This is a genomic window from Rothia sp. 11273D007AR (assembly GCF_053547255.1).
The window spans coordinates 113,148-170,818 of record NZ_JBPPWJ010000002.1 but is presented as its reverse complement, the minus strand read 5'-3'; the positions used below and the strand labels follow the sequence as shown (position 1 = coordinate 170,818).

The 57,671-nt window shown below is 60.2% G+C and carries 51 protein-coding genes (1 of these 51 only partly in view); 18 read left to right on the top strand and 33 right to left on the bottom strand.

Annotated features, from left to right (window positions below; all coding sequences use genetic code 11):
• Both ACED88_RS01925 and ACED88_RS01920 read right to left on the bottom strand, forming a co-directional pair.
• Positions 1-567: the 5' portion of a 4-hydroxy-3-methylbut-2-enyl diphosphate reductase gene (locus ACED88_RS01925; protein ID WP_237186045.1), read on the bottom strand. Its footprint begins 525 nt before the window's first position; only the first 567 of its 1,092 coding nucleotides appear in the window; its start codon is at positions 565-567; the stop codon falls past the left edge of the window.
• Between the two features lie 20 nt (positions 568-587).
• On the bottom strand, positions 588-1,787 hold the full coding sequence (locus ACED88_RS01920; RefSeq protein WP_449107499.1) for a hypothetical protein: 1,200 nt from the start codon (positions 1,785-1,787) through the stop codon (positions 588-590).
• 244 nt (positions 1,788-2,031) lie between these two features.
• Here ACED88_RS01920 and xseA point away from each other — a divergent pair, with 244 nt between their 5' ends.
• Together xseA and ACED88_RS01910 are read left to right on the top strand one after the other, a co-directional pair.
• Positions 2,032-3,354 (top strand): exodeoxyribonuclease VII large subunit, encoded by a 1,323-nt coding sequence (gene xseA, locus ACED88_RS01915; protein ID WP_449107498.1) that lies wholly within the window; start codon positions 2,032-2,034, stop codon positions 3,352-3,354.
• Between the two features lie 36 nt (positions 3,355-3,390).
• Complete coding sequence (locus tag ACED88_RS01910; protein ID WP_449107497.1) at positions 3,391-3,627, top strand: exodeoxyribonuclease VII small subunit; 237 nt, start codon at positions 3,391-3,393, stop codon at positions 3,625-3,627.
• A 198-nt stretch (positions 3,628-3,825) separates the two neighbouring features.
• On the opposite strand, the gene ACED88_RS01905 is transcribed toward ACED88_RS01910, so the two are convergent.
• The 3 genes from ACED88_RS01905 to ACED88_RS01895 are packed head-to-tail and all read right to left on the bottom strand — an operon-like array spanning position 3,826 to position 6,707.
• Positions 3,826-5,043: a pyridoxal phosphate-dependent aminotransferase gene (locus ACED88_RS01905; RefSeq protein WP_237210317.1), complete on the bottom strand. Its 1,218-nt coding sequence runs from the start codon at positions 5,041-5,043 to the stop codon at positions 3,826-3,828.
• Between the two features lie 10 nt (positions 5,044-5,053).
• Entirely contained in the window at positions 5,054-6,238 is a 1,185-nt protein-coding gene (locus tag ACED88_RS01900; RefSeq protein WP_449107496.1) for a glycine betaine ABC transporter substrate-binding protein, read from the bottom strand.
• On the bottom strand, positions 6,231-6,707 hold the full coding sequence (locus ACED88_RS01895; protein ID WP_237206247.1) for an NUDIX domain-containing protein: 477 nt from the start codon (positions 6,705-6,707) through the stop codon (positions 6,231-6,233). The genes ACED88_RS01900 and ACED88_RS01895 overlap by 8 nt, the downstream gene beginning before the upstream one ends.
• A gap of 126 nt (positions 6,708-6,833) precedes the next feature.
• Here ACED88_RS01895 and ACED88_RS01890 point away from each other — a divergent pair, with 126 nt between their 5' ends.
• Positions 6,834-7,874 carry a mechanosensitive ion channel family protein gene (locus tag ACED88_RS01890; RefSeq protein WP_449107495.1) on the top strand — a complete coding sequence of 347 codons (1,041 nt, stop codon included), beginning with the start codon at positions 6,834-6,836 and terminating at the stop codon, positions 7,872-7,874.
• Positions 7,875-7,906: 32 nt separating this feature from the next.
• Here the strand turns inward: ACED88_RS01890 and ACED88_RS01885 are convergent, their stop codons facing one another.
• The 5 genes from ACED88_RS01885 to galU form a co-directional block, all read right to left on the bottom strand.
• Positions 7,907-8,833, bottom strand: a complete 927-nt coding sequence (locus ACED88_RS01885) for a LysR substrate-binding domain-containing protein (protein WP_449107494.1) — start codon at positions 8,831-8,833, stop codon at positions 7,907-7,909.
• Positions 8,830-9,294 (bottom strand): DedA family protein, encoded by a 465-nt coding sequence (locus ACED88_RS01880; RefSeq protein WP_449107493.1) that lies wholly within the window; start codon positions 9,292-9,294, stop codon positions 8,830-8,832. The genes ACED88_RS01885 and ACED88_RS01880 overlap by 4 nt, the downstream gene beginning before the upstream one ends.
• Before the next feature lie 367 nt (positions 9,295-9,661).
• On the bottom strand, positions 9,662-11,302 hold the full coding sequence (locus tag ACED88_RS01875; RefSeq protein ID WP_449107492.1) for a CYTH and CHAD domain-containing protein: 1,641 nt from the start codon (positions 11,300-11,302) through the stop codon (positions 9,662-9,664).
• Positions 11,303-11,431: 129 nt separating this feature from the next.
• Entirely contained in the window at positions 11,432-12,322 is an 891-nt protein-coding gene (locus tag ACED88_RS01870) for a hypothetical protein (protein ID WP_449108541.1), read from the bottom strand.
• A 196-nt stretch (positions 12,323-12,518) separates the two neighbouring features.
• Positions 12,519-13,424, bottom strand: coding sequence for a UTP--glucose-1-phosphate uridylyltransferase GalU (galU, locus tag ACED88_RS01865; protein ID WP_237194634.1), 906 nt, complete (start codon positions 13,422-13,424; stop codon positions 12,519-12,521).
• A gap of 102 nt (positions 13,425-13,526) precedes the next feature.
• Between galU and ACED88_RS01860 the strand changes: the two genes are divergently transcribed.
• Complete coding sequence (locus ACED88_RS01860; protein ID WP_449107490.1) at positions 13,527-14,132, top strand: 5-formyltetrahydrofolate cyclo-ligase; 606 nt, start codon at positions 13,527-13,529, stop codon at positions 14,130-14,132.
• Positions 14,133-14,196: 64 nt separating this feature from the next.
• Entirely contained in the window at positions 14,197-14,379 is a 183-nt protein-coding gene (locus tag ACED88_RS01855) for an FmdB family zinc ribbon protein (protein WP_135013206.1), read from the top strand.
• 57 nt (positions 14,380-14,436) lie between these two features.
• Here the strand turns inward: ACED88_RS01855 and ACED88_RS01850 are convergent, their stop codons facing one another.
• The 5 genes from ACED88_RS01850 to ACED88_RS01830 form a co-directional block, all read right to left on the bottom strand.
• On the bottom strand, positions 14,437-14,673 hold the full coding sequence (locus tag ACED88_RS01850; RefSeq protein ID WP_449107489.1) for a hypothetical protein: 237 nt from the start codon (positions 14,671-14,673) through the stop codon (positions 14,437-14,439).
• Positions 14,666-18,574 carry a DEAD/DEAH box helicase gene (locus tag ACED88_RS01845; RefSeq protein WP_449107488.1) on the bottom strand — a complete coding sequence of 1,303 codons (3,909 nt, stop codon included), beginning with the start codon at positions 18,572-18,574 and terminating at the stop codon, positions 14,666-14,668. Before ACED88_RS01845 ends, ACED88_RS01850 begins: the two co-directional genes overlap by 8 nt.
• A gap of 126 nt (positions 18,575-18,700) precedes the next feature.
• A complete protein-coding gene (locus tag ACED88_RS01840) occupies positions 18,701-19,156 on the bottom strand; it encodes a cell shape determination protein CcmA (RefSeq protein ID WP_237206238.1) in 456 nt (151 codons plus the stop codon).
• Positions 19,153-19,920: a MurR/RpiR family transcriptional regulator gene (locus ACED88_RS01835; RefSeq protein ID WP_449107487.1), complete on the bottom strand. Its 768-nt coding sequence runs from the start codon at positions 19,918-19,920 to the stop codon at positions 19,153-19,155. Before ACED88_RS01835 ends, ACED88_RS01840 begins: the two co-directional genes overlap by 4 nt.
• 95 nt (positions 19,921-20,015) lie before the next feature.
• A complete protein-coding gene (locus tag ACED88_RS01830) occupies positions 20,016-21,659 on the bottom strand; it encodes an alpha-glucoside-specific PTS transporter subunit IIBC (RefSeq protein ID WP_449108540.1) in 1,644 nt (547 codons plus the stop codon).
• 291 nt (positions 21,660-21,950) lie between these two features.
• Here ACED88_RS01830 and ACED88_RS01825 point away from each other — a divergent pair, with 291 nt between their 5' ends.
• From ACED88_RS01825 to ACED88_RS01810, 4 genes are read left to right on the top strand one after another with little or no spacing between them, the layout of a single operon-like run.
• Positions 21,951-22,781, top strand: a complete 831-nt coding sequence (locus ACED88_RS01825; RefSeq protein ID WP_449107486.1) for an endonuclease/exonuclease/phosphatase family protein — start codon at positions 21,951-21,953, stop codon at positions 22,779-22,781.
• Between the two features lie 22 nt (positions 22,782-22,803).
• The gene (locus tag ACED88_RS01820; protein WP_449107485.1) at positions 22,804-24,537 is read left to right on the top strand and encodes an alpha-glucosidase; all 1,734 of its coding nucleotides are present in this window, start codon (positions 22,804-22,806) and stop codon (positions 24,535-24,537) included.
• 3 nt (positions 24,538-24,540) lie between these two features.
• The gene (locus ACED88_RS01815) at positions 24,541-26,280 is read left to right on the top strand and encodes a glycoside hydrolase family 13 protein (RefSeq protein WP_449108539.1); all 1,740 of its coding nucleotides are present in this window, start codon (positions 24,541-24,543) and stop codon (positions 26,278-26,280) included.
• A gap of 58 nt (positions 26,281-26,338) precedes the next feature.
• Entirely contained in the window at positions 26,339-26,689 is a 351-nt protein-coding gene (locus tag ACED88_RS01810) for a hypothetical protein (RefSeq protein ID WP_449108538.1), read from the top strand.
• Between the two features lie 265 nt (positions 26,690-26,954).
• Here the strand turns inward: ACED88_RS01810 and guaA are convergent, their stop codons facing one another.
• The 8 genes from guaA to groES all read right to left on the bottom strand — a co-directional run bounded on the left by guaA (position 26,955) and on the right by groES (position 37,527).
• Complete coding sequence (guaA, locus tag ACED88_RS01805; RefSeq protein ID WP_237194664.1) at positions 26,955-28,547, bottom strand: glutamine-hydrolyzing GMP synthase; 1,593 nt, start codon at positions 28,545-28,547, stop codon at positions 26,955-26,957.
• A 72-nt stretch (positions 28,548-28,619) separates the two neighbouring features.
• Complete coding sequence (locus tag ACED88_RS01800; protein ID WP_449108537.1) at positions 28,620-29,171, bottom strand: DUF3817 domain-containing protein; 552 nt, start codon at positions 29,169-29,171, stop codon at positions 28,620-28,622.
• A gap of 71 nt (positions 29,172-29,242) precedes the next feature.
• Complete coding sequence (locus ACED88_RS01795) at positions 29,243-30,190, bottom strand: SURF1 family cytochrome oxidase biogenesis protein (RefSeq protein WP_449108536.1); 948 nt, start codon at positions 30,188-30,190, stop codon at positions 29,243-29,245.
• Positions 30,191-30,278: 88 nt separating this feature from the next.
• Positions 30,279-31,406, bottom strand: coding sequence for a GuaB3 family IMP dehydrogenase-related protein (locus ACED88_RS01790; protein ID WP_185174316.1), 1,128 nt, complete (start codon positions 31,404-31,406; stop codon positions 30,279-30,281).
• Between the two features lie 111 nt (positions 31,407-31,517).
• Positions 31,518-33,035 carry an IMP dehydrogenase gene (gene guaB / locus ACED88_RS01785; protein WP_449108535.1) on the bottom strand — a complete coding sequence of 506 codons (1,518 nt, stop codon included), beginning with the start codon at positions 33,033-33,035 and terminating at the stop codon, positions 31,518-31,520.
• Positions 33,036-33,209: 174 nt separating this feature from the next.
• Positions 33,210-35,375: an acyltransferase family protein gene (locus ACED88_RS01780; protein ID WP_449108534.1), complete on the bottom strand. Its 2,166-nt coding sequence runs from the start codon at positions 35,373-35,375 to the stop codon at positions 33,210-33,212.
• 213 nt (positions 35,376-35,588) lie between these two features.
• Complete coding sequence (gene groL / locus ACED88_RS01775) at positions 35,589-37,184, bottom strand: chaperonin GroEL (protein WP_449108533.1); 1,596 nt, start codon at positions 37,182-37,184, stop codon at positions 35,589-35,591.
• Positions 37,185-37,239: 55 nt separating this feature from the next.
• Positions 37,240-37,527: a co-chaperone GroES gene (groES, locus tag ACED88_RS01770; protein ID WP_135013045.1), complete on the bottom strand. Its 288-nt coding sequence runs from the start codon at positions 37,525-37,527 to the stop codon at positions 37,240-37,242.
• 270 nt (positions 37,528-37,797) lie between these two features.
• Between groES and ACED88_RS01765 the strand changes: the two genes are divergently transcribed.
• The 3 genes from ACED88_RS01765 to ACED88_RS01755 all read left to right on the top strand — a co-directional run bounded on the left by ACED88_RS01765 (position 37,798) and on the right by ACED88_RS01755 (position 41,358).
• On the top strand, positions 37,798-38,670 hold the full coding sequence (locus ACED88_RS01765) for an MFS transporter (protein WP_449108532.1): 873 nt from the start codon (positions 37,798-37,800) through the stop codon (positions 38,668-38,670).
• 154 nt (positions 38,671-38,824) lie between these two features.
• Entirely contained in the window at positions 38,825-40,105 is a 1,281-nt protein-coding gene (locus tag ACED88_RS01760; protein ID WP_449108531.1) for a class I SAM-dependent methyltransferase, read from the top strand.
• Positions 40,106-40,215: 110 nt separating this feature from the next.
• Positions 40,216-41,358 carry a glutamate--cysteine ligase gene (locus tag ACED88_RS01755; protein ID WP_449108530.1) on the top strand — a complete coding sequence of 381 codons (1,143 nt, stop codon included), beginning with the start codon at positions 40,216-40,218 and terminating at the stop codon, positions 41,356-41,358.
• Positions 41,359-41,390: 32 nt separating this feature from the next.
• On the opposite strand, the gene tsaD is transcribed toward ACED88_RS01755, so the two are convergent.
• The 5 genes from tsaD to alr form a co-directional block, all read right to left on the bottom strand.
• Positions 41,391-42,497, bottom strand: coding sequence for a tRNA (adenosine(37)-N6)-threonylcarbamoyltransferase complex transferase subunit TsaD (tsaD, locus tag ACED88_RS01750; RefSeq protein WP_449108529.1), 1,107 nt, complete (start codon positions 42,495-42,497; stop codon positions 41,391-41,393).
• Positions 42,498-42,513: 16 nt separating this feature from the next.
• Positions 42,514-43,014, bottom strand: a complete 501-nt coding sequence (gene rimI, locus ACED88_RS01745) for a ribosomal protein S18-alanine N-acetyltransferase (RefSeq protein WP_449108528.1) — start codon at positions 43,012-43,014, stop codon at positions 42,514-42,516.
• Entirely contained in the window at positions 43,014-43,691 is a 678-nt protein-coding gene (gene tsaB / locus ACED88_RS01740; RefSeq protein ID WP_449108527.1) for a tRNA (adenosine(37)-N6)-threonylcarbamoyltransferase complex dimerization subunit type 1 TsaB, read from the bottom strand. Before tsaB ends, rimI begins: the two co-directional genes overlap by 1 nt.
• Before the next feature lie 91 nt (positions 43,692-43,782).
• Positions 43,783-44,376 carry a tRNA (adenosine(37)-N6)-threonylcarbamoyltransferase complex ATPase subunit type 1 TsaE gene (gene tsaE, locus ACED88_RS01735; RefSeq protein ID WP_449108526.1) on the bottom strand — a complete coding sequence of 198 codons (594 nt, stop codon included), beginning with the start codon at positions 44,374-44,376 and terminating at the stop codon, positions 43,783-43,785.
• A 3-nt stretch (positions 44,377-44,379) separates the two neighbouring features.
• Positions 44,380-45,639 carry an alanine racemase gene (gene alr / locus ACED88_RS01730; protein WP_449108525.1) on the bottom strand — a complete coding sequence of 420 codons (1,260 nt, stop codon included), beginning with the start codon at positions 45,637-45,639 and terminating at the stop codon, positions 44,380-44,382.
• Between the two features lie 116 nt (positions 45,640-45,755).
• On the opposite strand from alr, the gene ACED88_RS01725 reads away from it, so the two are divergent.
• From ACED88_RS01725 to ACED88_RS01715, 3 genes are all read left to right on the top strand, one after another.
• Positions 45,756-46,961, top strand: a complete 1,206-nt coding sequence (locus ACED88_RS01725) for a glycosyltransferase (RefSeq protein ID WP_449108524.1) — start codon at positions 45,756-45,758, stop codon at positions 46,959-46,961.
• 10 nt (positions 46,962-46,971) lie between these two features.
• Complete coding sequence (locus ACED88_RS01720; RefSeq protein WP_449108523.1) at positions 46,972-47,748, top strand: phosphatase; 777 nt, start codon at positions 46,972-46,974, stop codon at positions 47,746-47,748.
• 176 nt (positions 47,749-47,924) lie between these two features.
• Positions 47,925-49,397: a sugar transferase gene (locus ACED88_RS01715; RefSeq protein ID WP_449108522.1), complete on the top strand. Its 1,473-nt coding sequence runs from the start codon at positions 47,925-47,927 to the stop codon at positions 49,395-49,397.
• A 55-nt stretch (positions 49,398-49,452) separates the two neighbouring features.
• Here the strand turns inward: ACED88_RS01715 and ACED88_RS01710 are convergent, their stop codons facing one another.
• The 3 genes from ACED88_RS01710 to glmS all read right to left on the bottom strand — a co-directional run bounded on the left by ACED88_RS01710 (position 49,453) and on the right by glmS (position 52,828).
• Positions 49,453-50,376, bottom strand: coding sequence for an ADP-dependent NAD(P)H-hydrate dehydratase (locus ACED88_RS01710; protein ID WP_449108521.1), 924 nt, complete (start codon positions 50,374-50,376; stop codon positions 49,453-49,455).
• A 1-nt stretch (position 50,377) separates the two neighbouring features.
• The gene (locus ACED88_RS01705; protein ID WP_449107466.1) at positions 50,378-50,815 is read right to left on the bottom strand and encodes a holo-ACP synthase; all 438 of its coding nucleotides are present in this window, start codon (positions 50,813-50,815) and stop codon (positions 50,378-50,380) included.
• A gap of 129 nt (positions 50,816-50,944) precedes the next feature.
• Positions 50,945-52,828, bottom strand: coding sequence for a glutamine--fructose-6-phosphate transaminase (isomerizing) (glmS, locus tag ACED88_RS01700; protein WP_449107521.1), 1,884 nt, complete (start codon positions 52,826-52,828; stop codon positions 50,945-50,947).
• A gap of 128 nt (positions 52,829-52,956) precedes the next feature.
• Here glmS and coaA point away from each other — a divergent pair, with 128 nt between their 5' ends.
• The 3 genes from coaA to mscL all read left to right on the top strand — a co-directional run bounded on the left by coaA (position 52,957) and on the right by mscL (position 54,978).
• Positions 52,957-53,913, top strand: coding sequence for a type I pantothenate kinase (gene coaA / locus ACED88_RS01695; protein ID WP_449107465.1), 957 nt, complete (start codon positions 52,957-52,959; stop codon positions 53,911-53,913).
• 12 nt (positions 53,914-53,925) lie between these two features.
• A complete protein-coding gene (locus tag ACED88_RS01690; RefSeq protein ID WP_449107520.1) occupies positions 53,926-54,438 on the top strand; it encodes a M15 family metallopeptidase in 513 nt (170 codons plus the stop codon).
• Between the two features lie 159 nt (positions 54,439-54,597).
• The gene (gene mscL, locus ACED88_RS01685; RefSeq protein ID WP_431463369.1) at positions 54,598-54,978 is read left to right on the top strand and encodes a large conductance mechanosensitive channel protein MscL; all 381 of its coding nucleotides are present in this window, start codon (positions 54,598-54,600) and stop codon (positions 54,976-54,978) included.
• A 192-nt stretch (positions 54,979-55,170) separates the two neighbouring features.
• Here mscL and glmM read toward each other — a convergent pair whose 3' ends face one another.
• Together glmM and ppk2 are read right to left on the bottom strand one after the other, a co-directional pair.
• Positions 55,171-56,526 (bottom strand): phosphoglucosamine mutase, encoded by a 1,356-nt coding sequence (gene glmM / locus ACED88_RS01680; RefSeq protein WP_237204780.1) that lies wholly within the window; start codon positions 56,524-56,526, stop codon positions 55,171-55,173.
• 25 nt (positions 56,527-56,551) lie between these two features.
• Positions 56,552-57,637, bottom strand: coding sequence for a polyphosphate kinase 2 (ppk2, locus tag ACED88_RS01675; RefSeq protein WP_449107464.1), 1,086 nt, complete (start codon positions 57,635-57,637; stop codon positions 56,552-56,554).
• Positions 57,638-57,671: the final 34 nt, after the last annotated feature.

Sequence of the window (57,671 nt, the reverse complement as noted above, 5' to 3'; positions counted from 1 at the left end):
CTCGGGGTCACGCACGGTCACCTGATCAACCTCGTCAGGTGAGTTCACAATCTGAATATGGTCAGGGGCTTCGCCAGCGGTACCCTCAACCTCTTCGTGGCCGGTGTGGCCAATGAGCAGGATGTCGTAGTCCTGCTTGGCAAAACGCACAGCTTCGCGGTGCACCTTGGAAACCAACGGGCAGGTAGCGTCGATGGTATTGAGCTGACGCTCTTCCGCTGAGGCCACAACAGCCGGTGACACGCCGTGGGCGGAGAAGACGGTGACGGCCCCCTCGGGGACTTCCTCCACCTCGTCCACAAAAATTGCGCCCTGAGCTTCGAGGGTTTCAACCACATGGCGGTTGTGAACAATCTGCTTGCGCACGTAAACGGGAGCCCCGTAGTGGTCTAGGGCCTTTTCAACGGCGATGACGGCGCGGTCAACACCGGCGCAGTAGCCACGGGGTGCTGCTAGGAGCACCTTCTTGTCGCCGGTGGGGGCGGCTGCCTCAACTTCTTCGCGGGTCCTGCGCACGCGGGGTACGGTGGGCAGACCCAGTTCAATGGTCTTCTCTTGGGTAGACATAGTCTCTATCCTACGTGGTTCTAGCGGGTGCGTGCAGTGGCTTCTCTCGCAGTCAGCCCCATGATCGCTGAGAGAAGAGCAAGAAGTGTCAGTACTGCCCCCGCAATCAGCAGATTGAGGGCTAGGCCGTTGTGGTAGCTGGCGAAAGATGCGGTGATAGTTTCAGACAGTTTTTGCAGGAAAAGGACGGCCGCGTTGCTAGCCGGTAGCTGTATCCCGGCGGTGAGGGAGGCACCGCCACCCAGGAGGCCAGCGATCCAGAGTAGGGCTGCTGCGCTGAAGGCGATGAAGGCTAGGTAGGCGAAGCGGTTGCGGGGCCAGAGCAGGAACCCGAGCAGGGCGGATACGCCACTAACCACCAGCAGAGGCTGCCAGAGGGAGGCCAGCCATATCAGGGTATTGATAGTGGAATTGATAGGCCAGATGTTCTGCCCCGTATCCAGGGTGATGGTACGGCCGGGCAGACTTGAGGTATCAACACCAAAGCCGGTCGCCGACTGCACAGACGCCCCAGCCTGGTCGTAGAGGGCAGAAAGGTCAAGCACCGCCGGGCGGCTTTCACCCGAGAAGTTATAGGCGTGGGTATCTGAAATCACCTGGGCCCACAGCTGGGGGTAGGCATCGGAGGTCACCAGCGAGTTGGTAGCCCCGTCAACCAGGGTATAGGTCTGGTCATAGAGCCAGTTCTGCACTCCCCCGTACCAGGCGGTGGAGTTCCCGTCGCCCAGGTAGGTTTCGATAGCGGGTGAGGCCATGATGTCGTCGGTAACGGCGCTTGCCAGACTGGTCTGGAAGTCCTGATCGTAGGCGATGGACTCGGTCATCGCCGCAAAGTTTTCGGTATCTACCAGGGTGGTTTGTGCCCAGTAGGCTGTAGCTGCGGTCAGCCCGGTAGCCAGCGTAAGGAGGGCCAACAGGACGCAGAGAAAGCGCCTGGCTAGGCTAAAGGCCGGACGGCGGCGCTGACGTCGAGGCGCCCGTGGGGGCGCATAGGAAACCACCGGGGCGGACGCTACCCCCTGCGCCTGCGCTTCAGGAGGGTAGGCCCCCTGGGCATAGTGAGCCGAGGCCGGCTCTGCATAGGGGTGGGTGTAGCCCTGGGGCTGCTGGGCGTAGGCTGCCTGGGCTGCTTCTTGGGCGCGCTGATTTTCGGCCTGAACATAGGGGTTTGTCCAGTTGCCGTCGCCGTAGTCTTCTGTGCTCTTGCGGGTACCCGTCATGCTTGCATAGTAGCCGGTCTTACTGAGTATTTGCTTGAGCAGTTCTTATAGGTGGAGCAGGCTCACAGCGAAGCTGCTGGCTCGGGGCTGGCGTGAATCACCTTGTGAGCGCTAGCGAACCGGGTGAGAGGGTCGGCAGCGAGCGTGAGCCTGCGTAACCTTTCAAAAACCCCACAGCAGAAAGAAGACAGTTTTTCTTGGCTCAATGCTTAAAGTGTCAGCCAGCGGTGGTAGAAGTAGGTGTATGAACAGTTTTGGTGATTCTGCACCCGGTCATCTGACGCTGGCACAGCTACAGGCCCAGCAAGAACAGCAGGCCCAGCGCGCACCCCGGCAACTAGCGGAACGCGCTGGCCAGACCAGCGTCGATAACCCCTGGCCCCTACATGTGCTGTCGAATAAGATGCACGAGTATATTGCCCGTTGCGTACCGACCTGGGTAGAGGGGCAGATTATTGAGCTCAACCACCGCGGCAGGGTTTCCTATGTGACGCTGCGCGATATTGAGCAGGAGGTCTCGGTATCGGTTACGGTCTGGGGCTCAGAGATGGCTAAGGTGCAGGGCCAGTTGGAGCGGGGCTCTCGGGTGGTTTTGCAGCTCAAGCCTGATTTCTGGGTGAAGACCGGCCGCCTATCGATGCAGGGCTCTAACATCAAGCCGGTGGGTGTGGGCTCTATGCTGGAGCTCATTGAGCAGTTACGCGCCAAGCTACAGGCTGAGGGTCTTTTTAGTCCCGAGCGTAAGAAGCCCCTGCCCTTGCTCCCCCGCCGGGTGGGTTTGATTACCGGTCGTGATTCGGATGCTATGAAGGACGTTATCCGTAACGCTTCGTTGCGCTGGCCCGCCGTTGATTTTGAGGTGCGGGAGGTTGCGGTGCAGGGTGTGAACGCGGTGGCTCAGGTGACCGCGGCCCTGGCTGAGCTGGATAGCAGAGCCGATATTGATGTGATTGTGATTGCCCGCGGTGGCGGCTCCTTTGAAGACCTCTTGCCTTTTTCTGAGGCGGCCATGGTCCGGGCTGTTGCCGCAGCCAACACTCCGGTGGTTTCGGCGATTGGCCACGAGGCTGACTCCCCGCTGATGGATTACGCCGCAGACCTGCGAGCCTCAACCCCCACCGATGCCGGCAAGCGTATTGTTCCGGACGTCCGTGAAGAGCGAGAACTCTTTGCATCGGCTCGCTACCAGTTGCAGCGAGCAGTAGAACAGCTGATTGCAGCTGAGTGGCACGGACTAGCCCAGGTGCGATCCCGCCCGGTTCTTGCTAACCCGGGCTCTGCCCTGCTGGCTAGGTCAGAGGATATTGAGCGGCTGCGGGCGAGGGCTTCGAGCGCGGCCGTCCACCGTCTTGCCAGGGACCGTGATCTTATTAGCCAGCTACGGGCGCGGGTTACGGCCCTGTCACCCCAGCAGACTCTGGAGCGCGGCTATGCGGTGATGCAGGACGCCTCCGGCCAGCTGGTGCGCGATGCCCGCACCCTGCACGAGGGGCAAAACATTAGTGTGCGTGCGGCAGCCGGCGCTGTAGACGCAACCGTTACCGCCGTACACGAGAAAAACCACTAGAACCTGGTCAGAGACCAGGTCAAGGAAAGGAAACCTATGAGCAACACCGTCGAATTTAAGACCGAGCTGAATGCCACTCCGGTTGAGCAGCTGACCTACGAGCAGGCCCGTGAAGAGCTCCTGCAGGTTGTAGCCCGCATGGAGTCCGGTGCGAGCACGCTTGAAGAGTCTATTGCCCTGTGGGATCGGGGTGAGGCCCTTGCCCAGCGCTGCGAAGCCTGGCTCGACGGCGCCCAGGCAACCCTGGACGCCGCCCGCCAGAACCAGAGCTGAAGTGCAGAGCAGGCTCATAGCAAAGCTGCTGGCTCGGCGGCTGGCGTGAATCGCTGGTGATGAGCACCGAGATTCCGAGCGCGCGAGGAAAACAAATCTCGGTGCGAATCTGGCGAGCTTGCGAGCCAGCTAGCGAACCAGCGAGAGGGTCGGCAGCTTGGCTGTGAGTCTGCTCTAATCTGCGCGCTGCAAAGCTTTCTAGTTCTGCTTGTAGTCAGCCAGGAAGTTGCCCAGACGCTCCAGGGCATCGGCCAGGGTGCGGGTATCTGGCAGGAAGACCAGGCGGAAGTGGTCGGGCTCTGACCAGTTGAAAGCCGTGCCGTGGCTCAGCAGAATCTTCTGTTCCCGTAGCAGATCGAGCATGAACTGCTCATCGCTGGTGATATTGAACTTATCGATATCGAGCTTGGGGAAGAGATAGAGGGCGCCCTCAGCCTGCTGCACGGTCACGCCGTCCATTTCGCTGAGCATCTTGTAGGACAGGTCCCGCTGCTCTTTCAGGCGTCCGCCGGGCAGAATCAGGTCGTTGATGGACTGATAGCCGCCCAGGGCGGTCTGTACGGCGTGCTGGGCGGGCACGTTTGCGCACAGGCGCATATTAGCTAGCAGGTTAATACCCTCGATGAAGGGGGCAGCTGCAAGCTTGGGCCCCGAAATAGCCACCCAGCCAGCGCGGTAGCCGCAGACCCGGTAGGCCTTGGAAAGACCCGAGAAGGTTAGGGTGAGCACGTCGTCGCCTGCAAGAGAAGCTACGTGGGTCATCTGGGCGCCGTCGTAGAGAATCTTCTCGTAGATCTCATCAGCAAAAATTACCAGCTCGTGTTCCCGTGCAAGGTCAACAATCTGCTGGAGCACCTGGGGAGTATAGACAGCACCGGTGGGGTTATTGGGGTTAATGACCACGATGCCGCGGGTGTTGGAGGTGATTTTTGATCTGATGTCCTCGATATCGGGCAGCCAGCCGTCCTCTTCATTGCAGAGGTAGTGCACCGGCTTGCCCCCTGCGAGCTGGGTAGCAGCCGTCCAGAGGGGGTAGTCAGGACTGGGCACCAGAATCTCGTCCCCGTTATCGAGCAGGGCCTGCAGGGTCATAGGAATCAGCTCCGAGACACCGTTACCCAGGTAGACGTCGTCGGTCGTAATGTTCATGATGCCCTCGTTCTGGTAGTACTGCACAATGGCAGTACGGGCAGAGTAGAGGCCTCGGGAATCAGAATAGCCCTGGGTGTAGGGCAGATGCTCGATGATATCCATCATGATGGTTTCAGGCGCTTCAAAACCGAAGGGCGCCGGGTTACCGATATTGAGCTTGAGAATACGGTGACCACGCGCTTCCATACGCTGGGCTTCTTCCAGAATGGGCCCGCGAATATCGTAGAGAACGTTTTGAAGTTTTTTTGATTGCTTGAATGCCATGAGATTTAGATTACCCTTTCATGCGGGTCAACCAGAAATGGGCGGCGTCGGTTTCTGAAACGGGGTTATCGCCGCTCGTAAGCGTATTGAGGCGTACCAGGGAATCGGTGTCGAGGTTGGCGGAGACATCGTTGATGATGTCCTTGACCTGCTGGGGCAGTTCCCCGGCGCGGGTGACGGGCACGATGTTTTGCGCCAGCTGGGTGCGCTCGGGGTCCTCTAGCAGCACGAGGTTATTGGCCGGGATCTCTGCGCTGGCTGAGTACATGTAGCTCATGCTGGTTGCGCCGGTGATGAGTTCCTGGGCCTGGTCTGACCGGCTATCAGCGGTTTTGCTAGCTCCCGGGGTGCAGCTGTAGTGGGTGCTCAGCGAGGTAGCACCGCTAGGGTTGGTGGCGTAGCTTTCGGGGGCAACCAGGCTGAGCTCAGAGCAGGCCTGCCCCAGGTCGCTCATGGTCTCCAGACCGTAGCGCTGGGCAGTAGCCCGGGTGACCACGTAGCCATACCGGTTAGTAGCGTTCGAGGGCGAGAGCACCTCAGCGGTATCGGGCAGGGCACGGTCAACGTAGCTGACGATGTCGTTGCTGCTGAGCCCGCGCACGTTGAGCGCGGTAGCGCTGGGGATGGGCGTAGCAGTAAGACTTGGTGTAGCGGTAGGGCTAGAATCAGCGGACGCGCCCACACTAGCTTCTGCGCTCGCAGTCGAGTCTGGCGCGGGGCTGGTTTCTGCCGCGGCGCTAGCCCGCTCTTCTTCGATAATGGTGGGGCTAACCGCTCCGTTATCGGTGAGGTAAAGCAGCAGGTCGCCAGACAAATCAGGGGTAATATGCACAAGCCCATCTGCTGGTCCGGTCTCAGTAGGGCTGGCTGTAGCGGTGGCGGCGGTGTCTATCCCCATACTGGCAAAGTAGGCGGGTCGGCTATCGTCGGTCTCAACCACCTCAACGGTGTAGCCCGCTTCTTGCAGGGCAGCCTGGTAGATATAGGCTGCGTGGCGGGTCTCAGCCGTCAGCCCGGTACCGATACGCAGGGTAGCGGTCGTGGCGGGGCTGGTCGAAGTAGTCGCACCGCTGCCGGTCGTTGAGCTGCCGCAACCGCTCAGCAGAAGGCCGGTGGCCGCAGCGAGAGCAACCAGCTGGGCGCGGTAGCCCCGTGTGCGCGAGCGTCCTTGTTCCTTAGTCGCTTCCCTAGTCATGCGAACCCTCCCGGTAGCTGGCTGCCAACTCACTGGCGTCCACATACCCTAAGAGGCGTGCGGCCTCGTCTACCAGGGAGTAGTAGAAATGCTGGTCGAGCTCAGCCAGCGGAACCCACTCTGCCAGGTCGGTCGATCCGCCAATCTCGGCAGTAAGCTCTCCGCCGGTGATATGGGCAGTGTAGATGGTACGCAGGGCGCAGAAAGGACGGGTTGCCCCGGCTTCGGGCTCAAAGTAGGCCGCGTGCACCCCCAGCAGGCGGTCAAGTTCCACCCGGTAACCGGTTTCTTCAAAGACTTCGCGCACGGCAGTCTCATGGGGCTGTTCGCCGGGGTCCATGCCGCCACCGGGTAGGGTCCAGCCGGGGCGGTAACCGGGAATATGCGGTACCCAGCGGGAGAGCAGAATCTTGCCATCCTCAATCACCACGGCGTAAGCAGCCGGGCGGGTATCCATCACCAGGGGCATCTCTTCTTCCTTTGTTCGTCTCTGAAAAACCAGTCTATTGCACCCTTGGCTCAGGTGCGCCGCCCTAGCGTTCGCGGGCAGCTGGCATACCGGTTTTCTTCAGTCAAAGACGATAGGCTCGTAGGTATGACAGTAACCGGGATTTTAGCAGCAGAAACAACGCCCCTTGAAGAAAGCGCTGAGGCCGCCGGAACCATAATGGCCAGGCTGGCTAGCCTAGATTTTTGGCTGGGAGCACCCCTTCGCATACTCATTATTATCATCCTCGGATTCGTCTTACACGGCCTGGTGCGCGTGGTCATTCGCCAGGTCACCGACTCTATCGCCCGCGGCACCCGCAACCGGGTGGTTGCAGCAGAAGAGAAAAAGGGCGGCAAAACTAGCCGGTGGAAGGCCGATACATCTCTGGCGAGCACCCGCCAGTCCCAGCGGGCACAGACCGTTGGCTCGGTGCTCCGGTCGGTCTCGTCGATTGTGATTTGGACGGTCATGATCGTCATGATTATCGCCGAGCTGGGCTTCAATATTGCCCCCGTCATCGCCTCAGCCGGTGTAGTGGGTGTCGCCCTTTCCTTCGGGGCTCAGTCTCTCGTTAAAGACTTCCTCTCGGGTATCTTCATCGTGGCCGAAGACCAGCTGGGCATCGGTGACTGGGTCAACTTAGGTGAGGCCGAGGGCGAGGTGGAGGCAGTGGGTCTGCGCACCACCCAGGTGCGTGATACCGCCGGAACCCTCTGGCACGTACGCAACGGCGAGATTCTGCGTGTGGGCAACTCTTCCCAGGGGTGGGCCCGCACCATCATCGACCTGCCCATTCCCTACGATGCCGATATCGACGAGATGGCGAGCTTCCTCATGACCTCAATTCAAAAAGCCATCAAGCTACCCGGTATCAAAGAGAACATCTCGGGTAAGCCCCAGTACCTGGGTGTGCAGTCTGTAACCGGCGAGTCGGTGGTACTGCGCCTGACAGTCAAGACCGCTCCCTCCGAGCAGTTCGCGGTGGGGCGTAAGCTCCGGGAAGAGCTCAAGAAGGCTATGGATCAGCGGGGCATTCGTATTCCGCTGGCTAACCAGTCGGTGATTCACAGCGAGATACACGAGGAACGCGCCGTGGTTTCATCTTCTGCCCAGAAAGCAGAAGAAAAGACCGACCAAAAGAGCTAGCTCTCGGTTAGCCCCTCAGCGCAACTTGTTATTTAGCGCTTTTTGCCCCGGGAGCCTCGGCCCGAGCCCTTGGCGCTCCCCTTGCCACCCTTCTGGGCCTGGTACTGACGCAGGTTACCGTTCTTCTGGGCGTTCCGCTTCTTACGGTCTTCCGCCTCACGGCGCTTGTTAGCAGCCGCCCGCTTCCGCTTAGCCTCTTCCTTCTCGCGCCGCTGCTTCTCAAGGGCTACCTCGCGGCTATCACTACCGCGATGAGAGGCAGCGGTGCGGCCGCGGGTAATACCCACAAAGTCCTGGATTACCTGCTCGCGGGCGTCCTCACGCACCTCCCGCTTCCACACCAGCAGAACCGGGTACTCACCCAGTCCCTCAACCGGGCGGTAGGTCAGGTCTTTGCGGTGGTAAAAACGGGCTACAGACATCGGCACCACCAACAGGCCCAGCCCGGCAGCCACCAGCTCAATCGCGTCGGCCCGGTGCCTCATTTGAGGTAGCGGACGCGGGTTCTCGGCCCGGTAGTCGGCGGAAAGATCGCGCCATTCGGGCACCTCATCGGGGCTCTGGAGTAAAAATTCTTCGGCTAGCTCAGCAACCGGAACGGTCTCGAGCACCGTCAGCAGGTGATCCTTAGGGAGTACCACCACCGGGGTTTCCCGGTAGAGTTCAATCGCGTGGTAGCGCTTCTTATCGCGAGCTTCGGGCTCGTCCTCAGCGCGCACCAGCGCCATATCCGCAAAAGCATCGAGCGAAGCGAGGCCCTGCCCCTCAGCCAGGGCGACGTCGGTCAGGGGAGCCAACGCCGAATAGCGCTCCCGCCACCGGGTAAACCACTTACCGGGCATAACCCCGGGAACGAACCCCACACAAAGACCGGGCACCTGCCCCACCTGCTCATAGCGAGCAGTCTGATCATCAACCAGCAGGTCGGGGTGGGCAAGAATCAGCTCGCTCAGGATCATAGCTTAGTGTCTTTCGGTAGTCGCGACATGGAACGTTTTCTGTCCCGGATTTTTGCGGTGATAATGACGGCCGCCAGCAGGGCCAGCACCAGGGCGGCCACCCGTGGGTTCTCAAGCCAAAGCCAGACAACCGACATGCCAACCGTTGCGTAGATGGTACCCCACATGAAAGTGCCCACCAGCATAGCTGGAATCCAGCGGGACAGGGGCATACGGGTAAAGCCGGTAGTCAAAATAACCGCAGTTTGAAAGCCCACCGTCAAGAAACAGGCGGGAACAGCCAGCACACCCCAGCGATTCACAAAATCCTGGGCCCTACGGTAGAGGGGGTGGCCCATCAGGTGCTGTATCTTCTCAAAGCGGGAACCCCCAGCCTGGGCTAACCAGCCCAGAGAAAAGACGAGGGAGGTACGCACAATACCCACCACCCACATAAAGCCGATGGCGGCAACCCAGTGCAAACTTTCAAGCCATTCCCTCACCCCACCAGTCTAGCCTGTTCTCAGAGTCTGGCGCGCTGGCGTCCGCCCCTCTTCCACCTGGGAATCACCCCTTCCTCCCAGTGGCAAGGCACAACAAGCCATTTTTTAGGTTCACCTATCCCACAAAATAGGTTAACCAAAAAATTTTCGCCAAAGACTAGCCACAGGGGGCTTAATTAGGTTATATTTTTATTACCAAATAGCCGCAAGGCCCTGTGGGAGGGCTGGCTAGGCGGTACAAAGAAGACTTTTCTTCCTGTGTGTGATGCAGCTGGAGGCACCCTAACGGGTGCCTCCAGCTTTTTAAAGAGGGTCAGCTACGAAGCCGCAGGGCTCACGAGCAGACTTAGGTAAGCTTGATACCTTTTACTTTCTTGAGAACCCGGGGCAGGGCGTCAAAGGCAGTCATGCGAAGCCCCATAGCCAGTAGCTCCGAGCGACCCAGCAGGTAGCCGACCGCGAAGGGATCAAGCCCCAGCTCATTAGCCTGAGCACGCAGGCCCAGAAGCCAGTCCCCCATCGTCAACTCGTCAGTCAGCTCACCCAGCTCTGCCTGAACAGCCTTAGCCCGCGCCACCAGCTCAGCCTGGGGCTCGGTCAGGGGAAGCCCAGCATCGGCAGCAACAAAGAGACAGTAGCGCACCGCCTTAGCTGCCTTACGCACATCGTGTAGGCCCTCATCAAAGGCAGCGCTCGCCGAGAAATCAGCCGCCTGCTCTGGCCAGGTAGCCATGGCCCGTTCCCCCTGCTTGACCAGGTTCTTACGCAAACGCTTAGCTACCTTATTCACGTAGTTCTCGCTATTGAGCGGCAACTCAACAACCAGGGTCACATCGGCCAGTAAAGATTCGAGAGCCAGCTGAAGTTCCAGCCTCCCGGCAGAGGCCAGGTAGCGGCGGGCCTGGGCGGCAGCGTCCGCCTGCTGGTGTTCCATGACCGCACCGAAGACAGCACCTGCGCTCTCCCCCAGCACCGGGTGAGCCTGCAGAACCCGCTGTGCCATAGGGTGCACAAGCTCGCCATTACGGTGCGTTTCTAGCTGACGGGCATAGGTTTTCAACCCCTGCATCATATCTTCAAGCGCAGAAGCAAACCCGCTGCGCGCATACGGCAGAGCCATATACTTCAGCACGCTCCGCAACTGACGGGCAACAATACGCCCCTGGTGGGTGGCATCGGGTACCCCCGCTGCCACCAGCAGATCAGCTTGGGCAAGCCGTTGGGTGTGAGAGGCAAGCACCCGAGTCAGCAGCTCAGCAGAGCTCGGCACCGGGGGAAATTCAACTGCCAGAGCCTTCTTTTTCTTTTTCGCTGCTTTCTTACCCTGCCCCTTAGCTTTGCCGCCCATTCGCCGGGCCTCAAACTCGGCGTCATGACCCAGGGCCCGGGCAATCTTAGCCGGCGACTGCGAGGGCACAGCCCCGACAGCCTGCAACTGACGGGCAACGTCCGCAAAGAGCGCCTCCGTGAGCTTACGATCTTGGGCGGTCTGCCCCAGCAGCTCTACCTCCCACTCATGCCAGGCCCGTTCCTGGCCGGTGGCATAGTCAAGCGCCTGCACCCGGTCATCACAGATCTCAGCTAGCTGCTCCCCGGCCCTATCAAGAATCACGGTACGGGTCCGCTGGGTTTTTAGAGAAACCCGAGGCTCCAGCTCCTCTCCGAGGGCTGGCACCTGCACAAACTTCTTCACCGCAGCAGGCATAGCGGAGCGGTTAGACAGCAGGTCAAAGGTCACCTCATGACGCTGGCCTGCAGCATCAAACTTGATATGCCAGCCCTGGTCGTAGCCGCCCAGTCGGCGGCGCAGGGCTACCTTATGCCGTCCCAGGTTGCCAGAAGGGGTGTCGTAGTAGGTTGCATCGAGCTGCTCTGTTACAGGCTCACTGACACTCCACCTTTCAAAGCTCCACTCCACCGAGGGAACCTCACTGTTCACATCGGCAAGCTCAAATTTCTGCTCAATTTCCAGGTGGTGTGTAGCCATACGGTTAGCCTTCCTCAGAATATCGTGGGGCGGTGTGGTCCTGCCCCTCAAACAGAATACCCAGCTTCGCGGCCTCTCAGGGTGAGGCTACGGCTGGGTATCTATTCTTTGAAAAAACTTCATCTTCGCCTAGGCGCGGCGGCGCTTCAGCACATCGTCAAGGTTGAGGCTTGCTGCCTCGGCCAGGGTCTGGGTCTGGCTCTTCGGCGCTACCTCGGTATCAAGAGGTGCAGGAGCTTCCCTGCGGACGGTCTCTGTCTCAAGGTAAGTAGGCAGGGGTACCTCTGTGACCTGCCAGCGGGTATCGGGCAGAGCCTCGTCCATACGCAGGCGGGTTGAGGCCTGTTGTTCAGTTGCCTCGACCTCAGATGTCAGCACCGGGGCAGTCGATACCGGGTGATGCTGAGTTTTGGCCCGCCGGAGGGCCTTAGCCGCGTGGCTGACCGGCATCTGCTGGCGGGCACGAGCAGGACGCTCGGGGGCAGGCTTCAGCTCGACAGTAGAGACGGTAGCTGCTGGGCGACCCTGCTGGTTGCTGGGTGCGCGAGAGGTGCCTGAGGGGGCAGAAGGACGCCGCTGGGCCTGGCGCTGTTCAACAGCCAGTACGGTGCGGGCCCGCCTACGGTCGCGGTCACGCAGGGCCAAAACACGCAAGGTAGCCAGGCAAGCCAGGCTAGCTAGCAAGAAGAGGAGGGGAAGGAGCGGGGCTGCTCCACCGGTGAGAGACAGAACTCCCGTGACCAGGCTGGCCAGCGCAAAGGCTAGAGCTAGCCCGAACACAGCCAGACGGGTGGTTTTTAGCCGAAAAGCCGGGGCGGTTTCGGTCGCGGCCTGAGCCGGAGGGGCGGACGGCGCACGGCGGGCCTCAGCCTCGCTGGCGTGGCTCTCAACAATATCGGCAACGAACTTCTCAGCCCCGATGCTGGTCACAGAATCTGACTTACGGCGGCGCACAACGAGCCCAAGGCCAACCAGCACACATACCAGCAAAATAAGGCCTGAACCACTCAGGAAGTCCATCGCTGCCCCCGTTCTTTATCTCTGTGACACAAATATCTAGTTCATTCTACCCCAGCTCTCTCAAACAGAGCAGGCCATGAGACAAGAACTGGGTACCTTCTAGAAGGTACCCAGTTCTTCTGCTTCCAAGCTACTCACTACCGAACGGTTCAAGGCCTCCCTTAGCCCCGCGTCCGCCCAGCAGTAGCATCAGGGCTTACAGCTCGGCTGCGAATTCCTTAATCCAGGTACGCAGCTCAGGGCCCAGATCATCGCGCTCAGCAGCGAGAATGACGTTGGCCTTGAGGTAGGAGAGCTTGTCGCCGGTGTCGAAACGGCGGCCCTTGAAGACCACGCCGTAGACACCTTCGCCCTCGCCGGTGCCCTGAGCCAGAGTCTGCAGGGCGTCGGTCAGCTGGATTTCATCGCCGCGGCCCGGTGCGGTATTTTCCAGCACCTCAAAGACCTTGGGGGAAAGAACATAGCGGCCGATGACGGCCAGGTTTGAGGGGGCATCCTCAACAGCGGGCTTTTCGACCAGGCCGGTGACCTTAACGAAGCCGTCCTCGCCCTCAACAGCCTGCACTGCAGCACAGCCGTAAGCAGAAATCTGCTCTTCGGGGACCTCCATCAGGGCAACGACAGAGCCGCCGGTCTTCTGCTGGACAGCAACCATAGCAGAGAGCAGGTCTTCTTTTTCGTCAATCAGGTCATCACCCAGCAAAACCGCGAAGGGCTCATTGCCAACGTGGACCTTGCCGCGCAGTACAGCGTGGCCCAGACCCTTGGGGTCGCCCTGGCGGACATAGTGGATCTCACCCAGGTCGTTGGAATCTTCAACGCTCTTGAGCAGGGCGTCCTTGCCCTGGTCAGCGAGCTGCTGTTCCAGACCGGGTACACGGTCAAAGTGGTCCTCTAGGGCACGCTTGTTGCGGCCGGTAATCATCAAAACGTCGTTCAGGCCAGCGCGAATGGCTTCTTCGACAACGTACTGAATCGCAGGGCGGTCCACCACGGGCAGCATCTCCTTAGGAGTGGCCTTGGTGGCGGGAAGGAAGCGAGTGCCGAGACCGGCGGCAGGAATCACAGCCTTGGTCACGGAGAGTGATTTATTTTCAGTCATACCTTTCAGAATACCCAAATTTTAGAGTTTGTCTGCATTCGCTGCCCTAAAGAGGGGTAAATTGTGACTAGATTCAGCTAACACTTCTTCAGGAGGGCACCCATGAGCTCTACTAGATCAGCAAGCACCACCCAGGCTAAGGCCTTTGCCCGCAGCTACCTGCGCAGACGCCGAACCCACAACCCACCGCACCAAGAAACGGCTCAGGGCTTTGAACGCACCCTAGCTCCCCTCTGGCAAGGCCTCCCTACAGGCAGCACCCTTGCCGCCTTTCTTCCCCTTCCCGCTGAGCCTCCCCTTCTGCCAGCCCTTACCCGGGCAGTAGCTGAGGGGTACCGGGTGCTGGTGCCGGTCGTCCGTCCCCGGCGTCAGCTGGCCTGGGTAGAGTGGCAGCCACAGGTAGAATACACCGTCAATGCGCTGGGTATCGCAGAGCCGATAGGCGAGCGCCACGGGGCTGAAGCCTTTATCCAGGCAGACCTGCGCCTGGTACCTGCCCTTGCCTACGACCTGGCGGGGCGGCGGCTGGGGCAGGGCGGCGGCTACTATGACCGGCTTTTTGAGCAGCTTGGCCCTCTGGCACAAGACCCCTCTACCGTGGGGGTGGTGTTTGAGCGGGAAATCCTTGATGGTCTGCCTGTAGATAGCTGGGATGCCACACTTCGGTTTGTGGCAACGGAGAATACCCTGCACCGCCTGGGTGATTGAGGACGAGCCGCCAGAACAGAGTAGAATAACCCCCAGATTTATCGCCTATTTGATGGAGTTATCCGTGCCTGTTTACGTTTACCAGTGCAAGAACTGCGGCCACGTGTTTGAGCAGCACCAGTCGTTCTCGGACGACGCGCTCAAGACCTGCCCCGAGTGCGGCCAGGACACCCTGCGCAAGAAGTTCGGCCAGGTCGGTGTGGTTTTCAAGGGGTCTGGTTTCTACGCCAACGATAAGGGCAAATAAGCCCAGAGACGTTCAAGGGGCTGCCTGTCACGGTATGTGGCAGGCAGCCCCTTCTTTTTATTGCCCGTAGTGGGGCGGACGCTGTTCTTTGAGCCAGGTTGCCCGGGCGTCCTCCCCCTCGGTGGGCGGGGCGGACGCACTTGGTTCGGTGAGCCCTGCCAGTTTGGGTTCGGTGCCAGTAAAGGATGAGCCGCCGGTGGCCCGGCGGTGGCCGCGCCGTTTTTTGGGGACGGGGCTGTAGCCGGGGCCAGGGGTTTCAGTTCCTGCTGGCTCAGCGCCTGATGGCTTACTCATTGCGCCCCAGCCCCAGGTAGCTTCCAATCCGGCCGACCAGGGTTTCGGGGTCTGAGAAGACCTCGATAGTCCAGCAGGTCATGTGGTTCCAGCCGGTACGGGCCAGGAGCTCAGGAATCAGGCGGGAGCGTTCGCGCACGCTCATGGCAGCGTAGGCGTCTGAACCGTCAGAGACAACGGCCAGGGGCACTCTCACCGGGGTGGTACGGTCGACGTCCTGCACCATGGTGCGGGCCCGGGGGCTAGCCACTGCCCCGGCCAATAGAGATTCTTCCTCACTCGTTGCGATCAACGAGATCAGGGGAACGTCCGATTCGTGCAGGGTGACCTTGTGCTGGCCCAGGCGGCGCACCAGGTCGTTGAGCAGCCAGTCACCCATGTCGATGGCTTCTAGGTGGTCGTTGGTAAGGAATTCGTTGACCGGTAGCTTGTCGGTGATGGGCTTGGTCAGCTCCTGAGCGGCGCGAGCTTCTTGCTCACGGCGGTAGGCCAGCAGCAGGCGGTAGATATCGAAGGCCCCGTATTCTAGGCGCTGGGGGTCCAGATCTTCGGGGGTCACGCAGGTGACCAGGCGGGTGAGATGGCGGGCGCGGGTGGTAGCAAGCACGAAGCTTTCACGGCCGCTGCGCTCGGAAAGGTGCCCAAAGTGGTGGGCTGCCCCCTGGGCTGTTTTACCGGCGCCAAGGGCGAAGATAATGACGTCCCGTTCCATGTCGACGGCGCGGGAGACATCAACGACGCGGAAGGACTCGTCCCCCGCTGCGAAGTAGGGGGCGAATTGGGGGTAGCGCACCAGTAGCTGGCGGACGGCCTCGGCGATACGCTGGGCGTGACGGGCTGTGGTAGTAACTACTGCTAGGGTCTGCTGGGGGCTGCGGTAGGCGTGCTCGATGACCATTTCGGCTACCCGCTGTACCTCAAGGCTGGGTGAATCAAGGGCGGCGTTGTCGGAGACCCGCCCGGTGACGTCCACATATTCCACGGTGAGAGCCGGGGTGCCGTCGGTAATTTCTTCCCCCCAGGGGTAGCTGGTGAGGGCTCCCCGATAGAAGTGTTCGTTGAGGTAGCCAAAGAGGGCGGGGTCAATTGCCCGGTTGACGGTAGCCAAAGACCGGCCAGGCAGTACCTTGGCGAGGGCCTCGAAGGTGCTAACCAGTTTTTGGTTCTTTACCACCGGTGCGTTCTGGGCTACCGCTGAGACCATGAAGGGTGAGGGGAAGCCGCTGTGGGGGTCACCCAGGGCGATGACCTGCTCTGCCCGGATGAGGGCAGGTAGGTTAGCTGCCAGCGGGGTGGATTCGGCATCGAGCAGAATCGCTGCGTCAAAGCGCATGCCGGTGGGCACCTTGCCTGAGAGGGCGAAGGGGCTGGTAATCCACAGGGGTAGTAGGGTGGTGGCCATGGTGGGAGCGTGGGTCAGCACCTGCTGGAGGTTGAACTCGTGGCTCTTGAGCTGGCTGCGCAGGAAGGCCGCTTCGTGGTCGTACTCGTGGATGCGGGCGCGCCAGGTATCGGCTACGCGGGCATGCAGGCGGGCAGGGGCGGACGCCAGGTGCGAGTAGTCTGCACGGCGAAAGCGGGTTTCGAGGTCGCGCAGGGTGTCTGCACTCAGAATCTCAAGTTCTTGAGAGGCCAGCATCATTTCAAGGGCGGTCTGCCACCAGGCAAGTTCTAGTTCAGCAGCTACAGCGCCGCTTTCGAGCTGGCGTTCGTAAAAGTCATCGAGGAGTTCGCCCAAGCCCTGGTCGCTCAGTTCCCGGGTGAGGCGGACGCGCTCAGGCAGGGTGTGTAGGAGCCATTCGTCATCGATGAGGGCGGCGAGCCTCTCTTCGAGCTGGTTGAGGGGGGTGGCTGAGAAGCGGGTGCCGGCCGGGGAATCTTCCAGCACGATAGCTAGCCCCGTGAATTCTTCGAGCAGGGCGGTATAGCGGGCCCGCAGGTCGGCGAGGTTCTCGGGGATAGTGGGGACGCGTTCGTCCTTAGCCAGGCCAATCCATTCTTCGCGCTGACCCTGAACGATAAAGAGGTTCTCGTGTAGGTCTGAGATATTGACGCCGGGCACGATGTATTCTTTGGCGGCCCGGCGCAGGCGGGAGCGCTGGATGCTCGACATGTCGATGCCGTGCTCTCGTCGCCAGGTTCCACTCGCGGTGGCGGCAATCAGGTCGGTGACAGGTCGGTCGAAGATATCGGGGCTGAAGCGGGTGAGGGTATCAGCGATACGTTCGAGCAGGTCAAGCTGGGTTCCCCAGTCGTCCATGGTAGTGGCGGGCTTCAGGCCGGTTTCGTCGGCCATGAGGGTCATGCCCGCTGACACCTCGTTCAGGGAAGTACGCAGGCTCTTGACCAGGGCGTGGGCGGCTTCGGTATCGTCTGAGCTGGTGAGCTTAGCCCGGTGCCAGGCTGAGGCCCGGGTTGAGGGGCGGAAACCGCCAAGGTCAGCTAGACGCTGGAGCTTGTGGACGGTCTCTGTGCGGCGGGTCAGCTCGTCCATGGTGGTGCGGGCTAGACGTACCTGGGTAGAGGGCGCCGGGTCCTGGGCGGTAAGCGCTGCCAGGGTTTGCAGGGCATCGTAGACAGAGCAGCCCCAGCGGGATTCGGTGAACCGCAGCGATTCGGTGTGGCCGCGCAGCTTGGCACGGGTTTCTACCAGTTCCCGGTGGATATCGGTGACGTTGGGGGCGGGAGCCTTCTCATCGCGCACAATCGCTGAGATGAACTCCTGCCGGTAGGCCTCTGAGTCCCGTTCGGTCAGCAGATTGAAGGTGAGGTCGGTGAGGTGGGTGCGTTCCAGCAGACGGTTGAAATCGTTGAGGGTGGAGCGCTTCTCCCCTACCACAAGCACAGATTTCCCCTGGTGAATCAGGGCCGCGGCAATGTTGGCTGCGGTGCCGAGCTGGTCGGTACCGGGAGCGGTGGTCACAGCCAGGGAGTGCCCCAGATGGGCCAGGTCAACGATGTCCTGCCCGCTGGCGTCCGCGTCCACCACCAGCATGTCGGTGTCAGGGTCGCGGCTATCAAGGGGTTCGCGAGTGTTGTGGACGGGGGCAACAAAGGGCTGCTCTAACGGGTTGAGCTTGAGCTGGGCAATATCGCGGACGAGCGGGGTATGGGCGGTTGCCGGAAGCTCCCCAGTGCTTTCCTTAAGGTCTGCAAAGGTAGAAATGAAGTAGGTAGAGCGAATCGTCATGCCGGGTACAGCCCCGGTGGTAGCCCGCATGCGCTCAATGACGGGCTCGGGGTCTAGCTTGCGCATGGAGTTGGCCAGTTGGGCGACGTCCATGGTGCCCAGGTCGATGCCGTACTCTTTCTTAATCTGCCGCACCATGGCGGGGTTCAGCTGGGCTGGGCCGGTGAGCTGAACCTCAAAGTCGTCGCTGGTAGGGTGCGGGGTAATAGCAAGAGGAGCCATGAGAATCGGTGCGATAAAGCGCTTCTCCCCCACCATGCCGTCCTCACGGACATCTCTTGAAAGCCAAGAGGCGGTGCCCGCAACGAAGTAACCTGCATCTAGCCCGTGCCCGGTTGCCAGCTCAAAAATCTTGGTGCGCAAGGCTCGAGCCGCTACCATGCCAGCCTCAAGCTTGGCCTTATCGCGCAAGATGGTTGACAGTCGAGTCTTTCGACCCATAAACATCTGGGCTACGCCTGAAGAATTCGCATCAGTGAGGTCAATGTGCACGTAGTCGACCTGGTTGAAGTCCAACATGGCATCGGGGCCAGTGTAGGTTTCCATCTGCTCGGCCCAGGCTTCAAGGCCTGCCTGTACCTGGGCTGTTACCTGTTCATCAGCGGTAGAGTCCGGGGTTTCCAGCGGGGTTTGTGCATGGCCCTGGGACCAGGGTGCGGCGGCACCGGTAGTGCGCTCGTTAGCGGTTTCAGGGTCTACCTGCTCGTTCACTGAATCTACTCTAGCTTTCTGCACGTGTTAACTTCCCTACCATCATAGAGCTTTCGGGCCCGCAGCACAGATTCTCAGACACTACAGGAAGGCCCTGTTCCCAGGGAACAGGGCCGGGGATGGTTTTTAGCCGGTGGCCAGGTTGAAGTAGGCCAGCAGGGTAAGCAGGGATAGCAGACCAAGCAGGGCCATGCCCGCAAGGATAACCCAGCGGAGGCGGGGGGCGAAGGGCTCACGCGGGGCGTCCCAGAGGGAGCGGGTATAGAAGTAGCTCAGCAGGAAGCCAGGAACGTTGCCGGTGAGTAGCTGCTGGGCTACAGCAAACATACCGAAGCTGCGCTCGGTATTTTCGTTTTCGGTTTCTGCTGCCCGCAGCAGACCCACCATAATCAGTGACATGCAGCTGACGATAAAGGCAAGGGCGATAGCGGGTTCGTTCAGCATTTCGCGGAAGTCGACGTTTTCTCCACGCGACACCGCAAACTGGTAGAAGAAGAAAACCATGGGGCTGATAAGCCAGTACCAGAAGAGGAAGGTGCGGAGGCGCTGGGTGTCGCGCAGGGCATAGAGCAGGGCGTTCATGAATTCTTTTCTTGGGTATCGATGTACTGGATGTATTGGCGAACGGTGTAGTCCAGCAGCACGCTCAGAGCCACAAAAGAGTGGTAGGGCTCTTTGGCTGTTCCCGTGACGGTGGGTGTGGACTCGTAGTGGAGGGAAAAATCTGCGGCGGCAGAAATCGTGTTGACGCCAAGTGCTGTAATGGCAATCATCGGGATTTTGCGGGCGGCCAGGGCGCGCACCGTCGGCAGAGCGCTTTCGGTCTCGCCCGAGAGGGAGGCTATGATGACGAGGTCATCGGGCTTCATAACGCCGATGCTCCCCCTAAACTCACTGGAGGCCGGAATAACGTGGGTGAATTTGCCGCAAGCCAGCATGGACTTTGAAAATTCTTGAATAGCGGTGCGCTGGGCAAAACCGGTTCCGTAGCAGTAGATGGTACGAGCCAATTCAATTTTCTTGAGGATGGGCTCGAAGTTGACGTTGGTGAGACCCTCGTAGGTTTTGAGGATGTCGGTGCGGCCGCTCTCTAGAAAATCTGTGTTAGGCGATGCTGCATCTAGAAGTGAATTTTTCACGAAAAACTTCAGTTCGGCAAAGCCAGAGAAGCCTAGCTTCTTCGTCAGGCGGATAATGCTGGACGTTGAGGTGAAGGTCTTGTGGGCCAGAGCGCTAATGGTTGAGTCGGCAACGAACTGCTCGTTGTTGAGCATGAAGGCGAGTATCTCGCGCTCGGTGTCGCTGAGGCGGTTCTGGTGCGCGTTGACGAGTTCCTGTAAGTCCACAAAGGGCTCCTGAAGTTTTGCGGTTCACTGCAATTCTATACAGTATAGGCGCTAAAACATCAGGAGCCCTGTGTTAGGTCATTGGTAGTAGGTGTCTACTTACCAGCATTGACCATTTCTTCGAACTTGTCGCGGACCTGGGGTACGTCCATACCGACGATGACCTGCAGGGCCTTGCCCTTGTTCACCAGGCCGAGTGCGCCAGATGACTTGAAGTCAGCTTCGGTAGCGACCAGTGAGGGGTCATCTACTGAGACGCGCAGGCGGGTGGCGCAGTTGTTCACATCGGTGATATTGGCGGGGCCACCGAGCAGAGCCAGGAAGTCGGTTGCGCGCTGGGTGTAGGGGTCTGATGCTACAGCGGTTGCAGCGCCAGCAGTTGCGCCAGCGGCAGCTGCACCTTCAGCACCCAGGGTGCCGTTCTTCTTAGCTTCCTTGTAGTCAGCCTTGGTGTAGAGCTTGGTTTCGCCACCGTCTACTTCACGACCGGGGGTCTTGAAGTCGAACTTGAGGATCAGGAAGCGGAAGACTACGAAGTAGATCAGGGTGAAGACCAGACCAATACCGATCTGGGTCAGAACCATACCGGAGTGGTTGGGCCACATGGGGATCCAGTTCTGGAAGAGGAAGTCAATCAGACCGCCACCCATGTTACCGACAACGCCGAAGCCGTACATGGTAGCTGCCATGGTAGCTGCCAGAACTGCGTGTACTGCGAAGAGCGGGGGTGCCAGGAAGAGGAAGGTGAATTCCAGGGGCTCGGTGATGCCGATCAGGATTGCGGTGAGGCAGACGGGGATCAGCAGGGCCAGGGTTTCCTTGCGCTTTTCGGGGCGGGCAGTGGTGTAGAAGGCTGCTGCGATACCGAGGGGGCCGAAGACCTTGGAGTTACCGTGCAGGGCGAAGCCGCCACCGGGGAAGAGTTCCTTGACGGGGGTGGTTGATGCTGCGAAGCTTTCGAGGTTGGCAACCCAGTACTTGGTGATGCCGTCGGGAACAACAGCAGGACCGAAGACGAAGGGGGTGTAGATGAAGTGGTGCAGGCCGGTGGGGATCAGGATGCGCTCAAGGAAGGTGTAGAGCCAAACACCGAAGACACCGGAGGAGATGAAGAAGCCCTGCAGGGAGCCGATACCGGTCTGGATGGTAGGCCAGATGGCGACGAAGGCCAGGGCAACAGGCATCATCAGGAAGAAGCCCAGGCCGTAGACGAACTGGGTGCCCTGGAAGATACCGAGGAAGTCGGGCAGCTTGGTGTTGAAGTAGCGGTTGTGCAGCCAAACGACGATGGCTGAGATGATGATGGCGCCGAAGATACCGGTGTCAAGAGTCTTGATACCAGCGATCATCTTCAGACCGGTACCTGCTGCGCCTTCAGAGAGGTCAACACTGTAGTCAACGCCGAAGTTGTTGCCCCAGATGCTGAGGATAGAGGCTACAAAGTAGTTGAAGGTCAGGTAAATCATGCCTGCTTCAAGCACGGCACGAGCCTGGGCGGTCTTAGCTAGAGCGATAGGAAGACCTAGAACAAAGAGGAGTTCCATCTGGTTAAAGACGGTCCAGGCGCCGGACTCCCATACGGACCAGAAGTTGTACCAGCCGGTACCTTCTGCTGCGATACCGCCCAGAAGCTGCTCGTTCTTGCAGATAATAGCGATACCTACTGCAAGACCGGCGAAAGCAAAGATGAGGACCGGGGCCAGCATGGCCGAACCGAACCTCTGAATCTTCTCCATCATCGGATAAGAACCTTTCGTGTATAGGTGGGGCTCGCCGTCTGCTTGCTGCGTTGGTGTGTGCGGAGCGCCACCCGTGTGATTACTAGCCTTATCTAACCATTCTTTGGCCGAGCGTAGGCGTGATTTGGGGTACTTTGGCATTAATGCCGTGAACCGGCACGTTTTTCGGGAGCGGGTAAAAGTGCCGGGGCTCAGGAGCCGGGTTTGGTGGGGGCAGACAGGCCGGGCGCACCTAGGATGGGTAGCCGTAGGACTCTCCTCGTTGACCCGTGAAAGTGACGCTTGTACTCGATGAAACTATTAACGCTGAACACCCACAGCTGGCTTGAGGTGCACCAGATTCCCAAGATTTTTGAGTTGGCTCAGTTTATTGTGCGGGAGCAGGTTGATGTAGTTGCTCTGCAGGAGGTCAACCAGTTTGTGGAGTCCGCCGTGGTGGATACCCCTCTCGGCTTTGTCGGGGGTGCTGACCGCCCCGTCCGCCAGGATAACTATGCTCTGTTGCTGAACCAGTTTTTGGAGCAGCTGGGTTCCCCCTACCACTGGGCCTGGTCGGTGTCTCATCTGGGATTTGACCGCTATGACGAGGGTGTCGCTCTTTTGACCCGGCAGCCCTTTGAGCGCTGTGAGCTAGTTGATCTTTCGCCGGCGTATACGGATCAGGACGTCGCCCGGCGGGTTGCTGTGGCGGTTCAGCTGGGTGAGGAGTTCGGTGGCGCCTGGGTTGCGAGCGCCCATATGAGTTGGTGGAAACTCGGTGAGGTAGCCCTCTTTGCTGATGAGTTCACCCAGCTAGAGGGGCAGATGAAGCAGCTAGCTAACGGTGCTCCCGTGATTCTTGCCGGCGATTTTAATAATGCGGCTCAGGTGCAGGGTGAAGGTTACGATCTGATGCAGGAGCGGGGCTGGATTGATACCTACACGGTAGCTGAGCAGGTGACCGGCGAGTTTACCGTTCACAAGGCCATCCATGGCTGGGATAATCTCACCCAAGCCCTGCGTATCGACCTTGTGCTGACCGACCGGCCCACGCGCGTCCGCACCCACGATGTCGTCTTCCCCGACACCGACGAAACCGCAATTTCAGACCACTCCGGTCTGCTACTGACCCTCGATATCTAGCCAAACCGCAAAGGAGCACATCATGACAGTCGAAACCCAGTGGTGGCAAGAACCCGTTGTCTACCAGATTTACCCGCGGTCCTTCAACGACTCTAACGGCGACGGCATCGGCGACCTTCCCGGTATCACCGAGAAAATCCCCTACCTAGCCAAGCTCGGGGTGGATGTCATCTGGCTCTCCCCCATCTACAAGTCCCCCAACGACGATAACGGCTACGACATCAGCGACTACCGGGACATCATGGACGAGTTCGGCACCATGGCCGACTTTGATGAGCTCCTTGAGACCGCTCACGCAGCCGGCATCAAGATCATGATGGACCTGGTCGTCAACCATACCTCCGATGAGCACGACTGGTTCGTGCAGGCCAAGAGCAGCCGGGAGAACCCCTACCGCAACTACTACATCTGGAAGGACCCGGCGGGCTTTACCGAGGACGGCACCCCGATTCCGCCCAATAACTGGGTCGCGGCTTTCTCCCCCTCCGTCTGGGAATGGGAGCCTACCACCGAGCAGTTCTACCTGCACCTCTTTTCGACCAAGCAGCCCGACCTCAACTGGGAAAACCCTGTCGTGCGCAACGAGGTCTACGACCTCATGCGCTTCTGGCTCGATAAGGGCGTCGATGGCTTCCGCATGGACGTCATCAACCTGATCTCTAAAGACCCGGCCTACCCCGATGACCCCCAGGTAGCAGCCGGGGGCGGCACCGACTCCATCACCATGGCAGCCAACGGCCCCCGCGTGCACGAGTACCTGGCTGAGATGAACCGCGAGGTGCTCTCCCACTACCCCGTCATTACAGTGGGCGAGGCTCCCGGCGTCACCACCGCCGACGGCCTGCTCTACACCGGCTTTGACCGCGGCGAACTGCAAACCCTCTTCCAGTTCGAGCACATGGGCGTGGACGCCAACCCCAACCCGGCCCTGGGCAAGTGGAACGATGAGCGTTTCGACCTGCGCGACCTCAAGCGGATTCTCACCAAGTGGCAGGTCGATCTAGCTGGCAAGGGCTGGAACGCCAACTACTGGAACAACCACGACCAGCCCCGCGCTGTCTCCCGTTTTGGCAACGATTCTGCTGAGTACCGGGTGGTCTCAGCCAAAATGCTGGGCACCGTGCTACACGGTATGGCAGGTACCCCCTACATCTACCAGGGCGAAGAGCTGGGCATGACCAACGTCTTCTTCACCGACCTGGCCGACTACAACGACCTAGAAATCCACGACCACTACGCCAAGCTGGTCGGCTCCGGTGTGGTCGACCACGACACCATGCTGCGCTACATCTCAGCCTCCGGCCGCGACAACGCCCGCACCCCCATGCAGTGGACGGCCGGTGAGCAGGCTGGCTTCACCAGCGGCACCCCCTGGCTGAAGCTCAACCCCCGCTACACCGAAATCAACGCTGAGGCAGCCCTTGCCGATGAAAACTCGGTCTTCTACCACTACCGCGACCTCATCAATCTGCGCCATGCCCACCCCATCATGGTCAACGGTGTCTACGAGCTCATTGACTCAGCCGAGGCACCCGCCACCGAAGACGGCCAGGTCTACGCCTACCTGCGCCAGGGCACCGGCCCCACCGACGGCCAAACCCTGCTGGTCATCGCCAACTTCACTCAGGACGTCCTGACCCGCACCTTCACCGAACCGGCTGGCAAGCGCACTCTGATCAGCAGCAACTACACCGACGACCAGGGCGCAACCCTGCGCCCCTACGAAGCAAAGATTTACCTCTACGAAAGGGACTAAACCATGGCAGATAATTCAGGAAAGACCTGGTGGAAGGAAGCGGTCGTCTACCAGATTTGGCCGCGCAGCTTCAACGACTCCAACGGCGACGGTATCGGCGATATCCCCGGCATCACCGCCCGCCTGCCCTACCTGGCAGACCTGGGAATTAACGTCATCTGGCTCTCCCCCGTATTCGCCTCCCCCAACGACGACATGGGCTACGACATCTCCGACTACCGGGCTATTATGCCCGAGTTCGGCACCATGGACGACTTCGATACCATGCTCGAAACCGCCCACTCTCTCGGTATCAAGATCCTGATGGACCTGGTGGTCAATCACTCCTCCGATGAGCACGAGTGGTTCGAAAAGTCCCGTGCCTCCCGCGATAACGACTACCGCGACTACTACATCTGGCGGGATTCCTCAGGGGTTGATGAGGACGGTAAGCCCCTACCCCCCAATAACTGGGGCAGCGAATTCGGCGGCCCGGCCTGGGAATACGATGAAACCACCGACCAGTGGTACCTGCACATGTTCTCCCGCAAGCAGCCCGACCTCAACTGGGAGAACCCCAAGGTCCGCCAGGAAATCTTTGACCTGGTCACCTTCTGGCTCGATAAGGGCGTCGACGGCTTCCGCCTGGACGCTATCAACATCATCTCCAAGCCCGAGGGCCTGCCCGATGACCCCAGCGTCGACCCCGAAAAGCACTCATCTTCCATTCCTTTCGTGATTGAAAACGGCACCAAGGTGCACGAGTGGATGCACGAGCTCAACATGGAAACCTTTGACAAGTACGACTGCATGACCGTGGGCGAGATGAGCGCCACCGGCCCCGAGGAAGCCGTCCAGTTCTCCGGTTTCACCACCGATGAGCTGCACATGATCTTCCACTTTGAGCACATGGGCCTGGACTCTGATCCCGAGACCGGCATGGGCAAGTGGTCCCGCAAACCCGTTGAGCTGACCGAGATGAAGCAGATACTCAACACCTGGCAGACCGAGCTGGACGGCAAGGCCTGGGGTTCGCTCTACTGGAACAACCACGATCAGCCCCGCCTCATCTCCCGCTTTGGTAACGATTCACCCGAGTACCGGGAGCTCTCCGGCAAGATGCTGGCCACCGTGCTGCACGGTATGCAGGGCACCCCCTACATCTACCAGGGCGAAGAGTTCGGCATGACCAATGTGCAGTTCGACTCCATTGAGGACTACAAGGACCTTGATTCGATTAACTTCTACACCGATATGGTCACCGAACATGACCGCATGAGCTCGGATGAGGCTATGGCCCTGATCTACGCCAAGGGCCGCGATAACGCCCGCACCCCGGTGCAGTGGAGCGCGGACGCCGGTGCCGGCTTTACGAGCGGCACCCCCTGGATTGGGCTGAATGAGAACTACGCCGAGATCAACGCGGCTGAGGCTGTGAACCGTGAGGATTCCCTGTGGCGCTACTACCAGCAGCTGGTAGCCCTGCGCCGGGGCGAGCTGAAAGACCTGCTAGTCTACGCCTCCTTCCTGCCCTTGGACCCCGAAGATTCTGAGGTCTACGCCTACGAGCGCCACGGGGAGGGCGAGAAGCTGCTGGTCGTCGCTAACTTTACCGACGGCGTCCTGAAACGCACCTACCAGGTGCTGGAGGACGCGGACGCCCAGGTGGTGCTAGCCAACTACGCGGACGCCGCCGAGCAGTCTGCTGAGGCTGAGCTGACCCTACGCCCCTACGAGGCCCGGATCTACCGTATCGCCGCCTAACACTAGGTACCATCTAAATCGGAAAAACCCACGAACCAGGTGGGTTTTTCTGATTTAGATGGTCTTTTCTGTTTTCAAGGACTTCCAGGCCCCCGTCGCCCCCGAACACGAAAACCTGGTCATGCACGCCGAACTTATCACCGAGCACGGCTTCAACCTGCGCGCCTCCGATGGCCCCGCCGCGCACCCCGACACCGCAGATAAGGACGGCGTCACCAACACCACCACCATGGAAGCCTCCTTCGTCGGCACCGCAGAGGACGTTGTGACCGCCCGCCCCTGGTTCGCTAAGCTCTCCGACGGTGCCACCAACATTCAGCCCCTCACAGCCGCCCCCCCCTGGGGCGCCACCTTCGGTTCCCTCAGCGACAAGTACGGCATCACCTGGATCTTCAACTTCGGCGGCTAAACCACAGCCCCACGCGCAGAACAGCCCCCGCCCAATCCCCTCAACGGGGAAGGACGGGGGCTGTTCAGGTATACGAGGCCCGCAAGCGGCAACCGCACTAAGTCATCCATGCCGCTCGCAAGCTCGCGGAATAAAAGAAAGGAGCGAGCAAGTTCGCTCGCTCCCCCCGAGGCCCGCAAGCGGCAGCCGCGCTAAATCGTCCATGCCGCTCGCAGGCTCGCGGAATAACAAAAATTTTATTTTTCCCTGTTGGGGAAAATTTTTGTTATTCCCACTCAATCGTTCCCGGAGGCTTTGACGTCACGTCCAGAACCACTCGGTTCACCTCAGCAACCTCATTCGTAATCCGGTTAGAAATCTTCGCCAGCAGGTCATAAGGCAGGCGTGACCAGTCAGCAGTCATCGCATCCTCAGACGACACCGGGCGCAACACAATCGGGTGACCATAGGTACGGCCGTCCCCCTGCACACCAACGGAACGGACGTCCGCCAGCAGCACCACGGGGCACTGCCAGATCTCCTCGTCCATGCCGGCGGCAGTAAGTTCCTCGCGCACAATCAGGTCAGCAGCACGCAGGATATCCAGGTTATGCTTAGTAACCTCACCAATCACGCGAATACCCAGGCCAGGGCCGGGGAAAGGCTGACGGGCAACAATCTTCTCAGGAACACCCAGCTCACGACCAATGGCGCGAACCTCGTCCTTAAAGAGGGTACGCAGGGGCTCAACCAGCTCAAACTGCAGGTCATCAGGCAGGCCACCCACATTGTGGTGAGACTTAATATTCGCAGCGCCCTCGCCGCCGCCAGATTCAACAACATCGGGGTAGAGGGTACCCTGCACCAAGAACTTGATGTCGGTACCTTCAGCGCCAGCCTCTTCGATCAGCTTCCGCTGGGCAGCTTCGAAAGAACGAATAAACTCGCGGCCAATCGCCTTCCGCTTAGCTTCGGGCTCGGTAATACCGGCCAGGGCGCCCAGGAAGCGCTCTGACTCGTCGATAGTCACAACCTTAATGCCCATGGTTGAAGCGTAGTCCTGCTCAACCTGTTCGCGTTCGCCCTCGCGCAGCAGACCGTGGTCGATGAAGAAGCAGGTTAGCTGGTCGCCCACAGCCTTGTGAACCAAGGCAGCGGCAACAGATGAGTCAACGCCACCAGAGAGGGCGCAGATGACCTGGTCATCGCCCACCTGCTCGCGAATCTTAGCAACCTGCTCTTCGATGATATTGCCGGTTGACCAGGTCTTCTTCAGACCCGCTACGTTGAAGAGGAAGTTCTCCAGGGCGACCTGGCCGTAGTCGGAGTGCTTAACCTCGGGGTGCCACTGCACGCCACCGAACTTGCGCTTCTCATCAACGAAGGCTGCAACGGCTGCGCCGGGGGTCTGGGCCAGCACCTCGAAGCCTGCGGGGGCTTCAGAGACAGAATCGCCGTGGCTCATCCAGACGTTCTGGGTCTTGGGGGTACCGGTCAGGAAGGAAGAGTTCTCTGCACAGACCACGGCGTCGGTTGCGCCGTATTCGCGCAGGCCGGTCTTAGCGACGGTACCGCCGAGGGTCTGGGCCATGACCTGGAAGCCGTAGCAGATACCGAAGACGGGTACGCCCGCTTCAAACATGGCGATGTCGCCCTTGGGGGCGCCGTCCTCGTATACGGATGAGGGGCCACCAGACAGAATAATTGCAGCCGGGTTCTTGGCGAGCATCTTCTCGGTGGGCATGGTGTGAGGAACCAGCTCCGAGTAGACACCAGCCTCACGCACGCGGCGCGCGATGAGCTGCGCGTACTGGGCGCCGTAGTCAACGACCAGTACGGGGCGCTCTTCGAGCTCCTCGATGGGGTTGTGGGTAGTCACAGGTATATACCTTTTCGGTTGGGGTTGAAGGGTAATCCTTGGGTTCTATTCTAGTGCAGGGAAGCGCTAGACCTAGTAACGTTTAGTGGCCTGCGGGTTCGCATCAAGCAGGGCAAGGGTTTCTGCGTAGATGCGGCGCTCCACAATAAAGGACAGGAAAGGCACCACACCGCCCAGGGCCATGACAATCATCTGGGGCAGGGCCCAGCGCATGAGCAGCCAGAGGCGGAAGCAGGAGAGGAGATAGACGACATAGAACCAGCCGTGAATAATCAGGATCCATGTGGAGATGTTCAGGCCCCCGTGCAGGTTGCCGGTTTCAAGGTTGAGCCAGCCCAGGGCCACGGTTTCACCGGTCTGGGCATCGACACCACCGGCGATCAGGTCGTAGCCGAAGATGTAACGGCTGATCATTTCGGCAACCAGTAGCAGCAAGAAGGTACCTGAAATCCAGGCGCACCACTTGTAGATGGTCAGGGCCCCACGAATCTGTGACTCGGTTCCGCCGAATTTCTTGCGAACGGTAAAACCGCCTGCGGCGTTGGTTTCGGTGGTTCCCTCAGCGAGGGTTACTTTCTTGCCATCGGTACGGTGGACGGGGCGCGGAGTGGGGTTCTCGCTCACAGCTGGTTTCTCCCTTAGCTGGTGTGGGTGGTCGGTTTCTGGTGGGCGGACGCCGGTGGGCCAGCTAGCCCCTACCGGGCAGGTGGGGCGGGGGCGTCCTGAATATCATCAAAGTAGTAGTAGGCCTGATCTGCCGGGTCCCAGTAGTAGGGGCGGCCAGTGGCCTCATCGACCCAGTATTCGCCCTCGTACTCGAAGTAGAAGGTGGGGTCGGTGGTCTTTTCGACCGAGTCCTTGAGCAGGCGGTACCAGAGATAGAGGGCGAAGCCCGCAAAGACCAGCCATTCAAGGGCATAGAAGATGTTGAGCCAGTCAACGGTTTCGTCGGTGACCTGGTCAGCGCGGATAGGCTGAAGGGTGCCACTGCTATCGAGCAGGGTTGCGGTATCGGCAATGGTGCCCTGGTCGGTGAGCGGGGTGGCCCCGCTGCTTTCGGAGTCGAGGGTCAAGATGCCGTTGAAGAGGGCGGCATTCCAGACGTTGGTCAGATAAGAGGAGTTGGCGGAGGCAAGCACCCGGCTCTTCCCGCGGTTCTCTTCGCTAACATCCTTGCTGGTGAGCGGGGCGTCGTTACCCACAACCCGCCCGGCGATAGTCACGGTGCCGGTGGGCTCAGCGGGAATCTCAGCGCTAGGGGTCCAGGCACGGGCCACCACGATACTGCGGGGCCCCTCCCCCAGGCTGGTGCTAACCTGCTGGCTGTCATTGGGCACAAAGAGGCTGACCAGCCAGTAGCCTTCAGCCCCGTCTTTGAGCTTGTTTTCTACCAGATAGGTGGAGCCCTGCACATAGCTGCCGGTAGCTTCCACAACTGTATCGGCCTCGGTCATACTCAGCGGGTCGTGGGGCTGGAGCACCTGACTATAGGGGCGCACCACATCCTTAGCCGGGTCTGCGGTGACCTGCCCCAGGGTGGAGGCGTTAATTTGCCATTTGCTGAGCATCACAAAACCGCTAGCCAACGCCAGCACCAGGAGCAGGCCAAGGAGCCAGCGGGGGGTCAGGGCGGTTTTTAGCACGTTTGCTCTTTTCAGCGTGAAGTGGGCGGACGAAAGCAGGTCAGCCCCGCGCGCCTAGCAGGCTAGGTGCACGGGGCCGGGGCGTCATCTACTTGACGTAGGGGGTGACGTTGACGTCGATGCGCTGGAAGGACTTGAGGTCGGTGTAACCGCAGGTTGCCAGTGCTCGCTTGAGGGCGCCCACCAGGTTAGCGCTACCGTCGGTGTGGGCGGAGGGGCCGTAGAGCACCTCTTCTAGAGAGCCTACGGTGCCCTGGTAGGTGCGGATGCCGCGGGGGAAGTCAGCTGAGTGAGCTTCGTTGCCCCAGTACCAGCCAGCGCCGGGTGCCTCGGCTGCGCGGGCCAGGGGCGCGCCAATCATGACGGCATCCGCACCCATCGCCAGCGCCTTGACCATATCGCCGGAACGCCCCAGGGAGCCGTCCGCAATGACGTGCACGTAGCGGCCACCGGACTCATCCAGGTAGTCAGAACGCGCAGCTGCAACGTCGGAAATCGCGGTGGCCATGGCAGCCTGGATGCCCAGGCCGCGGCGGGTGGTCAGGGCAGCACCGCCGCCGAAACCTACCAGCACACCGGCAGCACCGGTACGCATCAGGTGCATAGCCGGGGTGTAGCCGGTCACGCCACCAACCATGACGGGGACGTCGAGTTCGTAGATGAACTTCTTGAGATCAAGGGGTTCGCGGCGGGAGGAAACATGCTGGGCAGAGACTGCCGCACCGCGAATCACGAAGAGATCAACGCCAGCCTTGACCACGGTCTGGTAGAACTCCTGGGTGTTCTGGGGGGTCAGTGAGCCTGCGACTATGACGCCCGAGTCACGGATCTCTGCCAGGCGGGCAGTAATCAGCTCAGCCTTGATGGGCTCAGCGTAGATTTCCTGCATGCGACGGGTGGCGGCGGGGGCATCGTCAGCGGGCAGGGCGTTGATTTCGTCGAGCAGGGGCTGGGGGTCCTCGTAGCGGGTCCACAGGCCCTCAAGGTTGAGGACGCCCAGGCCACCGAGCTTGCCCAGGGCAATGGCGGTGGCCGGTGACATCACAGAGTCCATGGGGGCACCGATGATGGGGGTGTCGAACTTGAACGCGTCAATCTGCCAGCTGAGGTTCACGTCGTGGGCATCGCGGGTACGGCGGGTAGGTACCAGGGCGATTTCATCGAGTGAGTAGGTGCGGCGGGCGCGCTTGGACATACCAATCTGGATGTCGGTCATGGATCTTCCTTTCACCGGTGGTAGACCGGTTGATGCAAACGAGCGTGGTAACGTTCGGAAGCCCCGGTCCCTCACCGCAGGGGCGAGAGAACCGGGGCTGGCCGCTACAGTTTAGCGACGGTAGTTGGGGGCCTCGACGGTCATGGTGATGTCGTGGGGGTGTGATTCCTTCAGACCTGCTGAGGTAATGCGCACGAACTGGCCCTTGTTCTTGAGTTCTTCAATGGTGTGGGCACCGACGTAGAACATGGTCTGGCGCAGACCACCTTCCAGCTGATGCAGTACGGAGGACAGGGGGCCGCGGTAGGGAACCTGGCCCTCGATGCCCTCGGGAATCAGCTTCTCTTCGGAGGACACATCGGCCTGGAAGTAGCGGTCCTTAGAGAAGGACTTCTTGCCGCCGCGGGACTGCATAGCACCCAGGGAGCCCATGCCGCGGTAGGCCTTGAACTGCTTACCGTTGACGAAGATGAGGTCGCCGGGTGATTCAGCGGTACCTGCCAGCAGGGAGCCCAGCATCACCGAATCCGCACCCGCCACCAGGGCCTTGCCGATTTCACCGGAGTGCTGCATGCCGCCGTCCGCAATCAGGGGAACACCAGCGGGGATAGCAGCCTTAGCTGACTCATTGATAGCGGTAATCTGGGGCACGCCAACACCGGCAATAATGCGGGTGGTGCAGATGGAACCGGGGCCAACGCCAACCTTGACCGCATCGGCACCGGCGTCGATGATAGCCTGGGCGCCAGCGCGGGTAGCAGCCTGGCCACCCACCACATCAACGTGGGCTGCGGCAGGGTCCTTCTTCAGGCGGGCAATCATATCGAGCACGCCCTGGGAGTGGCCGTTAGCGGTATCGACGAAGAGGGCGTCAACGCCTGCCTCAACCAGGGTCATGGCGCGCTCGTAGCCGTCGCCGAAGAAGCCGATAGCCGCGCCAACGCGCAGGCGGCCGTCCTCGTCCTTGGTGGCGCGGGGGTACTGCTCGCTCTTGGTGAAGTCCTTGACGGTAATCAGGCCGGTGAGCTTGCCGTCCTTGTCGATCAGGGGCAGCTTCTCAATCTTGTTTTCTGCCAGCAGGGCGAAGGCTTCGTCCTTGCTCATGCCCTCGTGGCCGGTAATGAGCGGCATCTTGGTCATGATGTCGCGCACGCAGGTGGTCTCAAAGGTGGACTCGGGCAGGTAGCGGGTGTCGCGGTTGGTGATGATGCCAACCAGTACGTTCTCGTCGTCTACGACGGGCAGGCCGGAAACCTTGTAGTGGCCGCACAGGGCATCGAGCTCGGCGATGGTGGCGTCGGGGCCAACAGTCACGGGGTTGGTAATCATGCCCGATTCGCTGCGCTTGACGCGGTCGACGTGGTCGGCCTGGTCAGCGATGGAAAGGTTACGGTGGATCACGCCCATACCGCCCAGGCGAGCCATGGCGATAGCCAGGGCTGACTCGGTCACGGTGTCCATCGCTGCCGAGATAATCGGTGAGGCGATGGAGATGCGCTTGGTCAGGCGGGTGGTGGTGTCTGCATCTGACGGGATGACGTCGGTGTTGCCGGGCAGGAGCAGCACGTCATCGTAGGTGAGGCCGGTGAAGCCGAAGGGGTCTTCGCTCAGTGCAGTGGGAGTAGTCATGAAGGGTTCGCTACCTTTCGAGGGTATTCAGGTGGGCGCTTAGCGACACTGGTTTTAATCTTAGTCGGGTTAGCCCCGATGCGCGAGCGTAGGGCCCAGGCAGCTAACTGCCGCTTGCTCACATCACGGGTTTCGGCCCTGTTCGTACTGAGTGAAACCCCTCCCCCGCCGTTTCTATTCCACAGCCTCGTAGGGGGCGCTTCCGGCAGGTACTAGTTGGGCATGTGCCTGCGAGCTAGCGTCGGCTTTTCCTAGGGCTTCGAGCACGCGCGGGTCGAAGTAGGGGCCCAGGGTTTCGATGTAGGTTGCGGTGATGTGGTCGTAGTCGAAGTAGGTGTAAACGTTACCGATGGACGCCGGGCAGGAGTTCTCGGGGCAAATCAGGTCAGAGAGATTGAGGGCAGCAAAACCCGGGTAGGTTTCTTCGAGGGAGCTGAGAGGGTTGGTGGTGACGTCCTGGCCGGGGCTCATGACGCAGTCGTCCGCCGTGCCGAAGGCGTCCATGCAATCCTTGTGCATGGTTTCCATGCGCGGAGTGTCGCGCAGGCCCAGAACCTGGATGCCTACGCCGGTAAGTTCCGCGATACGGCTTTCAGCATCGAGCAGCGGGGTGTCGGGCAGGTTGGGTTCTGATTTGGTGCCGTGGAGCAGGACGGTATCTGGGCCTAGGTCCTGGATAAAGGCAGCACTGTCGCTTGCCCAGGAATCACATTCAAAGCCGCTGGCGTAGGCCGCGTTGTCGGTTTCACCGAGGAAGCAGCCGGGGCGGGTCACAGCAATGACCGACCAGCCTTGGGCTTGAGCAAGCGGACGCACGGCCGTCATCCACATCTGCATGTGAGAGTTCCCCCAAGCCACGATGGTTCGGCTGGGTTTGGGTGAGTAGGCGACGTAGGTGCAGTCCCCGGCAAGAGAATCGGGAACGGCCAGCTCGGGGGTCACGTCAGTGCAGGCTGTGCCCAGGTCAGCCCAATCCGCATCGAGCACGGCACGGATGGGGATGACGGGGGCGTCTTCTTCCCCTGTGTACTCGTAGTCGGGCTGTAGCACTGCCGCCCCCACGTTATTGAGGGTGCGGTTAGCTTCAGCTTGCTCGGCCTGCCGGTAGATGGATGACTGCCAGGCGTAGGAGGGCCCTAAAGCAAGGCCCATGCATAGCGCACCGGTCACTAGCCCCGCTGTCATGGACCGGTTAGGTAGGGCCCAGTCCCGCAGGGGCTTTTCGACCAGCTGGGTCAGAGCCCAGGCGATAACACCCGAGAGAAGAAGCAGGCCAAGCCCAGCCCAGAACCCTGCCTTTTCCTGGCGGGTCTGGGATAGGTAGAACACGAGAATGGGCCAGTGCACCAGGTACAGGGCGTAGGAGAAACCTCCCAGGGCCAGCAGAGGTTTGGCGGTGAGGAGTTTTTCCGGCCCGAACCGGGTGCCTGTATCTCCGGCGATAATGACGAGCGAGGCCGCCAGGGTGGGCCACAGCGCCACATAACCGGGGAAGGTGCCGTTGACGTCCAGCACAAAGCCGCAAGCGATAATTGCCGCAATCCCAGCCCAACCCAGCACCGCACGCACTAGCGGCGGTAATTTCAGGACGGGCAGCCAGAGAGCCACCAAGGAGCCCAGCGCGAACTCCCACAGGCGGGCCTCGGTTTCGAAATAGGCCGCCTGCTGGTTAGCAGCGGTGACCTCAATCGAGTGGGACAGGGATAGCACAAAGAGGGCTGTAAAGGCACCGCTTAAAGCCCAGCGGGCAGAACCCCTCATACGCTTACCCAGCGCCAGGGCGAGGGCAACCATCAGCATCGGCCACAGTACATAGATTTGCCCCTGGACCGATAGCGACCAGAAATGGCGGAAGGGGGAGGCCAGGGAGGTATCGGCTGCGTAGTAGTCCACCGCGTTCTCGATCGACCAGTTGTTGTGCTGGTACAGAATCACGGCCTTTGCCTCATCGGCAATCGACAGCCAACGCTCTGCCGGAATAAAGAAGTAGGTGCCCAAGAGGGTCAGAACAACGGTAATAGACGCCAGGGGCAGGAGACGTTTAAAGACATGAACCCAATAGGCCACCAGAGTCTTCAGGCCGAACCAGGTGCCGGGCCCTACCAGCTTGCCCTGCTCAATCTTGCGAGCAAAAGAGCCGGTCAACAAAAACGCCGAAATCAACAGGAAGACATCGACACCGCCCGATACACGACCAAACCAGAAATGGTAGGCGGCAACCAGCAGGAGGGCGAGTGCGCGCAGCCCCTGGATCTCGGGGCGCCAGGTGCGTTCTGCTGAACGAGTGACGGTTGCGATGGTGCCGGTGGCTGGTTTGGTCTCGCTTGCTGGGCGGGGCACTGCGGTCTACCTCCTTTGCTGACAATCGTCTGGTGCCAAAACGTCGGTTGCTGAGGGGTAACGGGCAGGATGACACCAAGTTAAAAATGTTACTCTCGGTGGCTGGAAATTTGCTTTAAAAAGCAAATCCCGCCCTTACGGTGTTAGTCACTGCAAGAGCGGGATGTGCTGTACCCGAAAGGGGCTCCGGGTAAGGAGCCTTAGAGAGGGGCCTTACTTAGCTTCGTCCTCGTCCTTTTCCTCGGGCTTTTCGACAACCAGGGTCTCGGTCGTCAGCACCAGAGCAGCGATGGACGCTGCGTTTTCCAGGGCTGAGCGGGTGACCTTGACGGGGTCGATGACGCCGCGGGCGATGAGGTCCTCGTATTCACCGGTTGCGGCGTTGAAGCCGTGACCGATGGGCATATCTGCCACACGGGAGGTAACCACGTAGCCGTCCTCGCCGGCGTTCTCCGCGATCCAGCGCAGGGGCTGGACCAGGGCGCGGCGGACGATGTCTACACCCACCTGGGCATCGCGGGATTCGAGCTCAACGCCGTCCAGGGCTGCCAGAGCGTGAACCAGGGCGGTACCGCCACCTGCGACGATGCCCTCTTCGAGTGCTGCGCGGGTAGAGGATACGGCATCCTCAATGCGGTGCTTGCGTTCCTTGGCCTCAACCTCGGTAGCAGCACCCACCTTGATGACGCCCACGCCACCGGCCAACTTGGCCAGGCGTTCCTTGAGCTTTTCGCGGTCCCATTCGGAGTCCACACGCTCAATTTCAGCACGGAGCTGGTCAACGCGCTCAGCAACAGCCTCAGAAGTACCGCCACCATCAACGATGGTGGTGTTGTTCTTGGTGACGGTCACGCGGCGGGCTGAACCGAGCTGATCCAGGGTGACGGCGTCCAGGGAGATACCCAGTTCACAGGTAATAACGGTGCCGCCGGTCAGGATAGCCAGGTCCTGGAAAATCGCCTTACGGCGGTCACCAAAACCGGGTGCCTTCAGCGCAACAACATCGAGGTTGCCGCGCAGCTTGTTAACGACCAGGGTGGAGAGGGCTTCGCCGTCCACGTCCTCAGCGATGATAGTCAGGGACTTCTTAGCCTGAACGATCTTCTCGAGCACGGGCATAATCTCAGCCACAGTGGAAATCTTGCCCTGGTAGAGCAGGATTGCGGTGTTCTCGAGAACAGCCTCAGCACGCTCAGGGTCGGTGACGAAGGACGGTGAAAGGTAGCCCTTATCGAACTGCATACCCTCGGTCACTTCGAGTTCAATCTCGGTGGTGGAGCCGTCCTCGATGGTGATGACGCCGTCCTGGCCTACCTTGCTGAAGGCCTCAGAGAGCAGCTCACCAATCTGGGGTGACTGGGCAGAAATAGCTGCCACGTGGGCAACCTCTTCGCCGGTTACCTCGCGGGCGTTAGCCAGCAGGCGCTCTGACACCAGCTTGGTAGCGGTCTCGATGCCGCGCTTAACCTCACCGGGGGCAGCGCCCGAGGTGACGTTACGCAGGCCCTCAGAAACCAGAGCCTGGGCCAGGACGGTTGCGGTGGTGGTACCGTCGCCAGCAACATCGTTGGTCTTGGTAGCTACTTCCTTAGCGAGCTGGGCACCCAGGTTTTCGTAGGGGTTTTCCAGTTCAATCTCGCGGGCGATAGATACACCGTCGTTGGTAATGATGGGTGCGCCCCACTGCTTATCAAGCACCACGTTACGGCCGCGGGGGCCCAGGGTCACCTTGACAGCGTTAGCAAGCTTATCGACGCCTGCCTGCAGGTGCTTACGCGCATCATCATTGAATTCAAGCTGTTTTGCCATGAATCCTTACTTCTTTCTCGTGTTTCGTGTTGTATTCGGTAGAAACAGCGAAAACTTAGGAAACGACAGCCAGTACGTCGCGGGCTGACAGAATCAGGTACTCAGCGCCACCATACTTAACCTCGGTGCCACCGTACTTGGAGAAGATAACGACATCGCCTTCAGCTACGTCAACGGGGATGCGGTTGCCCTTGTCGTCGATGCGGCCGGGGCCAACAGCGATAACCTTAGCCTCCTGCGGCTTTTCCTTAGCGGTATCGGGGATTACCAGACCTGATGCGGTGGTCTGCTCTGCTTCAACGATCTGAACGACAATGCGGTCTTCGAGGGGCTTGATAGCCATGGTGAGGTACTCCTTCAAGTGAGGTCTCAGCGTAAAACTTATGGGGGGGTGACCGTGGGGGTGCTAAGGCGGCTACACCTGGTATCGTCGCGGTGCTACCGGCTGCCGATTTAGCACTGTCAGCGGTCAAGTGCTAACTAAAACTTTATTCCCCTCATCCCCTACGGGCAAGATAAGGCGCCGGTTTCGCAGACAGCGCACCACCAGCATCACCACTGATGTGCAATAAAATACAGGTTGAAAGCCCCCAAACCCGGCAGAAAGGCAAACATGCTCAAACTCATCTTCTGGCCGGTACTCGTCCCATCTTTCCTCTTCGCAGCCGGCTTCGGGGCCGTCGTCCCCATCCAAATCATTGCAGCTATCAGGCTAGGAGCCTCACCCGAACTCGCCTCCCTGCTGGTAGCCGCCGCGGGCGTCCTCGCCCTCATCTGCACCGTCCCGGTAGGGGCAGGCATCGACCGTGTAGGCGACAAACGCGCCATGACACTGGCAACCCTCAGCGCCGCTGCCGCCCTTACCCTCTCGGCGCTCTCCCTCGCCCTACCCCTGGCAGGAGCTCTGTGGCTCTACTTTTTCGCCCACGTTGCCCGTGTGCCAGCCACCGTCGCCTGGGGGCTCGCCCGGCAATCCGTACTAGCTGAAACGGTACCAGCGGACGACCGCGGCAAAGCCATGACCGCCCTCGGCGGCGCCCAACGAGCAGGCGCCCTCGCCGGGCCCCTCGCCTCAGCCCTCCTCCTTCTCTGGCTCCCCCTCTGGACGGTCTTCCTCTTCGCCCTCGCCCTCGTCGTCGCAGCCACCCTCTGCCTGCGCATCCGCAAACTCAACCAACGTTTCGACACCGCCACCAGCACAGCCCGCTCAAACCGCACCGAAGAAGACCTCGCCCTAGCCGTCCGCTGGCCCGCCGTCTGGGTCGCAGGCCTCGGCATCATCACCCTCGCCATGAGCCGAGTAACCCAACCCATCGTCGCCGCCCTCTGGGGCCTACACCTAGGGTGGAGCGATTCCCAGATCGCCCTAGCCATCGCCCTGGGCGGAGCTGTCTGGGCGCTCGCGACCCAGCCCATCACGAAGCTACCTACGGGGAAAAAAGCAGATAAGGGGCATGGCGAAGCGCCACGCCCGCGACCCTCTTGATCCTCGCGCTGGGGCGCTCGGATCAATTCACGCCAGCCCCGAGCCAGCGGGCGCATGGCGCTTCCCCCTGCCCCTCCGGTCCGCCCGATTCACGCCAGCCCCAGCCAGTCGGCTTTCAGCGGGCCTCCCCCGCCTCACCCTTTAAACTAGGTGCATGACTTCTTTCCCCCGCGCCGGCGCCCACCCTTTCTCAGCTGACCAGCTAGCAACCCTTGACCAGCTCATCCCCTACAACCCCGCTGACTCCCTGCAGGCAGTCTCCAAGCTCCGGGCCCAGGGCATCAGCGCCGAGGACTCATCAGCCCTGCTGACCCAGGCCCGTCTACGCACGCTAGGGGCTACCAAGTTCGGGGAAGAAGCCTCGCACATGCTCTTCACCGAGGCCGGCTATGAGCAGGCCACCCGCGCCGCCGTCGCCGACCACCACGCCGCCCGCTTCATCGAGGCCGGACTTACCTCAGTCGCTGATTTAGGCTGTGGCCTGGGGGCAGACTCCCTCGCCTTTGCCCGCGCAGGGTTAGCAGTGACGTCCGTTGAGCTCGACCCCGCTACGGCAGCCCTGACCGCCCACAACCTCTCTGCCTACCCGTCCACCCAGGTGCTCGTGGGCGATGTAGAACAGGTTGAGCTCGAAAAACTCACCACCGTGGGCGGCGAGCGCGTCGCCGCCCTCTGGCTAGACCCCGCCCGCCGAGAGATTGAAGGCGGCTCTACCACCTCCCGCCTTTTTGACCCCGAAGCTTTCTCCCCGCCCTTTTCCTTCCTGCAGAAGCTGGCGGCAACCGGAATTCCTATGGGGGTGAAGCTAGGCCCGGGCCTGCCCCACGAGGCCATTCCAAACGGGGTGGAGGCCGAGTGGGTCAGCCACGGCGGGTCCGTGGTTGAGGTGGTGCTCTGGTTCAATGCCCTAGCCCGCCCCGGGGTTGCCCGGTCGGCTACAGTGCTGGGGGCGGACGCCACCACCCGGCAGGTACTGGGGGAGATAAGTTCACCGCTTGCAGCGTCAGCTGATGAAGAGCCGGTTGAGGTCACTGAACTGGGCGCTTACCTGATTGAGCCCGACGGCGCGGTAGTACGGTCTCATCTGGTGGCAGACTTCGCACGATCAATCGGGGCTACCCTGCTTGATGAGAATATCGCCTACCTGACCTCAGACTCACCCGCCCCTAGCCCGCTAGGTCGGGCCTACCGCGTCCTGGGTACCATGCCCCTCAACGAGAAAAAGTTGCGCCGCTGGGTCAAAGAGCAAGGCATTACCGCCCTGACCGTCAAAAAGCGGGGAGTCGATGTGGTTCCTGAAAAGCTCCGGGCCACCCTACTCGCCGGGGTGAAAAAGAAAAAGGGAACTGCCGCGAAAGAAGCCGTTCTCATCCTGACCCGGTTGGGCGAGGGCGCAGCCTCCCAGCGCCTGGCTATCTGGGCTGAGCCAGCCTAGTTTATTACGTCTATCTCACCAGCGGCGTCATAGAGTGAGCCGGATTCTTCTGCGCTAGCCCCTGCCCCTAAGATAGAACCAGCACCGCACCGAGACCCTGGAGCCAGCGCATGATTTTTCACCCATCAGACCAGTCCACGATTGGTGTGGAATGGGAGGTCGCCCTCGTCGACCCCAAAACCCGCGAACTGGCATCCCGCGCAGACGAAGTGCTAGCGCTACTGAAAGAACAGCACCCGCAGGTTCTTGAAGCAGCCCCTGACCGGGCCCATATCACCGGCGAATTTTTGAATAATACCGTTGAGCTCGTTACCGGTATCTGCCGAACCCCGGCGGAGGCCGCAGACCAGCTCTCCCAGGCCACCGGCGTCCTGAAAAATGTAACCGACCAGCTGGGCCTAGCCTTCTTCTCAGCCGGAACCCACCCCTTCTCCCGGGCCCTGGACCAAAAAGTCGTTGATAAGGATCGCTACCTGCGGGTGCTCGACCGCTCACAGTTCTGGGGCCGCCGCCAAATTATCTACGGGGTACACGTACACACCGGGGTTGATTCTCGCGATAAAGCCCTACCGGTACTCAACGGACTCACAAACTTCTACCCCCACCTACTGGCTCTGTCGGCGTCCTCCCCCTTCTGGGAGGGAGAAGACACAGGGTTTGCCTCCCAACGAGCCCAGATTTTCCAGCAGCTACCCACCTCAGGTCTCCCCTTCACCTTCGAACGCTGGGAAGACTACGAGGACTACCTTAACGACCTGGTGGTCACCGGCGTCATCGACGACCCCAGCGAAAACCGGTGGGACGTCCGCCCCGTACCCAAATACGGCACGGTAGAAATGCGGGCCTACGACGGGCTGGCCTCTATTCGCGACATCACGGCCCTGACCGCCTTTACCCAGTGCCTGGTGGAGTGGTTCTCCCGCCAGCTCGATGCAGGTAAGCGCATTGAGCCCCTCAAGCCCTGGCACGTACAGGAAAACAAATGGCGGGCTGCCCGCTACGGCACCGAAGCCATCGTCATTCTCGATAACCAGAACACCGAGCGCCTGGTCACCGACGATACCCTGGGGCTGCTGAACAAGCTGGAAGGCATCGCCACTGACCTAGGCTGCGCCGCTGAGTTGGCTGATGTGGAGCGAATCTGCCTGACAGGGGCGGGCTACCAGCGCCAGCGCCGAGTTGCTGCCGAAAACGGCGGAAACCTGCAGGCTGTGGTGGACGACCTGACCTCACAAGCTATCAAGGGGCTGTAGACCTTCCGCCCAGTCCCTCGCACTTTCTACGGCTAGAGCGAAATCTTAGTGACGGGCAGGGACGAGTCTGCCGTGAAGTCAATTCCCGACGGCTCCCGCCCCTCAGATACCAGGCGGGCACCCAGGGCCGCTACCATGGCCCCGTTATCGGTGCACAGGCTCAGCTGGGGAATCACCAGTTTGATACCGTGCTCGGCACAGCGCTGGGCAGTCAGTTCACGCAGGCGGGAGTTAGCGGCCACTCCCCCACCTAACAACAGGGTGGTGATACCGCGTTCGGTGCAGGCCAGCATAGCTTTCTTGGTAATAACGTCTACCACAGCCTCCTGGAAAGAAGCCGCGATATCAGCAACCGGTACCTCTTCGCCCCGGGCCTCAAAGCCTTCGACGACGCGGGCCACAGCGGTCTTCAGACCCGAGAAAGAAAAGTCGTAGCGGTGGGGGCCGGGCTCCTCAGCGGTACCCATAAACTTGCGCGTCGACAGACCTCGGGGGAAGGCGAAAGCCGCCCCGTTGCCGTCCTTAGCAACCCGGTCAATTACCGGCCCACCCGGGTAGGGCAGGCCTAGCAGCCGGGCCACCTTGTCGTAGGCTTCGCCGGCGGCGTCGTCCAGGGTGGCGCCCAGCAACTCAACGTCCCCGGTAATGTCACGCACGGCCAGGATTTCGGTATGCCCACCGGAGACCAGCAGGGCGCCAATTCCCTCACTCGGCAGCCCGTCCAGAAAATCAGCGGTGTGTCCCTCGATACCGCAGTCATCGAGCAGCCCCACACCCACGTGGGCAACCAGGTGGTTAATACCGTAGAGGGGCTTGCCGGTAGCGGTAGCCAGTGCCTTAGCGGCAGAGACCCCCACCATGAGGGCACCGGCCAGGCCGGGGCCTGCGGTCACGGCAATAGCGTCCAAATCATCCAGGCTTACCTGGGCTTCATCCAGGGCTGCTTGAAGGGCCGGGACCATGGCGTCCAGATGAGCGCGGGAAGCAATCTCAGGGATGACCCCGCCAAAGCGCACATGCTCGTTCATAGAGGACGAGACGGTGTTGGTCAGCAAGGTTGAGCCCCGCACAATGCCAATGCCGGTTTCGTCGCAGGAGGACTCAATACCCAGCACCAGGGGTTCGGTTTTAGCGGTCATGGCTGGTTTCTCCTTGCTAGGCGGTCTGTTGGGTGAGGTCGCGGCGCATGATGAGGGCATCGACCCCGTCGTTGTAGTAGCGGCGGCGCACGTGAATCTGCTGGTAACCGTTTTTCAGGTAGAGGTCCTGGGCCCGGGGGTTATCGGCGCGTACCTCCAGTAGTATCTGTTCAGCGCCGCGGGCGGCTGCCTCGCGGGCGAGAAAATCGAGTAGGGCTCGCCCGTAGCCGCGCCCCTCGTAGGCGGGGGCAACAGCGATGGTTTGCACGTCGGCGGTGTCGGCTACGCTCATGAGCCCGGCATAGCCGATGACCTGCGGGCCAGTTTCTGTAGGGATTTCCAGGACGACATATCCCCGGGTTTCGTGGGTGATTTCGGCAAGGAACATGTCCAGGGGCCAGGCGTCGGCCGGGAAGAGGTCGAGTTCTAGGGTATGGACGGCTGGGATATCGTGCAGGGTCATTTCCCTGGCTTGAGCCCCATCGGCCAGCCCCGTGGGAAGGTCGGTGAGCAGCATTAGGCGCTGGCCTTCTTACGGGCGGCAGGCACCTTGGCATCGGATTCGCGCAGGTAGAGGGCGCTCGTATCGGTGCTGAGATTGGTCAAGCCCAGGCGGGCAGCGGCTGCCAGCAGGGCGGCGGCGTCCGGCTGGGTATGCTCAAAGCCGGGCTGGGTGTCCAGAGCCTCGGGGTAGAGGGAAGTGCCAAAACCGTAGGCGGGCAGGTCGGGGGCCTCGCTGGCCGGGCCCACGGTGGGGCCGCTTTCTAGCTGATAGCCCTGCTCAGTTAGTTCATAGACAGCCGAGTATATTTCCTTGCGGCGGGCATCTGACGCCACCAAAAAACGGGTATGACCGGACGCCCGCGCGGCAGCTTCTGCTGTCTCGGCCAGGGCGGTCAGGCTCATGATTCCGTACAGGGGCTTACTCCAGGCGAAGGCCAGGGAACGGGCGGTGACGATACCGGCGCGCAGGCCGGTGAAGGGACCGGGTCCGGTGCCGGTGATGACGGCATCGACGTCCTGGCCCGATACTCCTGCCTCAGCCAGCACCTCAGCCACAAAGGGAGCCATCACTTCGGCGTGAGAGCGGGTGTCTTCGGTTGACCGTGAAGCGAGCAGGGTTAGGGCCTGCCCGTCCAGGCGCCCCAGGGCGACAGAAGCAATAGCGGATGAATCAAGAGCAAGAATAAGCACCCCACCAGTCTAGCGTGTTTAGGCTCAAAGGCTTGATACTCGGCGTTACGGGCTCGCGCTCGCTGCGAGCCCGCGGAGCTTCCAAAGATCCCTATGCTCCCCCTACACGAGTCAGATGTTCCGCTAATTCATCCCAAGCATTTTCCCAGCGGGGTCCGCTTCCGATGAGGCGGAGTCGGCGCGGTTCGGGGGCCCCGCCGTCCTCGTCCTCTTCTTCCCAGTTTCCCGGGGCGTAGAGGGCGTAGGGGTCGGTCTCGGCCAGGTCTGCGCCTGTCACCCGGGTAAATTCCAGATCGAGAATAGATTCTGAGAGGTGTTCTGCTTTGTCGCGGCCCCATTCGATGACGGTGACGGACCGGTCGAGGGAGTATTCGAGGTCGAGGTCGTCGAGTTCTTCTGAGCTGGCGAGTCGGTAGGCGTCAACGTGCACGAGGTCAGGCCCGCCGGGGCGGGGGCCGTTGGGTAGGTTGGGGTGGACGCGGGAGAGGACGAAGGTGGGTGAGATGACGCCCTCACGCACGCCGAGTCCTTCGCCGAGGGAGCGGGTGAAGGTGGTTTTGCCGGCTCCCAGTTCGCCGGTGAGAATCAGGACGTCGCCCGCGGTGAGGAGGGGCGCTAGGGCCAGGGCGATGGCGCGGGTGTGCTCGGGGCCGGTGATTTCGAGGTCAAGGACGCGGTCGGTCACGGTTTACTGCTCGCTTTCGGTGTCGCGCTGGCGCCAGGATCCGCCGACGCTGATGCGGGTGACGCGCGGGGATATGCGGGTGACGATTTCGTAGTTAATCGTTCCGGAGGCTTCTGCCCAGTCGGTGACAGGCGGGTTGTCGCCGGTTCCGAAGAGGACGGCAGGGGCACCCAGGAAGCCGACCGCGGGGTCAGCCAAACCGGGTTCACCGAGGTCTACGACCAGCTGGTCCATGGCGATTCGACCCACCTCCCGGTAGGTTCGGGCGGGGCCGGAGGCCGGGTAGATACGGACCGGCCCGCCGGTTGCGACTCGGGGAACGCCGTCCGCGTAGCCAACCGGCACCAGGACCAGGGTCGTGGGCTTGTCGGTCACGTAGTTAAGGCCGTAGGAGACGCCTTGGCCTGCGGGGACTTCCTTGACTGCGTTGATGAAGGTTTGCAGGTGCATGACCGGCTTGAGTCCCAGGTCTGCTGGGGTCTGCCCGGGCAGGGGTGACAGCCCGTAGAGACCGAGACCCACCCGGACGGCGTCCCGCAGCAGGCCTTCTTCAGCGCCGACGGACGCCGCGCTGAAGGTTGCGGGTGTGTTAGCAAGGTGGCGCAGGGTCGGGCGCAGACCGGCGGAACGCAAGATGTCTAAAGCCCGGTCGAAGGTCTGGGACTGCTCGGCTGTTTCGGTACGTTCTGGTTCGTCAGCTACTGCCAGGTGGGAGAAGACCCCGACCACCTGCAGCACCCCGTCCTCTTCGAGCTGGCGGGCGGCGGCGGCGAGCGCCGGTAGTTCGCTCATGGTCACACCGTTGCGGCCTAGGCCGGTATCTACTTTGAGGTGAACTTTAACAGGCTCTTGCTGCCCGCTGGCACGGTGGGCGCTTGCGATGGCGTCAAGTTCCCAGGTGCTTGAGACGCCCAGCTCGAGGTTGTCTGTGAGGGCTTGGGCAAAGTCGGTTCGGGGGGTGTGGAGCCAGGCGATAATGGGGGCTGTAACACCGCCGGCGCGGAGAGTGCGGGCTTCTTTGACGTGGACGACCCCCAGGTAGTCAGCTCCTGCCGCCACTGCCGACCGGGCTACGTCGAGAGCCCCGTGCCCGTAGGCGTCCGCTTTGACCACGGCGATGAGGGCGCGCTGCCCGATGAGGGTTTTGATGCGCCGGACGTTATGTTCAACGGCATCCAGGTCGATGACGGCGAGGCGTTCTGCATCTGTGGGAGCGTCAAGGGGCACGAAGCCGTGGGCGCGGTAGAGGCTGTCGATAGACACGGTGTCATCCTTGGGCGTAGGGTCTTTTCTTCTCTAGCTTAGTTGAGTTTGCCGTTAGCGCACCTGCGCTGACGCCTACAGAGCGCGGGCAGATGTGGCAGGGGTAGAGTAGAGGTGTGAGTTTTTCTTTTCCGCTGCACCTGCATATCTTTTCGCTGCATACCTCACCCCTGGCCCAACCTGGATCAGGGGATGCTGGCGGCATGAACGTCTATATTGAGCGTTCTTTGGCGGCTCTTCTTGAGGTCAACCCCCAGCTGACCGTGGAAGTTTTTACGCTGGCAACCGACCGCCAGCAAGCTGGGCAGGTACGGTATCACGAGCGGGCCACCGTTACCGCTCTCTACCTGCCTGAGGCTGAAGGAGCCCGTAAGGAAGATTTACCTGAGCTGGTTCCGGGCTTTGCTATGGCCGTTCGGGCTATAGCGTCGCGACCGCCCCAGCTGGTTCACAGCCACTACTGGCTCTCGGGTCTGGCGGCCCTTGCAGCCTACCCGCAGGTACCGCTCGTTCATACAATGCACACCACCGCAGCTGCCAAAAATGCCCGTCTGGGTGAGGGCGAGTGTCCAGAGCCCGAGGTACGTTTGCGTGGTGAGCAGGCGCTGGTCCGCAGGGCCGCCGCTCTAGTGGTCAATACGGAGTATGAGGCAGCCCAGATGCGCGACTTCTACGGGGCACAAGAATCCCAACTGGTGACGGTAGCCCCCGGCGTTGACCTTTCTGTTTTCTCCCCGCGCGAGGGCGTCCGCCCTCTTCATGAGGGGCAGGACGGTGCAGCCCACCTGGTCTTTGCCGGCCGCCCCCAGCACCTTAAGGGCCCTCATCTGCTGGTTGAAGCCCTCGGCCTACTTCCGCGAGAGCTGGACGTTACCCTCGACATCATTGGAACCTCCGGCACAAACTATGAACAGGATCTCGATACCCGAGCAGAAGAGCTGGGACTAGGCGACCGCGTCCGCCTACTTCCCTCGATGCCCACCCCCGACCTCGCCCAGGCTTTCCGAAAGGCCGATATCGTTACCTGCCCTTCATCCTCAGAAACCTTTGGCCTGGTTGCCCTGGAGGCCTCTGCCTGCGGCACCCCGGTACTCGCTAGCAAGGTGGACGGGCTCAGGGAAGCAGTAGCTGACGGCGTCACCGGTCTGCTAGTAGCCCAGCGGACGCCCGCCGCCTGGGCGGACGCCATCGAGCAGCTTGTGAGAGACCCGCAGCGTCGATTCACATTAGGGCATGCCGGGGCCCGGCGCGCCCATGACTTTACCTGGCAGGCAACAGCCCAGGCCCTTATTCAGCTCTATCAGTCCCTTGCCCGCTCTTAGGAGGAAACCCATGACCTTTTCCATGACCCGCCAAGAATTCGCAGCCTACCTCGATAAATCCCGGATCACCGGGCAGGTAGCAACCGCCCGTGAGAACAACCTCGCCCATATGCAGGGCTTTGTTGAGGGCAACGAGCACCTAGAGTTCGGTGTCAAGTGGACCAGAAACTGGACCGTCGACGATATCTTCGAGCTAATGGCGCGCAGGGTCGGTACCAGTTCTGACCCCAATCACAGGGAGGGCCAAGACACCATCAGCGCTGATCTCTGTATTGATGGGCTCACCGAATACGCCCGTATCTTCGGTGACGCAGTACGGGCGGGCAAAAGCCTGCTTTTTGCCACCGGCCACCCCGCCGGCCTTTTCCCTATCTACGCCCGTCTTGCAGCAGCAGCCAAAACTCATGGGGCAACCGTCCTGACCATCGAGGAGGGCGACCGTTTCCTTGACGGCGATATCCGCCAAATCTTTGACGTCATTATGTTCGAGCAGTACGGCAACCTGCAGCACACTCACTTCCCCGGCCCTATGCAGCTAGCGCTCGCCCAGCTTCAAGAACGGGGAATTACTCCCGGTCTTGTCATCGCCGACCACGGACTTGCCGGCTATGCGGCCTCCGCTGGGATTCCGACCATCGGTATCGCTGACTGCAACGACCCCGGGCTTTTTGTCTCCGCCGAACAGGGGCAGATACTCGTTGCGGTCCCCATGGACGATAACGTCACCCCGCACCTCTACGAACCGGTGATTGACTTTATCCTGCACGAAGCTGGGCTTACCCGCTAAGAACACTCTGACCAGCACTAACAAGTTACTTTCAGCTGAAAGTGTGAAGCATATTTCAGGATATCTACCCGCTCTTAAGCCAGCTAACACTGTAGTATTAAAAGCCTAATCGTACAGGTCTGCCCACCTCACTCTCGCACCCGGAGCAGACTCCATCTTTAGGGGAATACACACTAGTGAACGAACAGTACATTGAGGAGCGGTGGGCAGAAACGCGCAACCGCCGCACCTGGCACCCCAAAATTAGGGTTGCTCTCTACCTAGCCGACACTTTGGCTATTACACTCGCTATCACCCTGGCTCATATTGCTAGCTTCGGCTTTCAAAACTCAGAAGTCATGGGACGCGCCAACCTGCCTTTAGGATACGTGGGAACAGGTGTAGCCTTTGGTCTTATTTGGCTCTTTGCACTCTCGATTGCCAATAGCCGCAATATTCGCTACCTAGGGCACGGTGTCGATGAATACCGTCTGGTAACCAAAGCAACGACCTATTTCTTCGCGGTCATCGCAATTTTCTCCTACCTGACCAAAATCGATTTTGCCCGCACCTACGTTATCTTGGCCTACCCCATCGGTATGGTCCTGCTTCTTTGCGCCCGCTGGGGCGTGCGCCGTTGGCTCGTCCACTGGCGCAATAAAGGCCGGGCTCTTTCTCGCGTCATGATTATCGGTGACTCAGCCTCAGGCGAGCACCTCTACAAGACCCTCCAGGGGGCCCGTACCTCCGGTCTCTTCCCGGTAGCGGCCTACCTGCCTCGTTCTCGTCCCGGCACCCAGCTCGCTGATGGCGCTATTCCGACCCTTGGCTATTCCCCCGATGCCTCAGAAGTCCTCAGGGTGGTTCGTGAGAACAATATTCACGCGGTGGCGGTTTCTACCGGTCACGGGCTCAATCCCACAGAGCTTCGCCGCCTGGGATGGGCACTAGCTGCTGCCCACGTTGCACTCATCATGGCTCCCGCTATGACCGATATCGCGGGCCCCCGTATCCATACCCAGCCGCTCAACGGCGTCCCCCTGATTCACGTTCATACTCCCCGTATTGAAGGCATGCAGGCCCTGGTCAAACGGGCTATCGACGTTGTAGCATCGGGCCTTGGCCTGATTTTCCTGGCCCCCTTACTCGTCCCCGTTGCCCTGCTGGTCAAAAAGGACGGCGGCCCCATCTTCTTCCTGCAGGAACGCGTCGGCTACCGGGGTGCCCCCTTCTACATGATTAAATTCCGCTCAATGGTCACCAACGCCGAAGAGCTCAAAAAGGAGCTTATGGACCGGAACGAGGGCAACGGGGTACTCTTCAAAATGGCAGATGACCCCCGCATCACTAAGATCGGTAAGTTTATCCGCAAGTACTCCATCGATGAGCTTCCTCAGCTGTGGAACGTCTTTGTCGGCGATATGTCGCTTGTGGGGCCCCGCCCCCCGCTGCCCTCTGAAGTTGAACAGTACGAAGAGGACGCCTACCGCCGCCTGCTGGTCAAGCCCGGCATTACCGGCCTCTGGCAGGTCTCTGGCCGCTCGAATCTCTCGTGGGAAGAGTCTATTCGCCTAGACCTCTACTACGTTGAGAACTGGTCGGTGATGAGCGATATCGTCATTCTTTTCCGCACCGTCCGCGCGGTCTTTGCTAAGGACGGCGCCTACTAGGACTCGTATGCAAGAAGGCCGGTTACCGTCAGGGTAACCGGCCTTTGTTATAGGTCTACTTCTCAAGAAATATGGCTACGGCCTCGGGAATATTCTGGGCTACCAGGGTTGGTGGCGTGGGGCCAGAAATCCCTGCTCCGTGCACCAGGTCTGCTGCTAACTGATATATCTGAATGGCGGCGCCCGCTAGCCTGGCATAGTCAGTTGAGAGGGCACCGGGGGCGGATTCTTCCGCCTGATACCGGGCAAGGAGAGCCCCGAGAATACCGGTGAGGGTGTCCCCGCTACCGGCGGTGGCCAGCCAGTGGTTCTCGCTGGTTATCTGAAAGAGCTCACCGGTGGGTGCGGCTAAGATGCTCGTTCCGCCCTTGAGCAGCACTGTGGCCCGCGTTGCCTGAGCCAGGAGGGTTGCAAAGCTATATGGGTCAGCTTCCACCTGCTCCCGGGTGGGTGGCTCTGTCAATTCGGGATCAAGGGCATGGAGCGCGGACGGTGCCAGAGCCAGAAGCCAGGTCAGGGCATCAACCAGCTCGCCGGCATGGGGTGTCAGAATATGGTGTGACGCCAGCTCTAGCCCATCAGCTACCAGCCGGGCAGCTAGGGAAATCGCCCCTGCGTCAATAACGGCCGGTTGCCCTCCCGTAAGGACGGCCAGAGCCTCAGTTTCTCGTGATTCTCCGGCGATACCTGAGCCAAGAGCCCAGGCATCTATGTGTAGTTTCTCGGCTTCGCCCACGCTGCATACAGCTTCAGGCACGGCCAGCTGTACCTGGAAGTTCAGGGAGGACGTTCCAGCAAACCGCACCATGCCGACCCCGGTATTGACGGCAGCCCGGGCAGACATGAGGGCAGCACCCGGGTAGGTATCGCTCCCGGTCAGCAGGCCTAACACCCCGCGGGTGTACTTATGGGAGGAAGAAGTAGGGCAAGTGACATATTGTTCGACGTCCCCGTGGGTCAATTCTTTGGCGCTAACCACTCTAGTTCCCCTCTTCTACCGGGCGAGCTAACAGCAGCCCCCGGGCAGAGGGATCTAAACGCAACAGGTTCAACAGGTCACTGTCGCTCAGGTACTCTGCCACAACGGTTGCGGTAGCTATAGGTTCATCATGGCTCATCGTGAGGTGCCAGCGGTTGATCCCCAGTTCAGCAGCTCGCCGGGCAACCGTCCCTTCTGCGACCAGGTAGGGGGCGCCGTCCGCGCCCTTCTCCACCCAGCAATCCTGCCAGTTCAGACCGGCAGGGGCCCGCAAGGCCTTGGCAGCGGCCTCCTTAGCCGCAAAGCGGGCGGCTAGGGAGCGGACGGGCAACCCCCGCTCCCCCGGCGCAAAGAGCCGCTCCCGTAGGGCTGGGGTACGTTCTAAGAGCTCAGCGAACCGATCTATATTGACCACGTCAGTACCGGTACCAATAATCATAGGCTCTCTCTTCGCTCCTTCTAAAGCATCTTTCTCTTGCCCATTCTACGTTCCCGCCTATCAGTTTAAAGAGCGAACCCCGCACCCTACCGGGTACGGGGTTCCTATCTCTACTCGTGTAGAGAAGCTTTACTCGACGGTTACTGACTTAGCCAGGTTACGGGGCTGGTCAACGTCGTAGCCCTTCGCGTGAGCCACAGAGCATGCAAAGATCTGCAGGGGCACGGTGGACAGCAGGGGCTGGAGCAGGCTGGGTGAGGCGGGGATGCGGATGATGTGATCTGCATGTTCCTCAACAGCGGTATCGCCCTCTTCTGCGATAACGATGGTCACTGCACCGCGAGCGCGGACTTCCTGGATGTTAGAAACAACCTTGGAGTGCAGGGAGTCGCGGCCGTTGGGTGAGGGGACGATGACGAAGATGGGCTGGCCTTCTTCGACAAGGGCGATGGGGCCGTGCTTGAGCTCGCCCGCTGCGAAGCCTTCGGCATGCAGGTAGGCGATTTCCTTGAGCTTCAGGGCGCCTTCCATCGCTACGGGGAAGCCAACGTGGCGGCCCAGGAAGAGCACGGACTTGGCGTCCTTCATAGAGGTGCCGAGATCCTTGACCTGCTGCTCATTGTCGATAACAGCCTGAATCTTCTCGGGCATCTTCTGCAGCTCTTCAAGGATGGTACGGATTTCATCCTTGTACATGTTGCCGCGCAGCTGGGCCAGGTAGAGGCCGAGCAGGTAGGCAGCAGCAATCTGCGAGAGGAAGGCCTTGGTGGATGCAACTGCGATCTCGGGGCCCGCGTGAGTGTAGAGAGCTGCATCGGATTCACGGGGCAGAGTTGAGCCGTTGGTGTTACAGATTGAAATAACCTTGGCTCCCTGTTCCTGGGCGTGGCGCACTGCCATGAGGGTGTCCATGGTTTCGCCGGACTGGGAGAGGGCAACGACCAGGGTCTTCTCATCTACGATGGGGTCACGGTAGCGGAACTCATGGGCCAGCTCGACCTCGGTGGGGATGCGGCACCAGTGCTCGATAGCGTAGCGGGCTACCTGGCCAGCGTAGGCGGCGGTACCACAGGCGACAACGATAATCTTGTTGACGGAACGCAGGGTGGCGTCGTCAATCTTAAGTTCGTCGAGGGTCAGGTTACCCTTTTCGTCCAGACGGCCCAGCAGGGTATCGCGCACGGCTGCGGGCTGCTCGTGGATTTCTTTCTCCATGAAGGAGTCGTAGCCACCCTTTTCAACAGCAGCGGCGTCCCACTCGATGGTGAATTCCTTGCCGTTGGCGGGGAAACCTTCGAAGTCGATGATGGAGTAGTCGCTACCGGTGATGGTAACAATCTGGTCCTGGCCCATTTCGACTGCCTTCTTGGTGTAGTCGATGAAGCCAGAGACGTCTGAGCCCAGGAAGTTTTCGTTTTCGCCCAGGCCAATAACCAGGGGTGAGTTGCGACGGGTTGCTACGACACGATCAGGGTGGTCAACGTGGATGACCAGGATGGTGAAGGCGCCTTCAAGGCGGTTTGATGCCTGGCGGACGGCTTCGGTGAGGTCCTTGTTCTCCAGCTTGTTGTAGATGGAGGCAATCAGGTTAGCTGCAATTTCAGTGTCGGTCTGTGATTTGAACTCACAGCCTTCTTCAACCAGTTCAGCGCGCAGCTCTGCGAAGTTTTCGATAATGCCGTTGTGCACAACTGCCAGGCGGCCGTTGTCTACAACGTGCGGGTGAGCGTTATTGTCGGTAGGGCCACCGTGGGTAGCCCAGCGGGTGTGACCAATACCGATAGTGGTAGCAGGCAGCGGGTTAGCTTCTACTTCAGCTTCGAGATTAACAAGCTTGCCTGACTTCTTACGGAATTCAATGCCGTTATCGCCAATGAGGGCAACACCGGCTGAGTCATAGCCGCGGTATTCCTGGCGGCGCAGACCTTCGAGAACCACATCGTATGCGGTATGGTCAAATTTCTTACCGTCTGCGGCAGTGCCGAGACTTACGTATCCTACGATTCCACACATGGTATTCATCTTACATCTAAGAATTCATTGCCCTACTGCTGTCTTCGCCACAGTGTCGCGATCTGTCTTTTCCCTTTAGACCGTCGTCATATTAGGCTCGCTATCTACACCCCTCTAGACTGTTGTAAATGAGCATATCTGCGCTTTCTTCCAAATATTCTCCGTTCACGGAGCTAGACCGGGATACCTGGTCCCGACTCGCTAGCGAGATCTCAGTTCCGCTGACAGAGGACGAGCTGCAACAGCTACGCGGGCTGGGTGAGACCATTGATTTGGAGGAAGTGGCACAGGTTTATCTGCCTATTTCTCGCCTGCTCAACCTCTATGTCAATGCAGCCGCGAGCGCTAACCACATGACTAACGACTTTTTAGGTCTTCAAGGCCAGAAAGTTCCTTTTATTATCGGCGTGGCAGGGTCAGTAGCTGTCGGCAAATCAACTACCGCCCGCGTCCTGCAGGAGCTGCTTCGACGCTGGCCCTCAACCCCGAACGTCCAGCTGGTAACCACCGACGGCTTCCTCTACCCCAATGCCGAGTTAGAACGCCGGGGGCTTATGGGACGCAAGGGTTTCCCAGAGTCCTACGACCGCCGTGCCCTCTTGAGGTTTGTGTCAGAAGTGAAGTCAGGTGCTCCCCTCGTCACCGCCCCTAAGTATTCCCACCTCTACTACGACATCGTAGAGGGTGAGCGCATTGAGGTTACCAGCCCCGACGTTCTCATTGTCGAGGGCTTAAATGTATTGGCCCCGGCCAAGCTTGATAGCGAGAAAAGCTCGGCACTAAGCCTGGCTGACTTCTTTGATTTCTCTATCTACGTTGATGCTTCTACCAGAGATATAGAGCACTGGTATGTGCAACGCTTCCTGAAGCTCCAGCGGTCGGCTTTCACCAACCCCAACTCCTACTTCAAACGGTATGCCGACTTGTCAGAGGACGCAGCGGTTGAGCTGGCTTTGAGCATTTGGCGCTCTATCAACGAACCTAACCTGCGAGAGAATGTGCGCCCCACACGTGGGCGAGCCCGACTGATCTTGAAGAAGTCCCATGATCACAAGATTCGTAAGGTTCTGTTACGGAAGAACTAGGTATGCGCTCTTATTTTTCACAGTTTCGCTGGCTTTAGCGAGCTACCTCATAGCCCTGTCATACTTCATGCCGAGGCAGCGCAAGCAGCGCACCGCATGTTTGCCGATGCCTCTGCAGCGGGTGCCCCCATGGTCGCTCTCAGCGGTTACCGGTCGTATGAGACCCAGCAGGGAACTTATGCCAGCTGGGCTGCCCAGTACGGTACAGATCATGCAGATGTGGCTTCTGCCCGCCCGGGTTATTCGGAACATCAAACGGGGCTTGCCCTCGATATCGGAACCGGTGGCGCCTGCGACCTCCAGCCCTGCTTCAAAGACACGGCAGCTGCCCTATGGGCAGCCGAGAACGCCCACCGCTATGGATTTGTGGTGCGCTACCCCTGGTGGCACCACGAGACCACCGGCTATTGGTATGAGTCCTGGCACCTGCGTTATATCGGCATTGAGGAAGCCACCGCGCTAAAAGAATCTGGATTTGAAACACTAGAAGATTTCTGGGGTACGGGGCCCGCCCCCACCTACTAAGAAACGGGTACCGGCCGGCGGGTTGATGACTGGAAACCTACAAATTTTTAGCATAAGCTGATAGGTTACCCCCGCCTGTGAGTAAACCCACTGGTTTACAGCGAAAATTTCAGCTCAGACTGGTGTTCACCACTGGCAGAAAACGCTATTCTTGAACTCATGCTTAGTGGTTTTAAAGATTTCATCACCCGCGGTAACGTCATCGACCTCGCAGTCGGTTTGATCATTGGTACCGCCTTTACTGCAGTTGTTAACGCTCTTGTTGAGTCCGTCATGATGCCCGCCATCGCGATGCTGACCGGTGGAGATATCTCCTTCGATCAGTGGCTAGCATTCGGCGACGTCAAAATCGGTGTCTTCCTAACCGCAGTTGTTAACTTCCTCATCGTTGCAGCAGCCCTGTACTTCTGCATCGTTATGCCCATCAACAAGTTCAACGAGCGTCGTGCTGCCAAGCTCGACCTTGAAGAAGAGATTGAGGAAGAGGATCCCCAGGTTGCTCTGCTGAAGGAAATCCGCGACGCTCTGACCGTCAAGTAATTTTCTATCCTTTGATAGAGAAAGCCCCGGTAGTTACCTACCGGGGCTTTCTCATGCCCTGTTCTTTTTGCACAACCGGAGAAAACAACTTCTCACACCGGTTAGACAAGTATAGGCTTGAGCGCAAAAAGCCGGGCCCCGCTCCCCCGGTGAGGGAAAACAGGGCCCGGCAGAGGCTAAGAGGAGGCTACCTTAGATAGCGAGCTCACGAGCCACAACATCGGCTAGAGCCTGGGCGGTTGCATCTGCAACTTCCTGGGTCTCAGCTTCAACCATGACGCGCACCAGGGGTTCGGTACCCGAGGGGCGAAGCAGAACTCGACCGGTATCGCCCAGCTGGGCCTCGGCGTCCTTAATCGCTTCTTGCAGGGGCACACAGCCAGCAACGCCAGCGCGGTCAACGCCCTTGACGTTGATCAGCTTCTGGGGGGTTGCCTGCATGCGGTTAGCCAGCTCAGAGAGGGGCAGACCGGTACGGGCCATTTCAGCAGCCAGATGCAGACCGGTGAGCACGCCGTCACCGGTAGTGGCGTGGTCCGACATAATCACGTGGCCCGACTGCTCACCGCCCAGGTTAAAGCCATTCTTGTTCATGGATTCCAGCACGTAGCGATCGCCCACAGCGGTGCGCTCTAGCTTGATGCCGTGTTCCTTGAGGAAGATTTCCAGGCCCAGTGAAGACATGACCGTGGCGACCAGGGTGTCGTCCTTGAGAGTGCCTGCTTCCTTCATCGACAGCGCAAGAATCGACATAATCTGATCGCCATCGACCAGGTTGCCCTGCTCATCGACAGCCATACAGCGATCGGCGTCGCCGTCGTGGGCAATACCCAGGTCAGCGCTGTGGCGAACAACCGCTTCCTGAAGCTTCTCGGGGTGGGTCGAGCCCACACCGTCGTTGATGTTAATGCCATCGGGTTCAGCACCAATCACAAACACCTTGGCGCCCAGGGTGCGGAAGGCATCGGGAGAAACCCCAGAGGAGGCGCCGTTAGCACAGTCCAGTACAACCTTAAGGCCGTTAAGGCGGCGGTGCTCGGGCATGGTTGAGACCAGATGGGTGACGTAGCGGTCTTCACCATCAGTCAGCGGACGGACGCGCCCCACCTCACCGTGGGTGGGGTAACGGAAGTCCTTGGAGCGGTAGAGGGCCTCGATGGCGTCCTCAATCGCATCATCCAGCTTCTTACCACCGCGAGCCAGGAACTTAATTCCGTTGTCTTCAGCCGCGTTGTGGGAAGCAGAAATCATGACGCCGAAGTCGGCTTCTGTACTTGCCACTAGGTAAGCCGCGGCGGGGGTAGGCACCATACCCGCGTCGAGCACGTCAACACCTGATGCCGCAAAGCCTGCGGTCATTGCCGCGCCAATGAACTCACCAGAGATACGGGAGTCATGGGCGATAACAGCCTTGGGGCGGACACCTTCTTTAACCGTATTGAACCCAAGGACGATGGACGCGGCCTGCGCAAGCTCCATAGCAAGAGCAGGAGTAATCACTTCGTTAGCGAGGCCGCGAACACCGTCGGTTCCGAATAATCTAGACATTACTGATTATTCTACGCGCTCAGTTCTATTTTTCTTCGCGTAAGACGGGGAAACCCTCAGGGTTTTCGGGCACATCGTCTTCTAGAACGTCTGATCCCTTACCCACGATGAGCGGGTCGGTGGAACCGACCAGGGCGTGGTCCTTATTGGGGTAGTCGAACTGGTTGAGCACGTGGCGCATGGCTTCGAGGCGGGCGCGCTTCTTGTCGTTAGACTTCACGACGGTCCATGGGGCATCGCCGGTGTCGGTATAGAAGAACATAGCTTCTTTAGCCGCGGTGTAGTCATCCCACTTATCGAGGGAGGCCAGGTCGGTAGGCGATAGCTTCCACTGGCGTACGGGATCGGTGCGGCGGGAATTGAAGCGGGCTAGCTGTTCTGCACGGGTAACGGAGAACCAGAACTTAATGAGTTTGACGCCGGAGTTAACCAGCATGCGCTCTAGTTCGGGGACCTCACGCATAAATTCGTAGTATTGCTGGGAGGTGCAGTAGCCCATGACGCGCTCGACGCCTGCGCGGTTGTACCAGGAGCGGTCCATGAGCACGATTTCGCCGCCGGAGGGCAGGTGCTGGATATAGCGCTGGAAATACCACTGGGTCTGCTCAACGTCGGTGGGCTTTTCCAGAGCAACGACGCGGGCACCGCGGGGGTTGAGGTGTTCCATAAAGCGCTTGATGGCGCCGCCCTTACCCGCTGCGTCGCGGCCCTCAAAAATAATTAGAACCTTCTGGCCGGTTTCCTTAACCCAGAGCTGGAGCTTAAGGAGCTCAATCTGCAGAGCTCGCTTTTCCTTCTCATATTCCTTGCGGGAAAGCTTCTTGTCGTAGGGGTAGCCAGCCTTCCAGGCGTCCGACTTCTCGCCGTCACCGCTAAGTTTCTTGGTCAGAGATGAAATTTCGTCGAGCTCTGCGCTGTAGTCCTCTACGACCGATACGCGGCGGGTCTCTTTGGTGAGAGCCGCTTTAACTGCTTCTTTCTTGGAGTCAGTTGCCTGTTCGGGGGTAGCCTGCTCCGCAGCATCGGTGCTGGGAGTTTCTACGTCGGCTGCGGCGTCCTTGCCTGCGGCCTTGGTGGAGCGTGAATTGCGAGTGGTGTTCGAAGATGCCATGGGCACCCTTTCTCTCGTGTGTATGTTCCACATC

Excerpts from the sequence above, each read along its gene's own strand:
- mscL (WP_431463369.1), top strand. The coding sequence starts at position 54,598 with ATGCTTAGTGGTTTTAAAGATTTCATCACCCGCGGTAACGTCATCGAC.
- ACED88_RS01765 (WP_449108532.1), top strand. The coding sequence starts at position 37,798 with ATGCTCAAACTCATCTTCTGGCCGGTACTCGTCCCATCTTTCCTCTTC.
- ACED88_RS01760 (WP_449108531.1), top strand. The coding sequence starts at position 38,825 with ATGACTTCTTTCCCCCGCGCCGGCGCCCACCCTTTCTCAGCTGACCAG.
- ACED88_RS01820 (WP_449107485.1), top strand. The coding sequence starts at position 22,804 with ATGACAGTCGAAACCCAGTGGTGGCAAGAACCCGTTGTCTACCAGATT.
- rimI (WP_449108528.1), bottom strand. The coding sequence starts at position 43,014 with ATGCTGCTCACCGACCTTCCCACGGGGCTGGCCGATGGGGCTCAAGCC.
- ACED88_RS01850 (WP_449107489.1), bottom strand. The coding sequence starts at position 14,673 with ATGAGTAAGCCATCAGGCGCTGAGCCAGCAGGAACTGAAACCCCTGGC.
- coaA (WP_449107465.1), top strand. The coding sequence starts at position 52,957 with ATGAGCATATCTGCGCTTTCTTCCAAATATTCTCCGTTCACGGAGCTA.
- groL (WP_449108533.1), bottom strand. The coding sequence starts at position 37,184 with ATGGCAAAACAGCTTGAATTCAATGATGATGCGCGTAAGCACCTGCAG.
- ACED88_RS01875 (WP_449107492.1), bottom strand. The coding sequence starts at position 11,302 with ATGGCTACACACCACCTGGAAATTGAGCAGAAATTTGAGCTTGCCGAT.
- ACED88_RS01825 (WP_449107486.1), top strand. The coding sequence starts at position 21,951 with ATGAAACTATTAACGCTGAACACCCACAGCTGGCTTGAGGTGCACCAG.
- tsaD (WP_449108529.1), bottom strand. The coding sequence starts at position 42,497 with ATGACCGCTAAAACCGAACCCCTGGTGCTGGGTATTGAGTCCTCCTGC.
- ACED88_RS01920 (WP_449107499.1), bottom strand. The coding sequence starts at position 1,787 with ATGACGGGTACCCGCAAGAGCACAGAAGACTACGGCGACGGCAACTGG.
- glmM (WP_237204780.1), bottom strand. The coding sequence starts at position 56,526 with ATGTCTAGATTATTCGGAACCGACGGTGTTCGCGGCCTCGCTAACGAA.
- ACED88_RS01910 (WP_449107497.1), top strand. The coding sequence starts at position 3,391 with ATGAGCAACACCGTCGAATTTAAGACCGAGCTGAATGCCACTCCGGTT.
- ppk2 (WP_449107464.1), bottom strand. The coding sequence starts at position 57,637 with ATGGCATCTTCGAACACCACTCGCAATTCACGCTCCACCAAGGCCGCA.
- ACED88_RS01905 (WP_237210317.1), bottom strand. The coding sequence starts at position 5,043 with ATGGCATTCAAGCAATCAAAAAAACTTCAAAACGTTCTCTACGATATT.
- ACED88_RS01895 (WP_237206247.1), bottom strand. The coding sequence starts at position 6,707 with ATGCCCCTGGTGATGGATACCCGCCCGGCTGCTTACGCCGTGGTGATT.
- groES (WP_135013045.1), bottom strand. The coding sequence starts at position 37,527 with ATGGCTATCAAGCCCCTCGAAGACCGCATTGTCGTTCAGATCGTTGAA.
- ACED88_RS01720 (WP_449108523.1), top strand. The coding sequence starts at position 46,972 with ATGACCTTTTCCATGACCCGCCAAGAATTCGCAGCCTACCTCGATAAA.
- ACED88_RS01840 (WP_237206238.1), bottom strand. The coding sequence starts at position 19,156 with ATGAACGCCCTGCTCTATGCCCTGCGCGACACCCAGCGCCTCCGCACC.
- ACED88_RS01810 (WP_449108538.1), top strand. The coding sequence starts at position 26,339 with ATGGTCTTTTCTGTTTTCAAGGACTTCCAGGCCCCCGTCGCCCCCGAA.
- ACED88_RS01755 (WP_449108530.1), top strand. The coding sequence starts at position 40,216 with ATGATTTTTCACCCATCAGACCAGTCCACGATTGGTGTGGAATGGGAG.
- ACED88_RS01860 (WP_449107490.1), top strand. The coding sequence starts at position 13,527 with ATGAGCTCTACTAGATCAGCAAGCACCACCCAGGCTAAGGCCTTTGCC.
- ACED88_RS01790 (WP_185174316.1), bottom strand. The coding sequence starts at position 31,406 with ATGACCGACATCCAGATTGGTATGTCCAAGCGCGCCCGCCGCACCTAC.
- ACED88_RS01885 (WP_449107494.1), bottom strand. The coding sequence starts at position 8,833 with ATGATCCTGAGCGAGCTGATTCTTGCCCACCCCGACCTGCTGGTTGAT.
- glmS (WP_449107521.1), bottom strand. The coding sequence starts at position 52,828 with ATGTGTGGAATCGTAGGATACGTAAGTCTCGGCACTGCCGCAGACGGT.
- galU (WP_237194634.1), bottom strand. The coding sequence starts at position 13,424 with ATGACTGAAAATAAATCACTCTCCGTGACCAAGGCTGTGATTCCTGCC.
- ACED88_RS01870 (WP_449108541.1), bottom strand. The coding sequence starts at position 12,322 with ATGGACTTCCTGAGTGGTTCAGGCCTTATTTTGCTGGTATGTGTGCTG.
- xseA (WP_449107498.1), top strand. The coding sequence starts at position 2,032 with ATGAACAGTTTTGGTGATTCTGCACCCGGTCATCTGACGCTGGCACAG.
- guaB (WP_449108535.1), bottom strand. The coding sequence starts at position 33,035 with ATGACTACTCCCACTGCACTGAGCGAAGACCCCTTCGGCTTCACCGGC.
- ACED88_RS01705 (WP_449107466.1), bottom strand. The coding sequence starts at position 50,815 with ATGATTATTGGTACCGGTACTGACGTGGTCAATATAGATCGGTTCGCT.
- ACED88_RS01830 (WP_449108540.1), bottom strand. The coding sequence starts at position 21,659 with ATGATGGAGAAGATTCAGAGGTTCGGTTCGGCCATGCTGGCCCCGGTC.
- ACED88_RS01890 (WP_449107495.1), top strand. The coding sequence starts at position 6,834 with ATGACAGTAACCGGGATTTTAGCAGCAGAAACAACGCCCCTTGAAGAA.
- ACED88_RS01900 (WP_449107496.1), bottom strand. The coding sequence starts at position 6,238 with ATGACTAGGGAAGCGACTAAGGAACAAGGACGCTCGCGCACACGGGGC.
- ACED88_RS01815 (WP_449108539.1), top strand. The coding sequence starts at position 24,541 with ATGGCAGATAATTCAGGAAAGACCTGGTGGAAGGAAGCGGTCGTCTAC.